The organism is Brevundimonas sp., assembly GCF_046299535.1.
Lineage (GTDB): Bacteria > Pseudomonadota > Alphaproteobacteria > Caulobacterales > Caulobacteraceae > Brevundimonas.
In genome coordinates this window covers 56,694-113,384 of sequence record NZ_JBKBIB010000004.1, presented here as the reverse complement: position 1 = coordinate 113,384, position 56,691 = coordinate 56,694, and the positions used below count along the sequence as shown (strand labels likewise).

General features: G+C 68.5%; 50 protein-coding genes (2 of these 50 running past the window's edge). 31 read left to right on the top strand and 19 right to left on the bottom strand.

Annotated elements, in window-relative coordinates; genetic code table 11:
- The 7 genes from ACK4FB_RS04675 to ACK4FB_RS04645 form a co-directional block, all read left to right on the top strand.
- Positions 1-134 carry the final stretch of an endonuclease domain-containing protein gene (locus ACK4FB_RS04675; RefSeq protein WP_409748367.1) on the top strand. 268 nt of this gene lie to the left of the window's left edge, so only the last 134 of its 402 coding nucleotides appear in the window; its start codon lies beyond the left edge, outside the window; it ends in the stop codon at positions 132-134.
- Entirely contained in the window at positions 131-1,537 is a 1,407-nt protein-coding gene (locus tag ACK4FB_RS04670; RefSeq protein WP_409748364.1) for a sensor histidine kinase, read from the top strand. The genes ACK4FB_RS04675 and ACK4FB_RS04670 overlap by 4 nt, the downstream gene beginning before the upstream one ends.
- Complete coding sequence (locus tag ACK4FB_RS04665) at positions 1,534-4,437, top strand: bifunctional [glutamine synthetase] adenylyltransferase/[glutamine synthetase]-adenylyl-L-tyrosine phosphorylase (RefSeq protein WP_409748362.1); 2,904 nt, start codon at positions 1,534-1,536, stop codon at positions 4,435-4,437. The genes ACK4FB_RS04670 and ACK4FB_RS04665 overlap by 4 nt, the downstream gene beginning before the upstream one ends.
- Positions 4,438-4,509: 72 nt before the next feature.
- Positions 4,510-5,109 carry an EF-hand domain-containing protein gene (locus ACK4FB_RS04660; protein WP_409748359.1) on the top strand — a complete coding sequence of 200 codons (600 nt, stop codon included), beginning with the start codon at positions 4,510-4,512 and terminating at the stop codon, positions 5,107-5,109.
- A gap of 18 nt (positions 5,110-5,127) precedes the next feature.
- Positions 5,128-5,745 carry an RNA polymerase sigma factor gene (locus tag ACK4FB_RS04655; RefSeq protein WP_409748570.1) on the top strand — a complete coding sequence of 206 codons (618 nt, stop codon included), beginning with the start codon at positions 5,128-5,130 and terminating at the stop codon, positions 5,743-5,745.
- Positions 5,742-6,167: a hypothetical protein gene (locus ACK4FB_RS04650; protein WP_409748356.1), complete on the top strand. Its 426-nt coding sequence runs from the start codon at positions 5,742-5,744 to the stop codon at positions 6,165-6,167. Before ACK4FB_RS04655 ends, ACK4FB_RS04650 begins: the two co-directional genes overlap by 4 nt.
- Positions 6,164-6,685, top strand: a complete 522-nt coding sequence (locus ACK4FB_RS04645) for a periplasmic heavy metal sensor (protein WP_409748353.1) — start codon at positions 6,164-6,166, stop codon at positions 6,683-6,685. Before ACK4FB_RS04650 ends, ACK4FB_RS04645 begins: the two co-directional genes overlap by 4 nt.
- On the opposite strand, the gene ACK4FB_RS04640 is transcribed toward ACK4FB_RS04645, so the two are convergent.
- Positions 6,667-9,060 carry an ATP-binding protein gene (locus ACK4FB_RS04640; protein WP_409748350.1) on the bottom strand — a complete coding sequence of 798 codons (2,394 nt, stop codon included), beginning with the start codon at positions 9,058-9,060 and terminating at the stop codon, positions 6,667-6,669. The genes ACK4FB_RS04645 and ACK4FB_RS04640 overlap by 19 nt on opposite strands.
- A gap of 150 nt (positions 9,061-9,210) precedes the next feature.
- Positions 9,211-9,780, bottom strand: a complete 570-nt coding sequence (locus tag ACK4FB_RS04635; protein WP_409748347.1) for a hypothetical protein — start codon at positions 9,778-9,780, stop codon at positions 9,211-9,213.
- 149 nt (positions 9,781-9,929) lie between these two features.
- Here ACK4FB_RS04635 and ACK4FB_RS04630 point away from each other — a divergent pair, with 149 nt between their 5' ends.
- The 3 genes from ACK4FB_RS04630 to ACK4FB_RS04620 all read left to right on the top strand — a co-directional run bounded on the left by ACK4FB_RS04630 (position 9,930) and on the right by ACK4FB_RS04620 (position 14,466).
- On the top strand, positions 9,930-12,134 hold the full coding sequence (locus tag ACK4FB_RS04630; RefSeq protein ID WP_409748345.1) for a TonB-dependent hemoglobin/transferrin/lactoferrin family receptor: 2,205 nt from the start codon (positions 9,930-9,932) through the stop codon (positions 12,132-12,134).
- Positions 12,135-12,168: 34 nt separating this feature from the next.
- On the top strand, positions 12,169-13,155 hold the full coding sequence (locus tag ACK4FB_RS04625; protein WP_409748342.1) for a DUF6607 family protein: 987 nt from the start codon (positions 12,169-12,171) through the stop codon (positions 13,153-13,155).
- A 63-nt stretch (positions 13,156-13,218) separates the two neighbouring features.
- Entirely contained in the window at positions 13,219-14,466 is a 1,248-nt protein-coding gene (locus ACK4FB_RS04620; protein WP_409748339.1) for a hypothetical protein, read from the top strand.
- A 1-nt stretch (position 14,467) separates the two neighbouring features.
- Here the strand turns inward: ACK4FB_RS04620 and ACK4FB_RS04615 are convergent, their stop codons facing one another.
- From ACK4FB_RS04615 to ACK4FB_RS04605, 3 genes are all read right to left on the bottom strand, one after another.
- Entirely contained in the window at positions 14,468-14,881 is a 414-nt protein-coding gene (locus tag ACK4FB_RS04615; protein WP_409748336.1) for a CBS domain-containing protein, read from the bottom strand.
- A gap of 110 nt (positions 14,882-14,991) precedes the next feature.
- The gene (gene gltB, locus ACK4FB_RS04610; RefSeq protein WP_409748333.1) at positions 14,992-19,479 is read right to left on the bottom strand and encodes a glutamate synthase large subunit; all 4,488 of its coding nucleotides are present in this window, start codon (positions 19,477-19,479) and stop codon (positions 14,992-14,994) included.
- Complete coding sequence (locus ACK4FB_RS04605) at positions 19,476-20,909, bottom strand: NAD(P)-dependent oxidoreductase (RefSeq protein WP_409748330.1); 1,434 nt, start codon at positions 20,907-20,909, stop codon at positions 19,476-19,478. The genes gltB and ACK4FB_RS04605 overlap by 4 nt, the downstream gene beginning before the upstream one ends.
- Before the next feature lie 249 nt (positions 20,910-21,158).
- Between ACK4FB_RS04605 and ACK4FB_RS04600 the strand changes: the two genes are divergently transcribed.
- The 3 genes from ACK4FB_RS04600 (at position 21,159) to ACK4FB_RS04590 (ending at position 23,906) form a co-directional block, all read left to right on the top strand.
- A complete protein-coding gene (locus ACK4FB_RS04600) occupies positions 21,159-22,589 on the top strand; it encodes an ammonium transporter (protein WP_409748327.1) in 1,431 nt (476 codons plus the stop codon).
- Between the two features lie 130 nt (positions 22,590-22,719).
- The gene (locus ACK4FB_RS04595) at positions 22,720-23,394 is read left to right on the top strand and encodes a TorF family putative porin (protein ID WP_409748324.1); all 675 of its coding nucleotides are present in this window, start codon (positions 22,720-22,722) and stop codon (positions 23,392-23,394) included.
- Between the two features lie 116 nt (positions 23,395-23,510).
- A complete protein-coding gene (locus tag ACK4FB_RS04590) occupies positions 23,511-23,906 on the top strand; it encodes a MerC domain-containing protein (RefSeq protein ID WP_409748322.1) in 396 nt (131 codons plus the stop codon).
- Between the two features lie 3 nt (positions 23,907-23,909).
- On the opposite strand, the gene ACK4FB_RS04585 is transcribed toward ACK4FB_RS04590, so the two are convergent.
- The 3 genes from ACK4FB_RS04585 to ACK4FB_RS04575 are packed head-to-tail and all read right to left on the bottom strand — an operon-like array spanning position 23,910 to position 29,831.
- Positions 23,910-25,361 carry an efflux transporter outer membrane subunit gene (locus ACK4FB_RS04585; RefSeq protein WP_409748319.1) on the bottom strand — a complete coding sequence of 484 codons (1,452 nt, stop codon included), beginning with the start codon at positions 25,359-25,361 and terminating at the stop codon, positions 23,910-23,912.
- Positions 25,361-28,627 carry an efflux RND transporter permease subunit gene (locus ACK4FB_RS04580; protein ID WP_409748316.1) on the bottom strand — a complete coding sequence of 1,089 codons (3,267 nt, stop codon included), beginning with the start codon at positions 28,625-28,627 and terminating at the stop codon, positions 25,361-25,363. Before ACK4FB_RS04580 ends, ACK4FB_RS04585 begins: the two co-directional genes overlap by 1 nt.
- Positions 28,628-28,646: 19 nt before the next feature.
- On the bottom strand, positions 28,647-29,831 hold the full coding sequence (locus ACK4FB_RS04575) for an efflux RND transporter periplasmic adaptor subunit (protein ID WP_409748313.1): 1,185 nt from the start codon (positions 29,829-29,831) through the stop codon (positions 28,647-28,649).
- A 93-nt stretch (positions 29,832-29,924) separates the two neighbouring features.
- Here ACK4FB_RS04575 and ACK4FB_RS04570 point away from each other — a divergent pair, with 93 nt between their 5' ends.
- Positions 29,925-30,566: a TetR family transcriptional regulator gene (locus ACK4FB_RS04570; protein ID WP_409748310.1), complete on the top strand. Its 642-nt coding sequence runs from the start codon at positions 29,925-29,927 to the stop codon at positions 30,564-30,566.
- Positions 30,567-30,631: 65 nt separating this feature from the next.
- Here the strand turns inward: ACK4FB_RS04570 and rpsU are convergent, their stop codons facing one another.
- The gene (rpsU, locus tag ACK4FB_RS04565) at positions 30,632-30,862 is read right to left on the bottom strand and encodes a 30S ribosomal protein S21 (RefSeq protein WP_148291571.1); all 231 of its coding nucleotides are present in this window, start codon (positions 30,860-30,862) and stop codon (positions 30,632-30,634) included.
- 203 nt (positions 30,863-31,065) lie between these two features.
- Between rpsU and ACK4FB_RS04560 the strand changes: the two genes are divergently transcribed.
- Positions 31,066-31,740: a COQ9 family protein gene (locus tag ACK4FB_RS04560; protein ID WP_409748307.1), complete on the top strand. Its 675-nt coding sequence runs from the start codon at positions 31,066-31,068 to the stop codon at positions 31,738-31,740.
- A gap of 9 nt (positions 31,741-31,749) precedes the next feature.
- Here ACK4FB_RS04560 and ACK4FB_RS04555 read toward each other — a convergent pair whose 3' ends face one another.
- Complete coding sequence (locus ACK4FB_RS04555) at positions 31,750-32,829, bottom strand: 5-(carboxyamino)imidazole ribonucleotide synthase (RefSeq protein WP_409748303.1); 1,080 nt, start codon at positions 32,827-32,829, stop codon at positions 31,750-31,752.
- Positions 32,829-33,320, bottom strand: a complete 492-nt coding sequence (gene purE / locus ACK4FB_RS04550) for a 5-(carboxyamino)imidazole ribonucleotide mutase (protein WP_409748301.1) — start codon at positions 33,318-33,320, stop codon at positions 32,829-32,831. The genes ACK4FB_RS04555 and purE overlap by 1 nt, the downstream gene beginning before the upstream one ends.
- Positions 33,321-33,439: 119 nt before the next feature.
- Here purE and ACK4FB_RS04545 point away from each other — a divergent pair, with 119 nt between their 5' ends.
- The 4 genes from ACK4FB_RS04545 to ACK4FB_RS04530 are packed head-to-tail and all read left to right on the top strand — an operon-like array spanning position 33,440 to position 37,723.
- Complete coding sequence (locus tag ACK4FB_RS04545; RefSeq protein ID WP_409748298.1) at positions 33,440-34,027, top strand: GGDEF domain-containing protein; 588 nt, start codon at positions 33,440-33,442, stop codon at positions 34,025-34,027.
- Between the two features lie 59 nt (positions 34,028-34,086).
- Positions 34,087-35,034, top strand: a complete 948-nt coding sequence (locus ACK4FB_RS04540) for an aspartyl protease family protein (RefSeq protein WP_409748296.1) — start codon at positions 34,087-34,089, stop codon at positions 35,032-35,034.
- 41 nt (positions 35,035-35,075) lie between these two features.
- The gene (locus tag ACK4FB_RS04535) at positions 35,076-36,119 is read left to right on the top strand and encodes a ligase-associated DNA damage response exonuclease (RefSeq protein ID WP_409748293.1); all 1,044 of its coding nucleotides are present in this window, start codon (positions 35,076-35,078) and stop codon (positions 36,117-36,119) included.
- Positions 36,119-37,723 (top strand): cisplatin damage response ATP-dependent DNA ligase, encoded by a 1,605-nt coding sequence (locus ACK4FB_RS04530; RefSeq protein WP_409748290.1) that lies wholly within the window; start codon positions 36,119-36,121, stop codon positions 37,721-37,723. Before ACK4FB_RS04535 ends, ACK4FB_RS04530 begins: the two co-directional genes overlap by 1 nt.
- Here the strand turns inward: ACK4FB_RS04530 and ACK4FB_RS04525 are convergent.
- The gene (locus ACK4FB_RS04525; RefSeq protein WP_409748287.1) at positions 37,720-38,046 is read right to left on the bottom strand and encodes a chorismate mutase; all 327 of its coding nucleotides are present in this window, start codon (positions 38,044-38,046) and stop codon (positions 37,720-37,722) included. The genes ACK4FB_RS04530 and ACK4FB_RS04525 overlap by 4 nt on opposite strands.
- Before the next feature lie 42 nt (positions 38,047-38,088).
- On the bottom strand, positions 38,089-38,904 hold the full coding sequence (locus ACK4FB_RS04520; protein WP_409748284.1) for a ferredoxin--NADP reductase: 816 nt from the start codon (positions 38,902-38,904) through the stop codon (positions 38,089-38,091).
- A gap of 164 nt (positions 38,905-39,068) precedes the next feature.
- On the opposite strand from ACK4FB_RS04520, the gene ACK4FB_RS04515 reads away from it, so the two are divergent.
- Genes ACK4FB_RS04515 through ACK4FB_RS04500 form a run of 4 tightly spaced genes read left to right on the top strand, consistent with a single transcriptional unit; the run spans position 39,069 to position 43,595 of the window.
- Complete coding sequence (locus ACK4FB_RS04515) at positions 39,069-41,387, top strand: S9 family peptidase (RefSeq protein WP_409748281.1); 2,319 nt, start codon at positions 39,069-39,071, stop codon at positions 41,385-41,387.
- Positions 41,387-42,877: an amidase gene (locus ACK4FB_RS04510; RefSeq protein ID WP_409748279.1), complete on the top strand. Its 1,491-nt coding sequence runs from the start codon at positions 41,387-41,389 to the stop codon at positions 42,875-42,877. The genes ACK4FB_RS04515 and ACK4FB_RS04510 overlap by 1 nt, the downstream gene beginning before the upstream one ends.
- A 32-nt stretch (positions 42,878-42,909) precedes the next feature.
- Positions 42,910-43,320: a low affinity iron permease family protein gene (locus ACK4FB_RS04505; RefSeq protein ID WP_409748276.1), complete on the top strand. Its 411-nt coding sequence runs from the start codon at positions 42,910-42,912 to the stop codon at positions 43,318-43,320.
- Positions 43,317-43,595: a SemiSWEET family sugar transporter gene (locus ACK4FB_RS04500; RefSeq protein ID WP_409748273.1), complete on the top strand. Its 279-nt coding sequence runs from the start codon at positions 43,317-43,319 to the stop codon at positions 43,593-43,595. Before ACK4FB_RS04505 ends, ACK4FB_RS04500 begins: the two co-directional genes overlap by 4 nt.
- On the opposite strand, the gene ACK4FB_RS04495 is transcribed toward ACK4FB_RS04500, so the two are convergent.
- Positions 43,592-44,083, bottom strand: a complete 492-nt coding sequence (locus ACK4FB_RS04495) for a GAF domain-containing protein (protein WP_409748271.1) — start codon at positions 44,081-44,083, stop codon at positions 43,592-43,594. The genes ACK4FB_RS04500 and ACK4FB_RS04495 overlap by 4 nt on opposite strands.
- 253 nt (positions 44,084-44,336) lie before the next feature.
- Between ACK4FB_RS04495 and ACK4FB_RS04490 the strand changes: the two genes are divergently transcribed.
- Both ACK4FB_RS04490 and ACK4FB_RS04485 read left to right on the top strand, forming a co-directional pair.
- On the top strand, positions 44,337-45,833 hold the full coding sequence (locus ACK4FB_RS04490; RefSeq protein WP_409748269.1) for a tetratricopeptide repeat protein: 1,497 nt from the start codon (positions 44,337-44,339) through the stop codon (positions 45,831-45,833).
- An 11-nt stretch (positions 45,834-45,844) separates the two neighbouring features.
- A complete protein-coding gene (locus ACK4FB_RS04485; protein WP_409748266.1) occupies positions 45,845-47,347 on the top strand; it encodes a hypothetical protein in 1,503 nt (500 codons plus the stop codon).
- Between the two features lie 18 nt (positions 47,348-47,365).
- Here the strand turns inward: ACK4FB_RS04485 and arsH are convergent, their stop codons facing one another.
- Genes arsH through ACK4FB_RS04460 form a run of 5 tightly spaced genes read right to left on the bottom strand, consistent with a single transcriptional unit; the run spans position 47,366 to position 50,394 of the window.
- Positions 47,366-48,112, bottom strand: a complete 747-nt coding sequence (gene arsH, locus ACK4FB_RS04480; protein WP_409748263.1) for an arsenical resistance protein ArsH — start codon at positions 48,110-48,112, stop codon at positions 47,366-47,368.
- Positions 48,109-48,543: an arsenic resistance N-acetyltransferase ArsN2 gene (gene arsN2 / locus ACK4FB_RS04475; RefSeq protein WP_409748260.1), complete on the bottom strand. Its 435-nt coding sequence runs from the start codon at positions 48,541-48,543 to the stop codon at positions 48,109-48,111. The genes arsH and arsN2 overlap by 4 nt, the downstream gene beginning before the upstream one ends.
- Entirely contained in the window at positions 48,543-49,631 is a 1,089-nt protein-coding gene (gene arsB / locus ACK4FB_RS04470) for an ACR3 family arsenite efflux transporter (protein WP_409748257.1), read from the bottom strand. The genes arsN2 and arsB overlap by 1 nt, the downstream gene beginning before the upstream one ends.
- Positions 49,631-50,053, bottom strand: coding sequence for an arsenate reductase (glutaredoxin) (arsC, locus tag ACK4FB_RS04465; protein ID WP_409748567.1), 423 nt, complete (start codon positions 50,051-50,053; stop codon positions 49,631-49,633). Before arsC ends, arsB begins: the two co-directional genes overlap by 1 nt.
- 2 nt (positions 50,054-50,055) lie before the next feature.
- Positions 50,056-50,394 (bottom strand): ArsR/SmtB family transcription factor, encoded by a 339-nt coding sequence (locus ACK4FB_RS04460; protein WP_409748254.1) that lies wholly within the window; start codon positions 50,392-50,394, stop codon positions 50,056-50,058.
- Positions 50,395-50,793: 399 nt separating this feature from the next.
- Here ACK4FB_RS04460 and ACK4FB_RS04455 point away from each other — a divergent pair, with 399 nt between their 5' ends.
- The 6 genes in view from ACK4FB_RS04455 to ACK4FB_RS04430 are tightly spaced (each overlapping or abutting the next) and all read left to right on the top strand, a layout consistent with a single transcriptional unit that may run on beyond the window.
- Positions 50,794-51,417: a hypothetical protein gene (locus ACK4FB_RS04455; RefSeq protein ID WP_409748251.1), complete on the top strand. Its 624-nt coding sequence runs from the start codon at positions 50,794-50,796 to the stop codon at positions 51,415-51,417.
- A complete protein-coding gene (locus tag ACK4FB_RS04450) occupies positions 51,414-52,640 on the top strand; it encodes a DUF4350 domain-containing protein (protein WP_409748248.1) in 1,227 nt (408 codons plus the stop codon). Before ACK4FB_RS04455 ends, ACK4FB_RS04450 begins: the two co-directional genes overlap by 4 nt.
- A complete protein-coding gene (locus ACK4FB_RS04445) occupies positions 52,627-53,583 on the top strand; it encodes an AAA family ATPase (RefSeq protein ID WP_409748246.1) in 957 nt (318 codons plus the stop codon). The genes ACK4FB_RS04450 and ACK4FB_RS04445 overlap by 14 nt, the downstream gene beginning before the upstream one ends.
- Positions 53,580-54,896 carry a DUF58 domain-containing protein gene (locus ACK4FB_RS04440; RefSeq protein WP_409748245.1) on the top strand — a complete coding sequence of 439 codons (1,317 nt, stop codon included), beginning with the start codon at positions 53,580-53,582 and terminating at the stop codon, positions 54,894-54,896. Before ACK4FB_RS04445 ends, ACK4FB_RS04440 begins: the two co-directional genes overlap by 4 nt.
- Complete coding sequence (locus tag ACK4FB_RS04435; protein ID WP_409748243.1) at positions 54,893-55,903, top strand: stage II sporulation protein M; 1,011 nt, start codon at positions 54,893-54,895, stop codon at positions 55,901-55,903. Before ACK4FB_RS04440 ends, ACK4FB_RS04435 begins: the two co-directional genes overlap by 4 nt.
- Positions 55,893-56,691 carry the 5' portion of an RDD family protein gene (locus ACK4FB_RS04430; protein ID WP_409748241.1) on the top strand. 83 nt of this gene lie beyond the right edge of the window, so 799 of the gene's 882 nt are visible here — the first part of the coding sequence; it begins with the start codon at positions 55,893-55,895; its stop codon lies off the right edge, out of view. The genes ACK4FB_RS04435 and ACK4FB_RS04430 overlap by 11 nt, the downstream gene beginning before the upstream one ends.

The window sequence follows — 56,691 nt, the reverse complement described above, 5'->3', positions numbered from 1 at the left end:
TCTCGAATTTGTCCGTTCGGGACACTCTGGATGATGTCGTTCAGACGGTGCGGCGGCATTGCCTTGCCCGCCCCACCCGGCTGTCGCTGCGCGCCAGCCACCCTCCCCGGGACGGGGAGGGAGAATTTCTGTGAAACTCCCCTCGCTCTTCCGGCGCACGCCCTTCCGGCTGACGCTGATGTTCGTGGCGTTGTTCGCCGCGGCCGCCAGCGCGGTGCTGGCCTATGTCTATGTGGCCTCCGCCTCCGAGGCGAACGCCCGGGCGGAGGCGGACGTGCGGCGCGAGGTGGGGGGACTGACCGCCATCTACCGCGAGCGGGGGCTCAACCCCCTGAACCAGGCGCTGGTGGAGCGCATCCTGAGGGGCGGCCCCTATCTGTACATCCTGCTGGACGCCGGGGGCGAGCCGGTCACCCGCAGCCTGAACATCACTCCGGTGGAGCCCCGATCCGATGACCCGGCGGAGCGTTGGGAGACGTTCCGCTTCACCGACACCGACGAGGCGGGGCGCATCATTCGCCGCAAGGCGCTGGGCGTCATGGTGCGTCTTCAGGGGGGCGAACTGCTGTTCGTGGCCCAGGATATCGGCGACACCGAAGCCTATCTGGACCGGCTGACCCAGGCTCTGTGGGGCGCCATGCTGCTGGTCGTGGTTCTGGGCCTGGGCGGGGGCCTGCTGATCAGCCGCAATCTGGAACGCTCCATGGGCCGGTTCAACACGGTGGTGGCGGCGGTGAAGGGCGGCGACCTGAAGGCGCGGGCGGAGGTGCGCGGCTCAGGCGACGAACTGGACGAACTTGGCGCGGGCCTGAACGGCATGCTGGATCGGCTGGAGACGTCCATGGCCTCGATCCGGCATGCGGGGGACGCCATAGCCCACGATCTGCGCAGCCCCCTGACCCGCATGCGGGCCAGGCTGGAGGTGGCCCTGATCGACGCGGAGGCCGGGCGCATCGACGCCAATGACGCCCTGCAGATGGCCCTGGCCGAGGCCGACGAATTGCTGAAGACCTTCAACACGGTGCTGGCCATCGCCCGGCTGCAGGCTTCGCGTGAGCCGCAGACCGAGGTGTTCGACGCCGCCGATCTGGCCGCCGACATGGCCGAGTTGTATGAGCCCGCCGCCGAGGACAAGGGGCTGGAGTTCGACTCCGAAGTCCACAAGGGCCTGATGATCCGCGCCAACCGGCCGTTCCTGGCCCAGGCGCTGGCCAATCTCATCGACAACGCCATCAAGTACACGCCGCCCGGCGGCGCGGTGATGCTGCGCGCCCGCAGACGCTCCAGCGGCCAGGTGGAGTTCTCGGTCACCGACACCGGCCCCGGCGTGCCCGAGGAGGATCGCAAGCGTGTGCTGGACCGCTTCGTGCGGCTGGAGAACAGTCGCACGGAGCCGGGCTCGGGTCTGGGCCTGTCGCTGGTGGCCGCCGTGGCCGAGGCGCACCAGGGCCGCATCTATCTGGATGAAGGCCCGGGGGTGGTGGACGACACGGGGCCGGGGCTTCGCGTCGCCCTGGTCCTGCCGCCGGCCGAATGAGCGGCCTGGCCGCACAGCTGGAGCCATGCGGGCCGGTGCTGGACGTCGGCCTGGCCGCCCGCACCCGGGAACCGGTTGAGGTCGCGGCGCGGGAGGACGGCTGGCTGAAGACGCTGGACGCCGCCTGGCCCGCGCTGGAGCCGGTGTTCGCCGCCTCGCCCTATCTGGCCGGGCTGGCGCGACGGGGCCCCGAGCGCCTGCGTGCCATCCTCGAGACGGCGCCAGACGACGGCCTCGCCGCCATCCTTGAGCAGACCCATGCCCTGACCGGCGGGGCCGACGACCTGCGGGCGCCGCTGCGGGCGCTGAAGGCGGACCTGCATCTGCTGACCGCCCTGTGCGATCTGGGCGGGGTATGGGATCTGGACCAGGTCACGGGCGCCCTGACCGCCTTCGCCGACGCCGCCACCCGGGCCGCCCTGCGCGCCGTCGCCCATGACGCCCGCCAGAGGGGCAAGCTGGTCAGCGCCGCCGCCGATCCGCGTGGGCCTGTCCCCGGTCTGTTCGCTCTGGCCATGGGCAAGCACGGCGCGGGCGAGCTGAACTATTCCAGCGACATCGACATCTCGTTCTTTCATGAACCGGAGCGGGTTGAGAGCGCGCTGGCGCCCGGGGTGGAGGCCCAGCCCTTTGTCGACAGGCTGGCCCAGGGCGTGGCCGCCCTGCTGTCGGAGCGCACCGGCGACGGCTATGTGTTTCGCGTCGATCTGCGGCTGCGTCCCGATCCGTCGTCGACCCCGCCGGCCGTCCCGGCGCCCGCAGCCATGGCCTATTACGAATCCGTCGGCCAGAACTGGGAGCGCGCGGCCTTCATCAAGGCGCGGCCGGTTTGCGGCGATCTGGCGGCGGGCGAAGGGTTTCTGGCCGAGCTGGCGCCCTTCATCTGGCGGCGCAGCCTCGACTATCACGCCATCGCCGATATCCATTCCATCAAGCGCCAGATCCACGCCTTCAAGACCGGCGATGGCCTGCACGCGGCGGGCGCCAATCTGAAGCTGGGCCGGGGCGGCATCCGCGAGATCGAGTTCTTCGTCCAGACCCAGCAATTGATTCTGGGGGGCCGCGATCCCTCCTTGCGCGCACCCCGCACCCTTGAGGCCCTGGCCGCCCTGACCGGGGCGGGGCATGTGGAAGAAACCACCCGCGCCGAGCTGTCCGCCGCCTATGTGCGCCTGCGTGGGCTGGAGCACCGCATCCAGATGCTGGCGGACGAACAGACCCACACCCTGCCGGAGCCCGCCGAGCGTCGCGTCGCCGTGGCGGTCCTGTGCGGCGAGGCGGATCTGGCGGCGTTTGACGCGGGCGTGGAGACGCTGCTGCAGGGGGTGAACCGTCGCTATGGCGAGCTGTTCTCGGACGAGGAGGACCTGTCCTCCCCCTGGGGTAGTCTGGTCTTCACCGGGGTGGAGAACGATCCCGAGACCCTGAAGACGCTGGAACGCATGGGCTTCTCCAGCCCCGAGGGCGTGGCCGAGACCATCCGTAGCTGGCACCATGGACGTGTGGGCGCCACCCGTACCGCGCGGGGGCGGGAGCTGTTCACACGCCTGGCACCGCGACTGCTGACCGCCCTGGCGGAAACCGGCGCGCCGGACGCCGCCTTCGCCCGGTTCTCGACCTTCTTCGCAGGGCTGTCGGCGGGGGCCCAAATCCAGTCCCTGTTCCTGGCCCAGCCGGAACTGTTCGCCCTGATCGTGCGGGTGATGGCCTTCGCGCCGCGTCTGGCGCGGACGCTGGCCCGTTATCCCGCGGCCCTGGACAGCATGCTGGACGCCCGCTTCCTGGAGCCGCTGGACCGGGACACCGGCGTTCTGGACGAACTGATGGCCGAGGCCGTCGGCGAAAGCGATTTCGAGGAGGCCATGAACGCGGTGCGGCGCATCCACCGCGACCAGATCTTCCGCATCGGCATCCAGACCCTGACCGGCCGGGCCGACGCGGACAGCGCGGGCCACGCCTACGCCGATCTGGCGGACGTTTCGATCCGCGCCCTGTCAGTCGCCGCCCTGAAGGAAGTGACGCGCCAGGGCGGCGCGTTCGCGGGCCGCATCGCCGTGGTGGCCCTCGGCAAGGCCGGATCGCGCGAGATGACCGCCGGGTCCGACATCGACATGATGACGGTCTATGAGGCCGACGACGCTGCGGGCATGTCTGAAAAGAAGGGCTGGAGCGCGGACACCTTCTATAGCCGTTTCACCCAGCGACTGATCGCGGCCCTGTCGGCGCACACGGCGGAGGGCGCGCTCTACGAAGTGGACATGCGGCTGCGCCCCTCGGGCCGCGCCGGGCCGGTCTCGGTCAGCTTCCGGGCGCTGGATGACTATTACGCCGGGGAGGCCGAGACCTGGGAGTTTCTGGCCCTGACCCGGGCGCGAGTGGCGTGGTCCAGCGAGGCGGCTTTCGGCCAACGGGTGGCGGGGGCGATCGAAGCGGCGCTGCGCCGCCCGCGCGATCCGGCCCAGGTGACCCGCGACGTGCGGGACATGCGCGCCCTCATGGACCGGGAACGGCCCGGCGGCGGGTTGTGGGAACTGAAGCTGGCGCCCGGCGGACAGGTGGACTGCGAGTTCGCCGCCCAGCATAGCCAGCTTCTGGCAGCGGCGCGGGGCGAACCGCTGACCGTCTCGACAGTGGAAGCCCTGGGCGCACCGGGACTGGACCCCGTTTTCGGCCAGGCCTGGAGCCTGCAGCAGTCCGTCAGCCAGGTGATCCGGTGCGCCTTTCAGGGCGATCCTGACCCCGAGGCCGAGCCCGCCGAGTTCCGGGAGCGGCTGGCGGAAGTCGCCGGGTTTGAAAGTTTCGACGCTTTGAAGACCGAACTGGCAGCTCGCCGAAAGGCGGCGCGCGAGGCGCTGGAAGGCATGCTGGGACCGCTCAATCCAACCGTGACGGAATCCTGACGCCCGTTCGTTGAAGCTTTCGACAGGGACGGACAATGCCGCCTTTGAAGGGCGCATCAGGAGAACGAACCCATGAAGAAGATGATTGTGCTGGGCGGCGTCGCCGCCCTGGCCCTGAGCGGGGCCGCGATGGCCCAGACAAGCGATGACGGGCAGCGGGGCGGACGCATGGACCCCAACGCGCGGGTCACCCAGGCCGAGTTCGTCGAGCGGGCGGTTTCGCGGCTGAGCGCCATGGACGCCAACGGCGACGGCGTGGTCTCGCGCGAGGAAATGCAGGCTCATCGTCAGGCCCGTATGGGCGAGATGCGCGGTCGCATGTTCGAGCGCATGGACGCGAACAACGACGGAACGGTGACCCGCAGCGAATATGAGGGCGCGCACGAACAGCGCCGCGAGCGCATGACGGAGCGCCGGGCCGAAAGCGGCGAGGCGGGCCAGCGGCGTGGTTGGCGTGGCCAGCGTGGCGCCCAGCGCGCCGGCATGCGGCTTGACCGCGACGGTCAGGGCGTCAACATCGAGCAGGCGCGCCAGCGTGCGGTGGAGCAATTCGCCGCCATGGACGCCAACGGCGACGGCTATGTCACGGGAGCAGAGATGCGCGCGCACCGCGAGGCGCGCCGCGCTGACCATCAGGCCCGCCGGACTGACCGTCGCCAGTCGACGGAGTAAGGGTGATGTCGGGAACGGCTGGATCAGTCCGGTCGGCCCGCCCGCAAGGAAACGGAGCGAGCCGGCTTGGCGACACGGGTGGTCGATCCCGACGAAGATCTGGTGAGCCGCGTGGGTCAGGGCGACCCCGCGGCGATCCAGGCCATGGTCGCGCGCAAGCTGCCGCGCATGCTGGCGCTGGCGCAGCGCATGTTGAACGACCCTTCCGAGGCCGAGGACGTGGCGCAGGAGACGATGCTGAAGGCGTGGCGCCAGGCGCCGCGCTGGAAGCCCGGCAAGGCGCGGTTCGACACCTGGCTGCACCGGGTCGCGCTGAACCTCTGCTACGACCGGTTGCGCCGACGGCGGGAGGTGTTGACGGATGCGATGCCGGACCGGGCCGATCCCGGACCGGCGCCGGATCATGGATTGCAGGCGGCGCAGCTGGGCGCGCGGGTGGACGCAGCGCTGGCGGCCCTGCCGGAACGTCAGCGCGAGGCCATCGTGCTGTGTCACTATCAGGAACTGGGCAATATCGAGGCCGCCGCCCTGATGGAAATCAGCGTGGAGGCGCTGGAAAGTCTGCTGTCCCGCGGTCGTCGCACCCTTCGCGCGACGCTCGCCGAGACGGCGCGAAGTGAAGGTGTGCTGAAATGAACGCGCAACGATTTCAGGATCTGGCCGACGCCTACGGCGCTGACCTGCGGCGCTGGCCGGAGGCCGAGCGCGGGGCTGCTGGCGCCTTCATGGACTCCGATCCGCAGGGCGCCGAACGCCTGCTGTTCGAGGCGCGCCAGATGGACCTTGCCCTGGACGCCGCACCCCGTCCCATGGTCAGCCATGCGCTGCGCGAGCAGGTCATAGCCCTGGCGGCTGCCGCCGGGTTGAGGCCGCGCGCAAGGCGCTTCGGGTTCGGCCGCTTCGCCTGGATGTCGGGGGCGGGATGGGCGGCCGCCTGCGCCGCCGGGATCATGGTGGGTGTAAATCTTTCGGATCAGGCGCTGGCCCACGCCGAGGCTGATCTGGTTCTGTATCAGGCGGGCCTGGAGGCCCTGGACGACACCGAGGTTCTGGGATGAGCAAGCGAACCCTGATGATTGCGTTGGCGGCCTCGCTGGCGATCAACGTCTTCGCCGTCGCCGCCGGGGTGGCCGCCTATGTGAACCACACGGCGGCAGAAGACCGCATCGAGAGATCGCGCGGCGACCGGGCGCCCCGGGTTCCGCTTATGGAGGTGATCGACACACTTGATCCTCCGGTGCGCGATCAGGTGCGCGACACCCTGCGCCGCGCTGCCCTGGCGGCCCGGCCCGATTTTCAGGAAGCGCGTGACACACGCCGGCGGGCCATGGGCATGGCCAATGGGGAAGCGTTCGATGCGGCGGAAGTCAGCGCCCTACTGGAGCAGTCCCGCGCCTCCGAGCTGCGGGGGCGAGCCCGTCTTGAATCCGAGGCTGTGCGCATGTTGTCCGAACTGGAGCCGGAAGACCGGGTGCTCATGTCCTCGATCCTGGCGCGGCATGGTCCGGGACACCGAAATCGCACCAATGACAGGCGTGAAAGGCGGGACGTCCCGGTTCAGGCCGCCTCTGACTGAGCATCTTCAACCGGCTTGCGCCGGGGGAGGGTGAAGCTGACGATGGTGCCCTTGCCGATCTCGCTTTCAATGCTCATTTCGCCGTGATGCATCTCGATCAGCGACTTGGTCAGGGCCAGGCCCAGGCCGGTGCCCTGATTGGTCTTTGAATGCTGGCTCTCGACCTGCTCGAACGGATGGGCGAGGCGGTTGAGATCCTCCGGAGGGATGCCGATGCCGGTGTCGGCGACCGCCACACGCACATGATCGCCGACCAAGGCGAGGCCAAGCGTGATGGACCCGCCGTCAGGCGTGAACTTGACGGCGTTTGAAATGAGATTGAGCAGAACCTGTTTCAAGGCCCGGTAATCCGCCTCGATCTCGGGCAGATCAGCGGCGTCCATACTCAGTTTGAGGCCGCATTCCTGGGCCCGTCCACGCATCAGGCGGATGGCGTCCTGACAGACTTCCGACAGATCCACGGCTTCGTAATGCAGGGTCATCTTGCCCGCCTCGATCTTGGCCATGTCGAGAATGTCGTTGATCAGGGCCAGCAGGTGCTGGCCCGAGTTCAGGATATCGGTCGCGTAGCCCTTGTAGCGTTCGTCGCCCAGCGGCCCGAACATTTCTCCGGCCATGATCTCGGAAAAGCCGTTGATGGCGTTCAGCGGGGTGCGCAGTTCGTGGCTCATGTTGGCCAGGAATTCGCTCTTGGCCTGGTTGGCCGCCTCGGCGCGCGTCATCGCCACCTCATATTTGCGCGCCAGTTGGGAGATTTCGTCCTGGCTGGCCTCCAGCTTCCGCACGGTCAGTTGAAGGGCGTCGGCGGCCTGTTTGCGCTCCGCCTCCTGACGCTTGATGACCGTGATGTCGGCGGCTGTCACCACGGCGCCGCCGTCTCCGGTGAAGCGCTCGGACATCTGCAGCCAGCGGCCGTCGGCCAGCTCGATCTCGCGCATGCCGGGGCGACCGGTGGCCGAGGGTTGATCCTTGCGGATGGCCAGGGCGGCGATGCGGTTCAGTTCTTCCTTCAGGGCGCCGCGTCTGAGGTGGCTGGACTGGAACCCGAAAGCGTCCTGGAAAGCCTGGTTCCAGAGGATCAGGCGGCCATAGCGGTCGAACAGGACGAAGGCGTCGGACACGCTCTCGATGGCGTCACGCAGCCGGTTCTCCGCGGCCTGGGCCTGGGCCTTGGCGCGGCGGGACTCGGTTGTGTCCAGGGCCACCCCCATCAGGTGATCATAGCCGTCTGACCCGCGCTTGCGCGGCGCCTGGCCCCGAAGCTCCATCCAGAGGGGGGGCTGATCAGGCGCCTCGACGCGGAAGGCGATCTCGATCTCGCCGTAGGCCTGGGCCTGCCGCAGGGCATGCGCAACGGCTTCCCGATGCCGGGGGTTTATGCGCTCGAAAATCTGGTCGGAAGCCAGGACGCCGCCCCTGCCGAAACCGAGCATGCCGGCCATGACGTCCGAAAGGACCACCTCGTCGCGGTCCAGATTCCATTCCCATACGCCGCAGCGGGCCGCCTCGACGGCCGTGTGAAAACGGCGCTCGGTGTCGGCCCAGATTCTGGCGGCGCGGCGCGCCCGGCGCTCCTGGAACAGCACCAGCGCGCCCAGGCCCAGCCCAAGCCCCAGCGGGCCGATCAGGATCCAGGCGTCGCCGAACAGGGCCAGTAGTCCGCCCCCGCCCGCAGGCGCCGTGGCGACGATAGTCGCCGGGGCGGTTCGCGTGTCCACCGCGGTCAGACGCATTCCGTCGTGGGCGTGGACTCCCCCGGCCTCGGCCCTTTCCGTCAGCGCCTCGGTTGTCAGGCCCAGCGCCGAGGCCGGCTGGTCACGCAGGACGGGATCGGCCGAGGCGATGATGATGCCGTCAGCATTGATGATGCTGACGTCCGGATGCGGGCGCCCGAAAGGCCCCGGGGCCGCCAGTTCCGGCGCGGGCAGGCGGGCGAGCACAGCGCGGCCCGCCTGCAACTGCAGTTGCATCAGCAGGGCTTCACCGTCCTGTGCGCGGGACAGACCCTGGCCGCGCGTGGCTTCGGTGGTTGCAAAGGCGGCGGGGGCCGCGCCGACGGCGGCGAGGATGTCGCCGTCCTGGCTGATGACGGCGTAGGCCAGATCGGGGGTTTCGGCCCGGGCCTGCTCAACGGCGTCCAGGGGCCGGGAGGGAGCGGCGGCCAGGGCGCGGGCGGCTGCTGTCAGGCCGATCATGGCGCGGGCGGCGTCAGCATCCAGCCGGGCGGCGGTCAATTCGGAGCGGACTTGCAGCGCCTGGGCCATGGATTCGGCCTGCTCGCGGGGGCGATCCCCCGCCTGCCGCGCATAGAGCAGGGAGTAGATCGACAGGCCAAGCGCGGCGACAAGCACGGCGACACGCACCCAGACGGGCATGCCCAGACCGGATGACGCCCTGTCGGATGACCTGCGGCCTGGCCCTTTCCCGCGGCGTTCGTCGGCGCGCAACGCCCTCTCCCGCACGATTCGTGAAGACGCACAGCCTAGGGTGCGTCGCAGATTCGTGTCGAGGCCTCTCCTTGCGGATCAGGCGGCGCTGACGGCGGCGGGTTTTTCCAGCTCTTCCGCGGGGCCGGGGATGGTCTTGACGGCTTTCAGCAGCTCGCGCGCGGCGCGCGCGAGCCGGATCAGTTCGGGCGGCGCCTCGTCCACGTTCTCGTCGATGGAGCCCGCCAGATCCTCGGCCAGCTTCATCAGCATGGGCGCCGACGCGATCAGTCGGGCCTGGGCCTCGATCTTCTCCGGGTCCCTGTCATATTCGGCGCCGGGAACGCGCCAGCCGCCCCAGTCCGCGGGGTCGGTCACCACCACGGGATAGGTGCCGGGCCAGGGGTGATGCTGGCAGTCCTCCGCCAGTTGCCACTTGTTCCGGGCGCGAAGCAGACGCCAGTCGCCCATGTCGGCGGCGGCGGCGTCCTCCTGGGGGAGCATAAGCTCCGACGCGGTGAACTCGCGGCCCAGCCCTACGTCATAGGTGACGCGCACCGGCTCGTCGAAACCCTTGGCCCAGACCGGCTGGACTTTCTCGATGAAGGCCCAGGCGCCGACGCACTCGACCCAGACCTTCTGGCCCTTCTGAAACTGTGCGCGCGCCATGGCTGGCCCCTGATGCTCCTGAACAGACCCCCGATCATGCGCAGCCAGGGTTAGCGGCCCGTTTCGACCGGGAAATAATTATTGATATTGCGTCTGCAAATCGTTCGCAGTAATTGCGCCGCACAACGAACACAACCGGGGCCATTTTCATGCGCACGCTTCTGCTTTCCACCTCCGCCGTCCTGAGCCTGACTGCGGGCGCCGCGTGGGCCGAGGAGGAGACCGCCGTCGCGACCGAGCCGACGGATGTGGCGCCTGTCACCGTCATCGCCACCCGCAATGAAGCCCGGACGGACGAGATCCCCGTCACCGTCAGCGTCATCACCGCCCATGAGATCGAGGAGAATCTCTACACCGACATCAAGGATCTGGTGCGGTTTGAGCCGGGCGTCAGCGTCCCCACCAGCCCGCAGCGCTTCACCGCCGCCCTGTCGGGTGCGGGCCGTGACGGCAACTCGGGCTTCACCATCCGCGGCATGGGAGGCGACCGCGTTCTGATCGTGACCGACGGCATCCGCGTGCCGGGCGGTTTTTCGTTCGGGGCGCAGAACGTGGGGCGCGGCGGCTACAGCGATCTGGACCTGATGCAGCGGGTCGAAATCCTGCGCGGCCCGGCCTCTGCGCTGTACGGATCCGACGGGATCGCCGGCGCGGTCAGCTTCACCACCAGGGATCCCGAGGACATGCTGCGCGGCGAATCCTTCACGGCGCGCGGCCGGGTGGGCTATTCGTCGGCGGATGAGAGCTGGACCGAAGGCGTCTCCATCGCCGGGTCGAACGGCGCCCTGTCCGGTCTGCTGGCCTACACCCGCCGCGACGCTCAGGAGACCGAGAATCAGGGCGACAATTTCAGTGAGGACTCCACCCGCACGGCGCCAAATCCCATTGATCTGTCGTCCAACGCGGTGCTGGGCAAGCTGGTCTGGCAGGCCGCGCCGAACCATCGCCTGCGCCTGACGTACGACCACTACGATTCCGAAATGTCGGGCGATTCCCTGAGCAGCCGCAGCGCCGCCAGCCTTCAGGTGCTGGGCGAGGATGAGCAGGACCGCGATCGGATCAGCGTCGATCACCGCTTCACCGATTTCCTGGGTCTGGAGCGCGGTTCGTGGGCCGTTTACTGGCAGGACGCGACGACCCGGCAGTTCACCTTCGAGGATCGCGAGCCGCTTCCGGACCGCACCCGTGACGTGACCTTCGACAACCGTATCTATGGTCTGAACGCTCAGGGACAGCGCACCTTCGGCCGGGGCGGGGCCATCGAACATCGCGTCACCTTCGGCGGCGACTGGTCGCAGGCCACCCAGGAGGCCATCCGCGACGGGACCGTGCCCGGCGTCGGCGAAACCTTCCCCAATCGGCCCGTCCCGATCACCGACTACAGCCTGGCCGGCCTGTTCCTTCAGGACGAGATCATGATGCTGGACGGGCGTCTCATCATCACCCCGGCGCTGCGCTATGACCGGTATGAACTGACCCCCGTGGACGACGCCCTGTACAGTGGCGCGACTGTGGAGGGACAGAGCGACAGCCATGTCTCGCCCAAGCTGGGCGTGGTCTACTGGCCGACCGGGACCTTCGGCCTGTTCGCCAATGCAGCCGAGGGCTTCAAGGCGCCGTCGCCCATGCAGGTGAACAACTACTTCGCCAATCCGGTGTTCGGCTACACCTCCATTCCGAACCCGGACCTGGGGCCCGAGACCAGCACCAGCATCGAGGGCGGCATCCGTTTCCGAAATGTTCAGGTGGCAGGCGGCGACGCGCGGCTGCAACTGGCCGCGTTCCGATCGGACTACGACGACTTCATCAGCCAGATCGGGGTGAGCGGGACGGGCGTGCCCGGGGTCGATCCGCTGATTTACCAGTACGTGAACCTGGGCAGCGTCTCGGTGCACGGCTTCGAGGCGCGCGGCGACATCGCCTGGGATAACGGCTTCAGCTTCACCGCCGCCTTCTCCTATGCGGACGGTGAGCAGGTGGAGAATGGCGAGCGCGCCGCGCTGCCCAGCGTCGATCCGATCAAGCTGGTGGCGGGCGTCGGCTATGCCGAACCGGCGGGCCGCTGGGGCGGGCAGGCGATCGTCACCTGGTCAGCGCAGAAGGACGAGCATGAGACGAATGGGCTGGGTTGCTACGACAGCTGTTTCACCGGCGACGATTTCACCCTGCTGGATCTGACCGCCTACTGGAACGTCAACGACAACGTGACCCTGCGCGCGGGCGTCTTCAACGTGCTCGACGAAACCTACAGCTGGTGGAGCGACATCGGCGGGCTTTCATCCACCTCGGCGGTGCTGGACGCCTACACCCAGCCGGGCCGCAATTTCTCCGTCTCCCTGACCCTGCGCTACTGACCTCACGCGATCATTCGCACAAAGGAGCCCCGCCATGCGTTCCACCGCCATCGTTTTCATCGCTGTCCTCGCGGCGCCCCTGGCCGCCATGTACCAGCCTGTTCTGGCCCAGCCGGCGCATGCCCAGGCTGAACAGTCCCGCTTCGAGCAGGACCGTCAGGCCATCCTGTCCCAGGCCGGGGACTTCCGCGTCCGCTTCGACATGCGCGAGACCGTGCCGTTCCAGGACGGCTATGAGCCGCTGGAGGAGAAGCTGTCGGGCGGCAACGAGATCGTCCGGGTCGTGTACGACCACGGCGATCGCATCAGCCTGCAGCACATCCTGGTGATGGATCACGAAGGCCAGACCTTCGTCATCAAGCACTGGCGTCAGGACTGGGTCTATCAGCCCGAGACGGTGCTGACCTACGCCGGGCCCGACCGCTGGGTCCTGACCTCCGTGGATACGGGCGCGCGGCAGGGCGCGTGGGCCCAGACCGTCTGGCAGACCGACGACTCGCCCCGCTACGGCGGCGTCGGCCGCTGGTCCCACGACAACGGCATGGCCCAGTGGACGTCCGACGAGACCACCCGCCCGCTGGCGCGGCGAGATGCGGTGCGCGATCCGGTCTATGACCGCTATGTGGGCACCAACCGCCACGTCCTGACGCCCTTCGGCTGGGCCCACCTGCAGGACAACGTCAAGCTGGGTCAGGCCCAGGGCGACGCCGCGGGGCTGACAGCCTATGTGCAGGAGGACGTGGTCAACACCTATCGCCGCTGGGACGGGTTCGATCCCCAGGCGGGCGATGCCTACTGGGCGGCGACGTCAGAGTACTGGGCCGCCGTGCGCGGGTTCTGGGACGCCGCCATCGTCGCCGGCAACGGCGTCACGGTGGAGGAGGAGCCCAACAACGGCGCGGTGACGGGGCCGGCTCTGATGGGTCTGGCCGATCAGATCGAGGACGGCGAGATCACCACCGAAGCCGCCATCGCTGAAGCGCGCCGCACTATTGCGGAGGCGACAGGCGCGGCGCTCTGAGCGGTGGCTTGACAGCGGAGCCGCTCACCTGTCCGCTGACTGTCAGCGGACAGGGAGGGACTGATGATCCATCGACGTGGGGTCATGAGCGGGCTGGCGGCGGCAGGTGCGAGCTTCGCGCTTGCGAGGCCCGCGCTCGGCGCATCCCTGGACGAGCGGGAGCCGGTGAACCTGCTCTTTCAGGAGGGGCGGTATGCGCCGCTGCTGCGCCATCTGAGACAACGGGCTGATGTGGCTGAAGAATCCGAACGCAACATGGCCATGCAGTACTGGTCTCTGCTGGGGGATGAACGTCGTGCGGGCAGGGCGTCCTGGCGTGGCGATCCCTCCATGCTGGACGGCGTCGATGTCCTCGATGCCGCGGACACCATCGCTGATATGGCTCGCGACCATCGGATCGTGATCCTCAATGAGGCGCACGACGTTTCCGCCCATCGGGCCTTCGCCGGTGTGGTGGCGCGGCGTCTGCGCAGCATCGGTTATGGCTGGTACGCGGCGGAAACCTTCAATCCTGTCGTCAGGGATTTTCAGGTCGGATCATCCTTCCTTACTAGCCATGGCTTCTACAGCATGGACCCGGTGTTTGCCGAGGTCGTGCGGGACGCTGTCGAGCTGGGGTACCGCCTGGCGGACTATGAGATCATGCCGGAGCAGAGGACCGCCTCCCCGGACGCTTCCCGAGGCGATCGCATCGCCGAGCGCGAGGAGGCCCAGGCCCTGAATCTCATCGCGAATGTGCTCGACGTTGATCCCGAAGCTCGGGTGTTTGTGCACTGCGGCTATTCCCACGCGGCCGAGACGCCGCTGCGGGACGTCCTCTGGTTCGCGGGGCGGCTGAAGGAGAAGACAGGGATTGATCCGCTGACCATCAATCAGTCGCAGAGCTGGCCCGGTCCGGACATCGGCGACGACACGGCCATGACCACAGCCCTTCTTGAACGTATTCAGGACGGGCGGCCGGTCGTGCTTCGCAGGCCGGACGGAACGTTCGTCCATTCCGCAGATCATCACGACGGCGCCATGGACCTGACGGTGGCGCATCCTCGCTATGCCCCCGTGGACGGACGGCCCGGCTGGCTGGCCAGTGACCGGTCGCGGCGACGGCTGGAGGTGACCTTGCCGGCGCCCGCGCCCGAGGACGCGCTGATACAGGCCGTGAGGCATGGCGAGGAGGAGGGGGCGGTTCCGTCTGACCACTATCCCCTTGAGCCCGGCCAGACGGCCGCTGCTCTGTATCTGAAGCCGGGCGGATACAAACTGCGGATCGAAACGCCGGAGGGGTATGCGCCGCTCGGAGACTATCGCGTCTGAATCAGTTCGAGCGGGAAATCTCTTCCAGGGCCTCGCCCGCGTATTTTTCCTTCACGCGGGTGGAGAGGTCGCCGAGGGAGACCACGCCCACGAGGCGGTCGTCATTGTCGAGGATGGGCAGGCGGCGGATCTGCTTGTCGGACATGCATTTCAGCACGTCCTTGAGGTCCTCGTCGTCGCGGCGCCATTCCACCTTGCTGGTCATGACGTCGCCGACCGGGGTCTCGCCGCCCGCGCCGCCGGCCAGGGCGCGCACCACCAGGTCGCGGTCGGTCACAGTGCCGACCAGCTGATCGCCCTCGGCCACGGGCATGAAGCCGAAGTCGCCCGCCGCCATGCGGCCGGCCACGTTCTGGATGGAGTCGCCGGGACGGGCGACCTGCACGTCGCGGCTCATGATGTCGCGGACTTTCATGGGGTGTCTCCGTTGAGTTGATGGAGAAAGAACCCATGCTTGCGGCGGCGGTTCCTCGCACACCCATCCGCCCAGTCCCTCGATAGCCGGGATGAGCGGAAGCCGGTGCGTCAGGCCCGCTTGAGCGACGCCTTCGCCGTCGTCTCGACCGGCAGGATTTCCACGAACTGCTTGAGGGCGGTGGACCAGTTCTCCAGCAGGCGGCGGGCCTTGGGCGAGCCGGTCTCGAGGGCGTGACGCTCCACCAGTCCCCGCAATGCGTCCGCGGACGCGCCGACCACCGGGCCCAGCACGACGGAGTCCGCGTTGACGTGGGCGGCCAGGTCGCCGTCCTCGTCCAGCACGTGGACCCGCCCGCCGGACATGCCCGCCGCGAAGTTCCAGCCGACCCGGCCCAGGATCACCACCGCGCCGCCGGTCATGTATTCGCAGCCGTGGGCGCCGCAGCCCTCGATCACCGCCGTGGCGCCGGAGTTCCGGACCCCGAAGCGTTCGCCCGCCATGCCCGCAGCGTACAGGGCGCCGGAGGTGGCGCCGTACAGGCAGGTGTTGCCGACGATGGCCTGGCGCTCCATCCACCGGGTCGGGCGCACCACGATCTCGGCGCCGGACAGGCCCTTGCCCACATAGTCGTTGGCCTCGCCGTCCAGCTCGATCTTGAGGCCCTTCATGCCCCAGGCCGCCAGCGACTGGCCGGCCGAGCCGCGCAGCTTCAGGGTCAGGTGCCCGTCGGGCAGGTCCGAACCGTATTTGCGCACGATGTGGCTGGAGGTGCGGGTGCCGATGGCGCGCTGCACATTGCGGACCGAATAGGTCAGCTGCATCTTCTCACGCCGCTCCAGGAAGGGGGCGGCGTCGCGCACGATCTGGGCGTCCAGGGTGTCGGGCACGGCGTTGCGCCGGGCCTCGGGTCCGCGCCGCACCTGCAGGCCGCTGTCCACGCGCACCAGCAGGGGGTTCAGGTCCAGATCATCCAGCTCGGCGCCGCCGCGCGAGACCTGACGCAGCAGGTCGGTGCGGCCCACCGCCTCGTCCAGCGAGCGCAGACCCAGCGAGGACAGCACCTCGCGCGTTTCCTCGGCGATGAAGCTGAACAGATTGACCACCTTGTCGGCCGTGCCGGTGAACATGGCGCGCAGGCGCTCGTCCTGAACACAGACGCCGACGGGGCAGGTGTTGGAGTGGCACTGGCGCACCATCAGACAACCCACGGCGATCAGGCTGGCGGTGCCGATGCCGAACTCCTCGGCCCCCAGCAGGGCGGCGATGACCACGTCGCGACCGGTGCGGATGCCGCCGTCGGTGCGCAGGCGCACGTGGTCGCGCAGACCGTTCAGGCCCAGCACCTGATGGGCCTCGGCCAGACCCATCTCCCACGGCATGCCCGCGTGCTTGATGGAGCCCATGGCGGAGGCGCCGGTGCCGCCGTTGTGGCCCGAGATCAGGATGATGTCGGCCTTCGCCTTGGCCACACCCGCCGCAACCGCGCCGATGCCGGCGGAGGAGACCAGCTTCACCGTCACCCGGGCGTCCGGGTTGATCTGCTTCAGGTCGTAGATGAGCTGGGCCAGATCCTCGATGGAATAGATGTCGTGGTGCGGCGGCGGGCTGATCAGGCCCACGCCCGGCGTCGAGTGGCGCATGCGGGCGATGAATTCGGTGACCTTGAAGCCGGGCAGCTGGCCGCCCTCGCCGGGCTTGGCGCCCTGGGCCACCTTGATCTCGATCTCGCGGCACTGGTTCAGATATTCGGCGGTGACGCCGAAGCGGCCCGAGGCCACCTGCTTGATGGCCGAGTTCGGGTTGTCGCCGTTGTTGCGGGGCTTGTAGCGCTCCGGATCCTCGCCGCCCTCGCCCGACACCGAGCGCGAGCCGATGCGGTTCATGGCGATGTTGAGGGTCTCGTGGGCCTCGGGCGACAGGGCGCCCAGCGACATGCCGGGGGTGACGAAACGCTTGCGGATTTCGTTGACGCTTTCGACCTCGTCCAGCGGCGCGGGCCGGTCGGCCTCGCGGAAGTCCAGCAGGTCGCGCAGGGCTATGGACGGCAGTTCGCGGGCGCGGCGCGAGTAGGCCTTGAACCGCTTGTAGTCGCCGCGGGTGGTGGCGTCCTGCAGGCGGTGGATCATCTCGGCGTCCCAGCCGTGGGTCTCCTCGCCGGCGCGGATGCGGTGCGATCCGCCGATGCGGCGTGCCGGGCGGGCGGCCTCGAAGCCGCGCCTGGCCTTGCGAACCATCTGGGCCTCGATGCCGGCCAGACCCACGCCGGAAATGCGCGAGACCATGCCGGGGAAGAACTCGTTGACCAGCGCCCGCGACAGGCCCAGCGCCTCGAACTCATAGCCGCCGCGATAGGCGGAGATGACCGAGATGCCCTTCTTGGCCAGGATCTTCATGAGACCCGCCTCGACCGCCTTCTTGTAGTTCAGGCAGGCGTCGCGCAGCGTCAGGCCGGGGTAGCGGCCCGCGTCCATGCGGTCCTGGAAGGTCTCCTGCGCCAGCCAGGCGTTGACCGCCGTGGCCCCCACCCCGACCAGCACCGCGAAGGCGTGGGCGTCGATGGCTTCCGACGTGCGCACCACGATGGACACGAAGGAGCGCAGGCCCTCGTCCACCAGCCGGGCGTGCACCGCCGCCGCCGCGAGGATCATGGGCGCCAGCGGGCGCCCGGGTCCCATGTGTTCGTCGGTCAGCACGATCAGGGCGGCGCCGTCGGCGGCCGCCTTGACCGCTTCGTCCCGGATGCGGTCCAGCGCCTGACGCAGGGCCTCGCCCGGCTTTGCGTTCTCGGCGGGCGCGGCGAAGGTGCAGTCGATGTGGATGGTGGCGCCCGCGCCCACGGCGAGCAGCATGCGCTCGTACATGCCGGTGGTCAGGACCGGAGACTCAAGCACGAACACCCGCGTCTGGGTCTCGTCCTGGGCCAGGATGTTGCCGAGGTTCTTGAACCGGGTCTTCAGGCTCATGGCCCCCGCCTCGCGCAGGGAGTCGATGGGCGGGTTGGTGACCTGGGCGAACTGCTGGCGGAAATAGTGGCTGAAGGGCCGGTCCTGATGGGACAGGACTGCGGGCGGGGTGTCGTCGCCCATGGAGCCGACCGCTTCCTTGCCGTCGGCGGCCATGGGGTCCAGCAGGCTCTCGATGTCCTCGTCGGTCCAGCCCACGGCGGCCTGGGCGCGGAGCAGGGCCTCGCCGTCCAGCCTGCGCGGCTCGTCGCCGGGGCCGATCATGGGCTCCAGCTCAACCATGTTGTCCAGCCACTCGGCGTAGGGGTGATCCTCCGCCAGCCGGTCGATGGTCTCGGCCTCGTCGTAGAAGCGGCCCGCCTCCAGATCGACGCAGATCATGCGGCCGGGGCCGATGTGGCGGCGCTCGGCGATGCGCTCCTCGGCCACGCCGGTCATGCCCGCCTCGGAGCCGCAGATCAGCAGGCCGTCGGTGGTGATGGCGGCGCGCAGGGGGCGCAGGCCGTTGCGGTCCTTGCCCGCCACGACCCAGCGGCCGTCCGTGGCGCAGATGGCGGCGGGGCCGTCCCACGGCTCCATCACCGCGTTGCAGTAGGCGTAGAGCGCCTCGTGCTCGGGCTTCATCAGGCCGGGCAGTCTGGCTTCTGGAATCAGCAGGGCCTTGACCATGGGCGCGGGACGCCCGGCGTGGACCAGCACCTCGAACACATTGTCCAGCGCGGCGGAGTCGGACCCCGAGGCCTGGATCACCGGCTTGACCGTGGCGTCGTCGGCGCCGAAGGCGTCCGCGGTCATGCGGATCTCGTGGCTGCGCATCCAGTTGGCGTTGCCGCGCAGGGTGTTGATCTCACCGTTGTGGGCCAGCATGCGGAACGGCTGGGCCAGCCGCCATTCCGGGAAGGTGTTGGTGGAGTAGCGCTGGTGGAACAGGGCCACCGGCGCTTCCATGCGCGGGTCGGTCAGGTCCGGATAGAACTCGTCCAGCGCCTCGGCCAGCATCATGCCCTTGTAGATCACCGAGCGGGCCGAAAGGGAGCAGACATAGAACTCGGCCAGACCCTTGGCCTGGGCGCGCTTCTCGATGCGGCGGCGCAGCAGGAACAGGGCCCGCTCCAGCGCCTCGCCCTCCAGCCCCTCGGGCGGCGCCAGCATGATCTGTTCGATCTCGGGCCGGGTGGCGGCGGCGCGCTCGCCCAGCACCTCGATGCGGTGGGGTACCTGACGCCAGCCGTACAGATAGAAGCCGGCTTTCAGCACCTCGCTCTCGACCAGGGTGCGGGCCCGCTCCTGCGCCCCCAGATCAGTGCGGGGCAGGAACACCTGGCCCACGGCGATGGGGCCGGGGCGGGGGGTGTGGCCGGTGTCGCGCACCTGGGCTTCAAAGAAGGCGCGCGGCATGCCGATCAGGATGCCGGCGCCGTCGCCGGACTTGCCGTCGGCGTCCACGGCGCCCCGGTGGAAGATGGCCTTGAGGGCCTTGAGCGCCAGTTCGACCACCTCGCGGCGGGGTTGGCCGTCCAGGGCGGCGACCAGACCGACGCCGCAGGCGTCGCGCTCGGACGAGGGCTCATAGGCGTGGGCCGCCGCCAGGGCGTCGCGCTGGGCCAGATAGTGCCTGGGGTCGAACATCATGCCGCAACGGAGTCCTGATTACGCAGCCACTGGTCGATCTCGGCGGCGGCGTCCTGTCCCTGACGCACCGCCCAGACCACGAGAGAGGCGCCGCGCACGATGTCGCCCGCCGCGAACACGCCGGGCAGGGTGGTGGCGAAGCCATGGGCGGCGACGCGCAGGGTCTTCCAGTCGGTCACCGCCAGATCGTCGGCCTCGAAGATGACAGGAAGGTTCTCGGGTTCAAAGCCCAGGGCCTCGATGATCAGGTCGGCGGGCAGGTCGAACTCGCCGCCGGGGACTTCCTCGACCGTCCAGCGGCCGTCCAGCGTCGGGGCCGACAGGGCCATGCGCGCCGCCCGCAGGCCGGTCACGCCGTCCGACCCGCCCAGCACGGCCTTGGGCGCGGCCAGCCATTCGAAGCGGACGCCTTCCTCCTCGGCGTTGGTGGTCTCGCGGGCGCTGCCGGGCATGTTGTCCCGGTCGCGGCGATAGACGCAGGTGACCGAGGTCGCGCCCTGGCGCACGGCGGTGCGCACGCAGTCCATGGCCGTGTCGCCGCCGCCGATGACCACCACCCGCTTGCCCTCTGCGTTCAGAGGGCCTTCGTCGTAGGCGGCCACGGCGTCGCCGAAGCCCTTGCGGTTCGAAGCGATCAGATAGTCCAGCGCCGCGACCACGCCGGTGGAGCCGCAGCCCGGCGCGGACAGCCGCCGGGCCTCATAGACCCCCGTTGCCACCAGCACCGCGTCATGGGACGCGCGCAGGTCGTCGAAAGCGATGTCCTTGCCGATGTCGGTGTTCAGGCGGAATTCCACCCCGCCCTCGATCAGGCGGTCCACGCGGCGCGCGACCACGTGCTTCTCCAGCTTGAAGCCGGGGATGCCGTAGGTCAGCAGGCCCCCGGCCCGGTCATGGCGGTCGTAGATGGTGACGGCGTAGCCCGCCGTGCGCAGCCTGTCGGCGGCGGCAATACCGGCCGGGCCGGCGCCGATGATCCCGATGGAGCGGCCCTGTTCCGTCAACGGACGGATGGGCGAGACCCAGCCGTTGTCAAACGCCTGGTCTCCCAGCCATTTCTCGACCGAGCCGATGGTGACGGTCTCCCAGCCGGACTGCTCGAGGGTGCACGCGCCTTCGCACAGGCGGTCCTGCGGACAGATGCGGCCGCAGATTTCCGGCATGGCGCTGGTGGCTTCGGACAGACGCCAGGCTTCTTCCACGCGGCCCTCGGAGGCGAGGCGCAACCAGTCCGGGATATTATTCTGAAGCGGACAGCCGGACTGGCAGAAGGGCACGCCGCACTGGGCGCAGCGGCTGGACTGGCTCGTGCCTTCAGCGACCCGGAACGAGGCGTAGATCTCGTCGAAATCGCGCACGCGTTCAGACGCGGCGGTCTTGGCAGGACCGGCGTGCGGAACGGTCACGAACTTCTGGTTCGCGTCAGCCAAATCTAATCCCTCTCGCAAGTGCGGGCGAAAACCCTATGGGCAGGTGGTTCTTGGCGCAATAAATTAGTCGTGCGCAAGGTGCGTCCGCGTGAATTTGGCAACAATTGTGCTCCGACCACGGCAAAGCCTCTTGCGCATTTCGCAAATGCGTTAAACAGTTCGCACCTGCGGGATAACCAACCAGGGGGAATACCAGTGACAAGGATCTGGAACCGTCTGCCCGGCTTCGTCGGGCTTTGCATTCTAACCATGGCATTGTTCTACGCGGGGGGCGCGTTCGCCACCCCCCTGACCGAGGCGCCCGCCGAGGCGGTCGCAGCCATCACGTCACAGGCGGAAGAACCCGCCTCCGAAGCCACTGCTGTAACGGATGCTTCGGGCGCCGGCGCCGCCGGTGCGCCCGCTTCAGGCGAGGAGGCCGCCGAGGCTGCGGCGCCCGAAGGGCTTCTGGCCCACCAGGTTCCGCTGGAGCTTGACGGGTCCGGCACGGCCTGGCTGCTGACGTCGACGGCCCTGGTGCTGATGATGACCCTGCCCGGCCTGGCGTTGTTCTACGGCGGCATGGTGCGGCGCAAGAACGTCATCGCAACCATCGCCCAGACCACAGGGGTGTTCGCCGTGGCGACCCTGATGTGGTTCATCGTGGGCTACAGTCTTGCGTTCGGCGTCGGCAGCGAAACTCTGCACCCCTATGTGGGCAATCTGGAGATGCTGTTCCTGAACGGCGTGACCATGGAGACCGCCAATGGTCTCCTGCCCGGCATTCCCGAATTTCTCTGGATTGCGTTCCAGCTGACCTTCGCCGTGATCACCCCGGCCCTGGTCACCGGCGCCTTCGCCGAACGGATGAAATATTCGGCCCTGCTGCTGTTCGCGGCCCTGTGGTCTGTGATCGTCTATGCGCCGATCGCCCACTGGGTCTGGGGCGGCGGCTTCCTCGGCGACATGGGCGTGCTGGACTTCGCCGGCGGTGCGGTGGTTCACGTGAACTCGGGGGTTGCGGGTCTGGTGTGCGCCATCGTTCTGGGACCCAGAAAGGGCTACGGCACGGATTCCATCGTCGCCCACAACCCTGTGCTGACCCTCATCGGCGCCAGTCTGCTGCTGGTGGGCTGGATCGGCTTCAACGCGGGCTCGGCCGGCGCGGCGGACGCCCTGGCCGGCGTGGCCCTGATCAACACCCTGCTGGCCGCCGCGGCCGCATCCCTGACCTGGAAGCTCATCGAGGTCATCGAGAAGCGCAAACCGTCGCTGATCGGCATGCTCTCCGGGATCATCGCCGGTCTGGTGGCCATCACCCCGGCGGCGGGTTTCGTGGACCCGAAGGGCGCGGTCATCATCGGCGCCATCGCCGGGCCGGTCTGTTACATCTCTTCGGTGTGGATCAAGAAGCTGCTGCGCTACGATGACAGTCTGGACGTCTTCGGCATCCATGGCGCAGGCGGTCTGATCGGCGCCCTGCTGACGGGTGTGTTCGCCACCACACTCGTCAACGAGGCCTCGGAGGGTGCGACGGTTACGGCCCAGGCCCTGGGCCTGGCCTGGACCATCGCCTGGAGCGCCATCGGCACCTTCGTGATCCTGCTGATCTGCAAGTTCACCACGGGTCTGCGCGTGCGGCCCGAGGAGGAGGAGACCGGTCTGGACACCGTGATCCACGGCGAGGCGCTGGAACACTAGCTCCATCGTCTCAACCCGCGGGGCGGAGGGGGACGGGAGAGCGGGATCGAGGGGGTCCCGCTCTCCCACCGCCCACGGGCGATCTGAAGGCTCAGCGCTTTCAACAAAGAACTCAACGAGGGGATAACCAATGAAAACAGTGATCGCGTGTGTCTGCTCCGCCGCTGTGATGGCCCTGGCCGGCGCAGCCTCCGCCCAGGACATCAGCTTCAACGTCACCGCCACCTCGGACTATGTCTGGCGGGGCGTCAGTCAGTCGGATGAAGACCCGGCCATACAGGGCGGCGTGGATTTCACCTCCGGCATTTTCTATGCGGGCACCTGGGCCTCGACGGTTGACTTCGGCGACGGCACCGACGCCGAATGGGACTTCTATCTGGGCTTTGCACCCTCGGCGGGCGGCTTCGACTGGGACTTCGGCGTCACCCACTACATGTATGTGGGCGACCCCGACGGCTCGGACTATGACTTCACCGAAGCATCCGCAGCGGTGTCGCGCGCCATCGGCCCCGCGACCTACGGGCTGAAGGTCGCCTATTCGCCGGACTTCTTCGGCGCCGAGGACGACGCCACATATCTGGAGGCCAACTTCGCCGTCGAACCCGTGTCGCAGTGGAGCGTGTCGGGCGCTGTCGGCCAGCAGTGGGTCGATTCCGGCGCCGACTATCTGAGCTGGAATCTGGGCGTCGGTTACGCCTTCAATGAGGTCTTCGGACTGGACCTGCGCTATCACGACACCAACGAGCACAGCTGGGGCGATATTTTCGAAAGTCGCGTGGTGTTGAGCCTGACAGCCGGCTTCTGATCCAGAACGTGGGGTGCAAGGAACACCGCCCGGTTCGCCGGGCGGTGTTTTTCGTGGGTGACCCTTGCGTGTGTGTTATAGAATAACATATGAGCGGGGTCATTGAAGGAGCCCGCATGAACTCCACCGCCGCCGCACCCCGCGCCGTCGTCCGGACCTGGGGCGACATGGCCGCCATCGGTCTGTCCATCGCCTGTCTGGCCCATTGCCTGGCCTTGCCGCTCACAGCGGCGTTCCTGCCGATGCTGGGGTTGGCTACGGAAGCAGCCTGGGTCCACTGGGCCTTCGTGGCCGTGGCCGCGCCGCTATCGATCTGGACCCTGGCCTGGCCCCCGCGCGGAGCCTTGCGGGCGCTGCCGCTGTCGCTGGCGGCCCTGGGATTGACCGCGCTGGTTCTGGGCGCGGCGGAGTGGCCCGTCCATGAGATGGAAATGCCGATGACCGTGGCCGGCGCGCTGCTTCTGAGCGCCGCCCACGGGATCAATCTGCGCCGCCGCCGTCACCGCTGCTGAACTTTACCGGGTGACGCCCCAGCCGCCTGCCAGCGCCTTGAACAGGGTGATCTGGTTGTTGCTGACCTGAGCCTCTGACGCGGCCAGGGCGGCGTCGGCCTGGGCCAGGGTGCGCTGGGCGTCCAGCAGGATCAGGAAGCTGTCTGCGCCGGCGTCAAAGCGCAGCCGCGACAGCCGCTCGGCGTCCGCCGCCCGATCCCGCGCCGTGGTCAGGGCCGCGCGGCGATCCAGTTCGTTGGCGTAGGCGGACAGGGCCGTCTCGGTCTCCTGCAGCGCCACCAGAACCGTCTGGTCGAAATTGGCCAGGGCGATATCGGTCCCGGCTTCCGCCTGACGAATGCGGGCGCGTGTCGCAGCGATATTGGGGAAAGACCAGCTGATCAGCGGACCCACGCTGAAGCGGAACGCGGCGTCATCACCCAGATCAGACGCGTCGAACGCCGTGGCGCCGAGGGAGCCGCCGAGCTGGATGGTCGGATAGAGCGAGGCCACCGCCACGTTCACACGCGCGGCGGCGGACGCCAGTTCGCGTTCCGCGCGGCGCACGTCGGGACGTCGCGCCAGCAGGGCGGCGCCGTCGCCCACGGGGATCGGACGGGACAATTGGGGCGGGCGGGCGCAGTCGCGCGCGGCCTGGCTGGCCTCTGCCGGAGTGACGCCGGTCAGGGTGGACAGACGGAACAGGGCCGCGTCCCGCTGGGCCCGCAGGGGCGGCAGGGTGGCCCGGGTCGACTGCAAGGCGGAATCCGCCCGCGCCGTGTCCAGACCGGTACCGCGGCCCAGATCCAGCAGACGCCGGGTCAGGTCGGCGGTTTCCTGCTGCAGCCCGATGCTGCGTTCAGCGACTGCAATCTGGGCGTTGGCGGAACAGGCGTCGGCGTAGGCGCGCGCCGTTTCGGCCGCGACCGTGACCTGCACGACCTCCAGCGCGGCCTGGGCCGCGTCCGCGTCGGCGCGGGCGGCGCGAATGGCGGAGGATACGCGTCCGAACAGGTCGATCTCATAGGCCACGTCCAAACCCACGTCATAGGTCTCGGTGATGGCGCCGGAATCGTCGGGCGACACCGGACCGGCGCCGGGCGTCGCATAGGCCGCCTGCCGTCCACGTTGTCCGGCGCCGGAAAGACTGGTGGAGGGCAGTCGGGCGGAACGGGCCTCGCTCAACGAGGCGCGCACCAGACGCAGGTTGGCGGCGGCGGCTTCCAGTTCGTTGTTCTCGGCCAGGGCTTGGGCGACGAGCCCGTCCAGCACAGGATCATCGTAAAGACGCCACCAGTCGCTGCGGGCCTCGGCGGGGCTGACCTGCGCGGTCAGCCCCTGGCCGATGAAGGCGCCCGAGGCCGGGGGAGGGAGGGTGGCCTCGGGCGCCCTCGGCCCCACCGCGCACGCCGACAGGAGAGCCGTTGCGCATGCGGCGGAGAGGAAACGGGCGGAATTGGACAGACGGGGGGGCATCAGAGGTCTCCGGTCCGGCCGGCGACAGGCGCCGGCGCGTCAGGATCATAGGGGTCGTGGGGCGGCGCGCCGTAGGTGGTCGGCAGGTCGCGCTCCTTCTCGGGGGCCCTGGGCAGTTTGCCCGAGACCCAGCGGGAGATGACGTAGAACACCGGCGTGAAGATCAGGCCGAACAGGGTCACCCCGATCATGCCGAACACCACCGCCACACCCAGGGCCTGACGCATCTCCGCGCCCGGTCCCGTGGCGATGGCCAGAGGCAGCACGCCGAAGATGAAGGCGAAGGACGTCATCAGGATCGGCCGCAGGCGGATGCGCGCGGCGCGCACCGCGGCTTCCCAGCGGTTGAGGCCGTCGTTCTCCTCCGCCTGTTTGGCGAACTCCACGATCAGGATGGCGTTCTTGGCCGCAAGCGCGATCAGCACCACCAGCCCCACCTGGGTCAGGATGTTGTTGTCCATGCCGTTCAGGTTGACCCCGATCAGGGCCGCCAGAATGCACATGGGCACGATCAGGATCACCGCCAGCGGCAGGGTGAAGGCCTCGTACTGGGCGGCCAGCACCAGGAACACGAACACCACCGCCATCAGGAAGATCACGGTCGAGGACGAGCCCGACTGCTGCTCCTGATAGGCCAGGCCGGTCCATTCATAGCTGAAACCGGCCGGGAGGGCCTGGGCGGCCATGGCCTCCATGGTCGCGAGCGCCTGCCCGGACGACACGCCCGCGGCCGCCTGTCCCTGCAGCTCGGAGGCGGGGAACATGTTGTAGCGGACCACTCGTGCTGGACCGGAATCGTCCCTCAGGGTCGCCACCGCGCCGATGGGGACCATGGCGCCGGACGCCGAGCGCGTCTGCAGGTTGGCGATGTCGGAGATGTCATCGCGATAGGCGGGCTCGGCCTGGGCGGTGACCCGGAAGGTGCGGCCCAGATAGTTGAAGTCATTGATGTAGGACGAGCCCAGATAGACGCCCAGGGTGTCGTATACATCGGACGGCTGGACCCCCATCATGAGGGCCCGGTCGCGATCCACATCGGCCTGAATGCGCGGCGTGCCGGTGTTGTACAGGCTGAAGACCTGCTGCACCTGATCCGGCGCCTGGGCGGCGGCGCCCATCATGGCGTAGGTGGCGCCCTGCAGCGCCTCGTAGCCGGCGCCGGATCGATCCTGCACCATCATGACGAAGCCGTTGCCGTTGCCCAGACCCTGCACTGCGGGGGGCGCGATCATGAAGATCTGCGCTTCCTCGATGGCGCCGGCGGCCATGCTGAGCTGCCCGGCCAGGGCCGATGCAGTCAGTTCGGGCGACGAACGCTCGCCATGGTCGGCCAGACGGATGAACATGGTCGCGGAGTTCGAGCCCGCCGAGAAACTGGTGCCGTCCAGACCGGCGAAGGCGGCCACGTCGATGACGCCCTCGGTCGAGCGGACGATTTCCACGGCGCGGGTCATCGCGGCCTCGGTGCGGTCCAGCGAGGCGCCGGGCGGCAGTTGCACCACGCCGATCAGGAAGCCTTGGTCCTGCTCGGGGATGAAGCCGGTGGGCGTGTCCATCAGGCGCCATCCGGTCAGGGCCAGCAGCCCCACATAGATGATCAGCACGATGGAGACAGTGCGCACCAGTCGCGCGGTCAGGCGCCCGTAACGGTCCGATAGCCAGTCGAAGCCCTGATTGAACCTGGCGCCCGCCATACCGAGGTAGTGGAACCCGGTTCCGATGGGCCCGCGCTTGCGGGCGTCGGCGTCGTGGGGCTTGTGCGGCTTCAGCAGCAGGGCGGCCAGGGCCGGCGACAGGGTCAGCGACACCAGCAGCGAGATCATGGTGGCGCCGGCGATGGTGACGGCGAACTGACGATAGAAGATGCCCGGAATGCCCGATACGAAGGCCGTGGGCACGAACACCGCGACCAGCACCAGGCTGATGGCGATCAGGGCGCCGGACACCTCGCGCATGGACTTGTAGGCGGCTTCCCGCGGGGTCAGGCCCTCGCGAATGTAACGCTCCACATTCTCGACCACGATGATGGCGTCGTCGACCACGATGCCCACCGCCAGCACCAGGGCGAACAGGGACAGGGAGTTGATTGAGAAGCCCAGCGCCAGCTGGATGGCGAAGGTGCCGACCAAGGCCACGGGAATGGCGATGATCGGGATGATCGCCGCGCGCCAGGTCTGCAGGAACACCAGCACCACGATCATGACCAGGAAGATGGCCTCGATCAGGGTGTGCTGAACCGCCTCGACCGAATGCTCCACGTATTCGGTCGGGTTGTAGGGAATGGAATAGGCCATGCCGGGCGGGAAGTCGCCGGCCAGGGCCTCGATCTCTGTCAGCACCGCGTGGGCGGTGTTCAGGGCGTTGGCCCCGGGTTGCTGGACGATGGCCATGGCCACGCCGCGCTCGCCCGAGAAATAACCCCGGATGCCGTAGTCCTGGGAGCCCAGCTCCACCCGCGCCACGTCGCGTACGCGAGTGACGCGGCCCTCGGCGTCGGATTTGATGACCACATTGGCGAACTGCTCGGGGTCGGACAGCCGGCTTTCCACCTGCACGGGCAGCTGGAAGGCCGAGGCGTTGTCCGTGTAGGGCGGCTGGCCGATGGCGCCGGCGGCGGCCTGGGTGTTCTGGGCGCGCAGGGCGTTGATGATCTCCGGCGCAGTCAGGTTGCGCGCCGCCGCCTTGGCCGGGTCGATCCAGATGCGCATGGAGTAGTTGCCGCCGCCGAAAATCTGGACCTGGCCCACGCCCTCGATGCGCAGCATGCGGTCACGCAGCGTCGAGTTGGCGTAGTTGCCCATGTAGTCGACGTCGAGGCTCTCGTCCGGCGACGTCAGGGCGACCAGCAGCAGGAAGTCGGTGGCTTGCTTGTTCACCGTGACGCCGATCTGGCGCACCTGCTCCGGCAGGCGCGGTTCGGCCAGGGCGACCCGGTTCTGAACCAGCACCTGGGCCGCATCCAGATCCGTGCCCGGCTGGAAGGTGACAGTCACCGCCACCACTCCGTCGGAGGTGGACGAGGAGGACATGTAGAGCATGTTCTCGACGCCGTTCACCTCCTGCTCGATCGGGGCGGCGACGGTCTCTGCCAGGGTCTCGGCCGAGGCGCCGGGATAGGCGGCCTGGATCGCGATGGTGGGCGGCGCGATCTCCGGATACTGCGACAGGGGCAGAAGCGGGTACGAGAATGCGCCGATCAGGGTGATGACCACCGAGATCACGATCGCGAAGATCGGCCGATCAATGAAGAAACGTGAGAAATTCATGGCGTGGAGCCTGTTCCGATCAGTCGGCGATGGTCGCGGTGGACGCCGCCTGGGCGGTGGTCACCGGCTGCGACTCTTCACGCGGCTCGATGGTGATTTCAGTGTTCTGAGGCGTCACCGGCTGGCCGGGCTGGGCCCTTTGCAGACCGTTGACGATGACCCGGTCGTCGGGAGCGAGGCCGGCGCGCACGACCCGCAGGCCATCGACCGTCGGACCCAGTTGGACCGGCTTGGGCGCCACCACGCCATCGGGGCCGACCACATAGACCACGCGGCGCGGACCGTCGGTGATGATGGCCGTTTCGGGGACCAGCAGGGCCTGATAGGCCTCTGAACCGGCGACGCGGGCATGGCCGAACATGCCGGGAGTCAGGAAGCCGTCGGCGTTGTTCACCACGGCCCGCAGGCGGATGGTGCCGGACGCCGGGTCGATGGCGTTGTCGGTGAAGTCCACCGTGCCGGACCAGCGATAGTCGCCTTCGTCCTGCAGCCGGATACGCACAGGGGCCGCGCCGCCCGCGCGGGCGTCGCGCTGATACTTCAGCAGCAAGGCCTCGGAGCCTTCAAAGGTGAAGTGGATCGGGCCGCCGGACACGATGGTGGTCAGGACGTCGGCGGCCGATGACCCTCCGGCCACCAGATTGCCCACGTCCACCCGGCGATCGGACACGCGCCCGGACGACGGCGCGGTGACGCGGGTGAACTCCAGATCCAGCTGGCGGGCGCGGACATTGGCCTGGGCGCTGGCCAGGGCGGCTTCCGCCTGGCTGACGGCGGCGCGGGCGCTGTCGAACTCGGCCTGTGACACCGCCTGGGCCTCCAGCAGCCCTTCGGCGCGGGCGAACTCTGCGCGGGCCAGGCCGGCCTGGGCCTCTGCCTGGGCGACCGAAGCGCGCGCGGCGGCGAGAGCGGCCTGGGCCGGGCGGGGATCAAGGGTGAACAGCAACTGGCCGCGCTGGACCATCTGGCCGTCGCGGAAGTGGACCGCCTGAATGTAGCCGCCAACACGGGCGCGCACGTCCACGGTCTGAACGGCTTCAAAACGGCCGACGAACTCGTCCCAGTCCGTCACCTGACGGGCGAGGGGCGTGGCCACCGAGACGGGGGGCGCTTCGGGCTGGGCCTGACTTTCAGCGGAATTTCCACAGCCTGAAAGGACGAGCAGCGCAAAGGCGCTCGCGGCGATCACGCGGTACGGTCGCATGGGGGTCTTCTCCTGTCGGGACGGACCACGTATGCGATGGGGAGATCGCCGCGAGTCAACGTCTGATGACTTACTGCTCGCGATGCACTATGTTTGTCAACAGCCGTTGACTTAAAAAACGGCAACGCTTGTTTTCGATCTGTCTGGAGATTGGTTCTGACCGACTGTTGCGCAAGACCCCGAAACGCCGCGAACACGCGAGCGCGCATTCTGGACTCCGCGCGCGAGCTGTTCACCCATCAGGGTTACGATGAGGTGGGTATGCGCGACATCGGCCGCGCGGCCGGCGTCGACGCCGCTCTGGTGTCCCGCTATTTCGGCTCCAAGGAGGATCTGTTCGCCGAGGTGCTGAACTCGTGCGGCAGCGCCAAGGACTGGTTCGAGGGCGACCGCGCCGACTTCGGCCGCGAGCTTGCCTATGAACTGGTCTATGATCCGCCCGAGATGGATGATTGCAAACTGGACGGCCTGCTCATCATGTTGCGCTCCACCGGGTCGCCCAAGGCCGCGGAAATCATCCGCAAATCCACGTACGAGCGATTCTACGCCCCCTTCATAAAATGGCTGGGCGGCGAGGACGTCGAGGTCCGGTCGCGCATGGTGCTGGGAATCCTCATGGGCATGGCGCTGAGCCGCGACATGGCCGGCGGCTATGGCCTGTCAGAAGAAGACACCGCCAGACTGTGCGAACGTCTGGCCGTCCTGTTCCAGAATTGCATCGATGGCGATTGCTGAAGCGAACGCGAAAAAGCCGCCCCGGCGAACCGGGGCGGCCTGATCGTTTCAGCGGTCGTCCGCTTTTAGCGGCGCGGCGGCGGCGCGGGCAGCAGACCCTCGCGCTGGGCGCGCTTGCGGGCCAGCTTGCGGGCGCGGCGCACGGCCTCGGCCTTTTGACGGGCGCGCTTTTCCGACGGCTTTTCGTAGTGCACGTGGCGCTTCATCTCACGGAAGCTGCCTTCGCGCTGCATCTTCTTCTTCAGCGCCTTGAGCGCCTGATCGACATTGTTGTCGCGAACGAAAATCTGAACCAGGGGTATCTCTCCTTTGGCCGCCCGCCGCGTCCTTATCCAAGGGAGACGGGCGAACAAAAAACAATTTCTCGCGGAAGACGGGCTCCCGCAAGGAAGGCGTGCGGATACACGAACGGTTCGAGCCTGTCTAGGTTTCCGGTCCAAAGGACGCAGATTGTGATGCAGGCTCGCCACGCGCGCGGCCCGCGCGTAATCTTTCCGGCATGAACACGAGCGCAAACCCCGCCCCCGAACCGGATAAAGAACCGGCCAGAGAACCCGATTGGGCTGACCGCATGGAGCAGGCGGTGCTGGACGCCGCCGTCGAGCGCGCCCGGGCGCTGGGCTGGAACCGCCGCCTGGTGCGCGCGGCCTGCGAGGCCAACGGCCTGTCGCGCGGGGACGAGGAGCTGCTGCTGCCCAACGGACCGCGCGATCTGGCCGCCCTTTTGTCGCGCCGCCATGACGCCCGCGCGCTGGACAGCCTGTCGTCCGAGGGCCTGAAGATCCGCGAGCGCATCTTCGCCGGGGTCTCGGCCCGCATGGAGGCCGGGGCGGCGGATCTGGAGGCGGCCCGCTGCTGCGCCGGCTTCCTGGCCCTGCCGACAAACGTCGACCTGGGGCTGGAGCTGGCATGGGAGAGCGCCGACCGCATCTGGCGCTGGGCCGGCGACACGGCCACGGACGAGAATCACTATTCCAAGCGCATGATCCTGTCGGGCATCCTGATCCCGGCCCTGACCCTGCGCTGGTTCGATGGCCGCGAAGCCGCTGAGGCCTTCGTCAAGCGCCGCATCGACAACGTCATGACCTTCGAGAAGTGGAAAGCCGGCAAGGACTTCGACGCCCCGCTGCGCAAGGCGACAGAGTGGCTGGGGCGGATGCGGTATCGAGGGTAGCCGGGAGGACTACAGCCCCCGCACCCGGTTCACATGCCCCATCTTCCGCCCGGGGCGCGCCTCGCCCTTGCCGTAGAGGTGCAGGTGCGCGGCGGGGTCGGCGGACAGGGCGGGCCAGTCGAGGACGTCCTCGCCCAAGAGGTTGGTCATCTCCACCCGGGCCACGGCGTCCGTTGATCCCAGTGGCCAGCCGGCGACGGCGCGGATGTGCTGCTCGAACTGGTCGCAGAGGCAACCGTCCTGGGTCCAGTGGCCGGTGTTGTGCACCCGCGGGGCGATCTCGTTGACCAGCAGGGTTCCGTCCGCCAGCTCGAACAGCTCGACCCCGATGACGCCCACATAGGCCAGGCCGTCCAGAATGGCCTCGGCGATCTCGCGGGCGCGGGCGGCGGTGTCCGGGCGCACCTCGGCGGGAGCGAGGGTGGTGCGCAGGATGCCGTCGGCGTGGCGGTTTTCGCCCAGCGGATAGACGGCGATCTCGCCCTCCAGCCCGCGCGCGGCGATGATCGACAGCTCGCGCACGAAGTCGGCCTTGGCCTCAAGGATCGCGGGTGCGCGGCCGATGGCCTCGAAGGCGGCCTCGGCCTCGTCGGCCGAACGCACCCAGGCCTGGCCCTTGCCGTCATAGCCTTCGCGCCGGGTCTTGAGCAGGGCGGGCAGGCCGATGCGGGGCATGGCGGCGGTGATGTCGTCTGCGGAATCGATGGAGGCGAAGTCCACCGTCGCGGCGCCCACGGCGTTGAGGAAGGTCTTTTCCGCCGAGCGGTCCTGCGCCACCGCCAGGGCCGTGGGGCCCGGCGCCACGGCCGCGCCGTTGACGGCCAGCAGGTCCACGGCGGCGGAGGGCACGTTCTCGAACTCGAAAGTCACCACGTCCGACAGCCGGCCCAGCGCCTCCAGCGCGTCGGGATCGTCGAAGGGGGCGGTGATCTGCTGGCGCGACACCCGGCCCGCCGGGCTTTCGGCTTGCGGATCGAGGATCACCACGTCGAAACCCAGCCGCGAGGCCGCCTGGGACAGCATCCGGCCCAGCTGGCCGCCGCCGAGAATGCCGATGCTGGAGCCGGGAGCGAGGGGGAACTGCGCCATCAGTCCTCGACGGTCTCCAGGACCGAGGCGGTCAGCTCCGCGCGCCATTTGGCCAGCCGTCCGGCCAGGGCCTCGTCCGACAGGGCCAGAATCTGGGCGGCCAGAAGGCCGGCATTGGTGGCCCCGGCCTCGCCGATGGCCAGCGTCCCCACGGGCACGCCGCCGGGCATCTGGACGATGGAGAGCAGGGAATCGAGCCCCTTGAGCGCCTTTGACTTCACCGGCACGCCCAGCACCGGCAGCTCGGTCATGGAGGCGACCATGCCCGGCAGGTGGGCCGCGCCGCCCGCGCCCGCGATGATGACCTTGAAGCCTTCAGCCTTCGCGCCGCGCGAGAAGGCGACCAGCCGGTCGGGGGTGCGGTGGGCCGAGACGACGCGCGCCTCCCAGGCCACGTCCAGGGCATCCAGCGCGTCGGCGGCGCACTTCATGGCGGGCCAGTCCGAGCGGCTGCCCATCACGATGGCGACCAGGGGCGTAGAGCGGTCCATGAACCCTCCGGCGTCAAGGAAACAGCGGGCTTATAGGACCGGCGTTGCGTGAGCAACCGGGTGCGGTAGCATCGGCTCCGTAAACGGGGGTGAGTCGCGCCCCCGGCGGGAGTTCGGGAGTGTCCGACGGTGGTCAGGGTCCGGTGAGCGGCGCGCTCGCGATCGACCTGGAAGGCGAGCTCCGGCGTCTGCGCGCGGAGGTCGAGGCCCTGCGCGCCCGCGCCGAGGCGGCCGAGGCCGCGGCGGACCACGATGTGCTGACCCCGGCCCTGAACCGACGCGGGTTCATGGAGGCGTTGCACCGGACGCTGGCCTATTGCCGCCGCCACGATGTGCCCGCCGTGCTGCTGTATCTGGATCTGGACGGGTTCAAGGGCGTCAATGATGCGCTGGGCCATCCCGCCGGGGACGCCGCGCTGAAGCGCGTGGCCGAACTGATGCTGGCCAATCTGCGCGAAAGCGACGCCGTGGGCCGTCTGGGCGGCGACGAGTTCGCCCTGCTGCTGCTGAACGCCGGGGCCGAGGAAGGTCGCGAAAAGGCCCGCCGCCTGCTGGAGGCCCTGAACGCGGACGGCTTCGAGTGGGAGGGCGAGCGGGTGCCCCTGGGTGGCTCCTTCGGCGTGCGCGCCTATGCGGGCCAGCCCGACGCCGAAACATGGCTGGCCGAAGCCGACGCCGCCATGTGGGTGAAGAAAAAGCGGCGCTGACCCTTCCGGACGCCGCGCCGCAGGGCGGAACGCCCTGATAACCGCTACGTTGGCTGACCATGCCCGAATCCCCCTCCCGCCCCCGCGGCCGATCGCGCCGTTCCGTTCTGACCAGCCTGGGCCTGCTCGGCCTGGGCGGGGCCGCGGCGTGGTGGGCGCGGGACAATCTGTTCTGGCCGGGACCATCGGTTGAGTTCGCCGAGGACGGAACCAGCGGCTGGCTGGCGTTCGCCACGGAGCATCGTCTGTTCGTCTCAACCCGCGCCATGATCGGCGACACGGCGGTGGACGCCCTCATCGACAGCGGGGCGCAGCGGTCGGTGGTGGACGCCACCCTTGCGGAAGAACTGGATCTGCCGCGCCGCCTGAGCCCGCCCCAGGTCGCCTATGGCCTGGGCGGCGGACCTCAATTGGGTCATGCGGTCAGTACGGATGTGCGGCTGGGCTGGATGACCTTGAACGGGCTGACGGCGGGCGTGCTGGATCTGGGCCCTCTGGCGTCCAGCGGCCTGGACACCCGGCTGATCCTCGGCTGGGACGTGTTGAGCCGTATGGCTCTGGATATCGATTTCCCGGGCCGCCGCCTTCGCTTCGGACGGAATGAAAGAGCGGTGGCGCCGGCGGGGGCTGAAGCGCTGCCTGCCGTTCGCGAGGGCCGGGGTCTGATGACCCAGATTTCGGTCGAGGGGGCGGTGCTGAGCGCACTGCTGGACACTGGCGCCTCGCCGGCTCTGAGTCTGAACATGGAGACGGCCGAGGCGGCCGGGCTGCTGGACGGCCGGGAGACGCGAGAGGCCTCAAGCATCGTTCTGGGGGGTGTGCTGGCGGGGCAGGTGGTCACGGCCCGCACCCTGACGCTGGGCGAACGCCTGTATGAAAATGTCGAGGTGCACGCCTATCCCCGCAGCGCGCTTCCGGGGATTCCCCCGGTTCTGGCGGGAATGGGCCTGTTTCGGGACGACCGGCTGATCCTGGATATCGGCCAGGGCCGGATGCTTGTGGCCTGAGACGGGGAACGGCCGGGCGAGAGGCGCCTTATGATCACGCCATGCCGCCGTCAGCCCTGAAGCCCGAAGCCCTGCTGCGCCCTACATCGAGAGGCCTGTGGTGCGAGCCGGGCGATTTCTACATCGACCCGCCCGGGCCCGTGGACAGGGCCGTCATCACCCACGGCCATGCGGACCATGCCCGGGCCGGGCACGGATCGGTGTTGGCCACCCCCGAAACCCTGGCCATCATGGGCGAGCGCTACGGCAAGGATTTCGCCGGCCGGACCCAGGGTCTGGCCTACGGCGAGACCGCCGAGTTGGGCGGCGTGTCGGTCGGGTTCGCCCCCGCGGGCCATGTGCTGGGCTCGGCCCAGGCGGTGCTGACCCATCGCGGCCTGACCGTGGTGGCGTCAGGCGACTACAAGCGGCGGCGCGATCCCACCTGCGCCCTGTTCGAGCCGGTGCCCTGCGACGTCTTCATCACCGAGGCCACCTTCGGCCTGCCCGTGTTTCGCCACCCGCCCGACGCCGGCGAGATCGGCCATCTGCTCAAGTCGGTGGCCCAGTTCCCCGACCGGGCCCATCTGGTCGGGGCCTATGCGCTCGGAAAGGCCCAGCGGGTGATCCGGCTGCTGCGCGAGGCGGGCTATGACGAGACCATCTACGTCCATGGCGCGCTGGAGCGGCTGAACCGGCTTTACGAGCACTTTGGCGTCGATCTGGGGCCGCTGGCGCCCGCGACCGGATCGAAGGCGGATTTCGCGGGAAAGATCGTGGTGGCCCCGCCCTCGGCCATCGCGGATCGGTGGAGCCGGCGCTTTCCCGATCCGGTCACGGCCTTTGCGTCCGGCTGGATGCGGGTTCGGGCCCGCGCCCGGCAGAGGGGTGTGGAGTTGCCCCTGATCCTGTCGGACCACGCCGACTGGGACGAGCTGACCGACACTCTGACCGAGCTGTCGCCCGATCAGGTCTGGATCACGCACGGGCGGGAGGACGCCCTGTGCCGCTGGGCCGAGTTGAACGGCCTGAACGCCAGCGCCCTGCATCTGGTGGGCTATGAGGACGAGGACGACGACGAGATGGGTGGGGAGGACGAGGCCTGATGCGCGCCTTCGCCACCCTGCTGGACCGGCTGTCCCTGACGGCGTCGCGCAACGCGAAACTGACCCTGATGCGCGACCATCTGGTCGATGCGCCGGACCCGGACCGGGGCTGGGCCCTGGCGGCCCTGACCGGCGCGCTGTCTTTCAAGGCCGCCAAGCCCGCCATGATCCGCCAGGCGGTGGAGGGCCGGGTCGATCCGGAGCTGTTCCGCCTGTCGTACGACTATGTGGGCGATCTGGCCGAGACCGTCGCCCTGATCTGGCCGGCCAGGCACGGGGCCAACCGCGAGCCGGAGTTGTCGGAGGTCATCGACGCCCTGACCCATGCGAAGCGCGGCGAGGTGCAGGGGCTGCTGGAAGGCTGGCTGGACGCCCTGGACGCCGACGGGCGCTGGGCCCTGCTGAAGCTGCTGACCGGCGGGCTGCGGGTGGGCGTCTCGGCGCGGCTGGCGTGGCAGGCGGCGGCGGACTTCGGCGGGGTCGCGGTGGCCGACATCCAGGAAGTCTGGCACGCCCAGGAGCCGCCCTACGCCGACCTGTTCGCCTGGCTGGAGGGCAAGGCGGAAAGGCCCTCCGCCGACGCCCACGGGCGCTTCCGCCCGGTCATGCTGGCCCAGCCGCTGGATGAGGCGACCGACCTGCCGAAGCTGGACCCGACCGCCTACGCTGCAGAGTGGAAATGGGACGGCATCCGCGTCCAGGCGGTGTCGGAGGGCGGGGTGAAGCGGCTGTACAGCCGCACGGGCGAGGACATCTCGGGCGCCTTTCCCGATGTGCTGGAGGCGCTGACCTATGAGGGCGTGATCGACGGGGAACTGCTGGTCATGCGGGACGGACAGGTCGCCTCGTTCGGTGAGCTGCAGCAACGACTGAACCGCAAGACGGTGGATGCGAAGCTGATCGCCGCCAATCCGGCGGGGGTCCGCGCCTATGACCTGCTGGCCGCGGACGGCGAGGACCTGCGCGGGCTGACGTTCGCGGCACGCCGCGCACGGCTGGAGGCGTTCGTGGCGGCGGCGGCGTCGGACCGCATCGACCTGTCGCCCATCCAGCCGTTCGGGACATGGGACGAGCTCGCCGTCCTGCGCCTCGCGCCGCCGCCGGGCGATCCCGCCATCGCGGAGGGCCTGATGCTGAAACGGCTGGACAGCGCCTATGAGGCCGGTCGTCCCAAGGGGCCGTGGTTCAAGTGGAAGCGCGACCCGCACCTGATCGACGCGGTGCTGATGTACGCCCAGCGCGGCCACGGCAAGCGGTCCAGCTTCTATTCCGATTTCACCTTCGGGGTCTGGGTCGAGGACGCCGACGGCGCCCATGTGCTGACCCCGGTGGGCAAGGCCTATTTCGGCTTCACCGACGAGGAGCTGAAGCAGCTGGACAAGTTCGTGCGCGACCACACCACCGACCGCTTCGGCCCCGTGCGCGCCGTGCGGGCGGACCGGGAGTTCGGCCTGGTGCTGGAGGTGGCGTTCGAGGGGCTGCAGCGCTCCAAACGCCACAAGTCCGGGGTCGCCATGCGCTTTCCCCGCATCAGCCGCATCCGCTGGGACAAGCCGTCAAAGGAGGCGGATGAACTGGCGACGCTGGAGCGGATGCTGGACTAGCTGCGGGTGCGGTCCCAGACGCCGAACTCGTGGGCGATGCACTGGGCGATCAGCTTGCGCCAGACGGGCTCGGCGATGGCGGGGGACAGGCCGGCCTCTTGCGACGCGGCCAGCACCTTGGCCACCACGTCCTCGATTCGCCAGTCGTCGTGGACCACGTCGCGGCTGGGCTTGATGCGCGCGGCGGCCTCCATGTAGCGCTGCCGCTCGGCCAGCAGGGTCACCAGCGCGCGGTCGAGCGCGTCGACGCCCTCGCGCACCTGACTCATGTCGGAGCAGTCTTCGGGCGGGGTGCGAGGGTCGATGGCGATGGGCGCGGTCATGGCCCCGGCTTTAGGGGAGGGCGCGGCGCCCGCCAAGCCCGGTCAGCCCACGAAGGCCCGTTCCAGCACGAAATCGCCGGGCTGGGCGTTGGAGCCTTCCTTCATGCCGTAGCCTTCCAGCAACTCGGCCGTCTCCTTGATCATGGCCATGGAGCCGCACAGCATGACCCGGTCCTTCGCCGGGGCGAAGCCCTCGTCGAGACCCAGGTCGCGGAAATAGTCGCCCGAGCGGATGCGGTCGGTGATCCGGCCCGCGTTGTGGAACGGCTCGCGGGTCACGGTGGGATAGTAGGTCAGCTGGGCCTTCGCCTCGTCGCCGATCAGCGGGTCCTCGTGGATGCCGCCCTCGAAGAATTCGCGATAGGCCAGATCCTCGGCCTTGCGCACCGTGTGGGTCACGATCACCCGGCCGAAGCGGGAATAGGTCTCGGGCTCGCGGGCCACGGACAGCCAGGGCGCCAGGCCCGTGCCCGTGCCGATCAGGTGCAGCCGCTCGCCCCCGGTCAGGGCGTCCAGCACCAGGGTGCCCGTGGGCTTCTTGCCCACCAGCACCGTATCGCCGGGCTGGATCTTTTGCAGCCGCGAGGTGAGGGGGCCGTCGGCCACCTTGATGGAGAAGAACTCCAGCTCCTCGGCCCAGAACGGGCTGGCCACCGAATAGGCGCGCACCAGCGGCTTGCCCGTCTCGGTGGGCAGGCCGATCATCACGAATTCGCCCGAGCGGAAGCGGAAATCCTCGGCGCGCGACAGGCCGAAGCTGAACAGCTGGTCGGTCCAGTGTTTCACCCACAGCACCTCGGCCTCGTGGTACGGGCTGGGCCTGGCGGGCTTTGCGGCGACGGCGAGGGTGTCGGTCATCGAAGGCTTTACGCGGTTGCGGGAGGCTTGGACTTAAGCCCTTCGCGACGGATGCGAAAGGTTCGCGGGCGCGACATTTTCTGCGGGGGACGGATACCCGTTCTTATTCCGCCGTCGGCGCGGAAACAGTTGTCACGGGCCGCTGAGCCGCTAGCTTGGCCGCCATGCGCACATTGCTTCTGGCCTCGAGCCTGCTTATCGCCCCGCCCGCCTTCGCCCAGTCTATCGATGCGGCCGCCCCGGTTCTGACGCCCGAGCGGGTCTTCGCCGATCCCAGCCTGAACGGCCCTGTCGCCCGCGGGGTCAGCCTGTCGCCGGACGGAGAGCTGGTGGCCTTCCTGCGCTCGCGCGAGGACGACGTGAACACCCTGGACCTGTGGGCCGCGCCCACCGGCGAGGGCGAACCCTACAAGCTGATCGACGCCCGGGCGCTGGTTCCGGACGCCGGCGAGTTGTCCGAGGCGGAGGTCGCACGGCGCGAACGCATGCGCATCAGCCAGCGCGGGGTGGTGGAGTATTCCTGGGACGAGCAGGGCCGCTACATCCTGGCCCCGCTGGAGGGCGATATCTTCCTGGCCGATCGCAACGGCGAGGTCCGTCGCCTGACCGAGACCGAGGGCGACGAGATCGACGCCAAGGTGTCGCCACAGGGAACCTGGGCCTCGTGGGTGCGCGACCAGAACCTTTACATCCAGCCGCTGACCGGCGGTGAGGAACGCGCGATCACCACCGACGGCGACGGCCTGATCACCTGGGCCACGGCCGAATTCATCGCCCAGGAGGAGATGGACCGGGACACCGGCTACTGGTGGAGCCCTGACGAGAGCCGCATCGCCCTGACCCGCGTGGACGAAAGCACAGTGGACGTGATTCCCCGTCTGGACATCCAGGGCGGCGGGGCCACCACCATTCAGCAACGCTACCCTCGCGCCGGACGGCCCAACGCCGTCGTCGACCTGTTCGTCCACGACGTGGCCACCGGTGAGCGGATCGAGGTGGATCTGGGCGACAATGACGACATCTATCTGGCCCGCGTGAACTGGTCGGCCGACGGCGGGACGCTCTATGTGCAGCGTCAGTCGCGGGATCAGAAGACCCTGGACCTGCTGGCCGTTGATCCCGCTACGGGCGAGAGCCGCGTGATCGTGACCCAGACTGACGACGCTTGGGTGGCCCTGACCCACGATTTCCGCGCGCTTCAGGACGGCCGGTTCATCTGGTCCAGCGAAGAGGTGGGCTGGCGGCACCTGTATCTGTATGAGGCCGATGGAACGCTGGCGCGTGAGATCACCTACGGCCCCTGGGCGGTGAAGGCGCTGGAAGGCGTCAACGAAGAGACCGGCGAGGTCTTCTTCACCGCCTCGTTCGGCTACGCGGAGCGGCCGCCCGGCGTCACCGGCGGGCACGGTTACTGCCCGTCGATCCGGGGCGGCGGCTCCATGTGCGACGTGCAGGGCGAACGCCCCCTGATCCAGCAGCTCTGGCGCGCGCCGCTGAACGGCGGCGGCGGCCGCTTCACCGCCGTCACGCCGCCAGGCGGCTGGTGGTCCGTGACCATGAACGGTCCGGCTACGGCCTTCGTTGGCAACTATTCCGACCCCGAGACCCCGCCGCGCAGCGGACTGTACAGCGCCGACGGGACCTTAATCCGCTGGATCGAGGAGAACCGGCTGGACGAAAACCATCCCTATCACCCCTATCTGGCGCGCCATCGCACGCCCGAATACGGCGATCTGGACACGCCCGACGGCCACTGGCTGGTCTGGCAGATGACCACGCCCCACGACTTCGATCCGTCCCGGCGCTATCCGGCGGTGATCCAGGTCTACGGCGGGCCGTCGGGCGGCGGCGTGCGCCGGGGCTGGCAGCCCATGACCACCCGCCTGCTGAACGAGGCGGGCTATGTGGTCTTCCGCATGGATAACCGGGGCGAGGGCTATCGGTCCGCCGCCTTCAAGCGGGCGCTTCACCTGCGCATGGGCACGGTGGAGGTCGAGGACCAGGTGCTGGGCGCGAACTACCTGCGAAGCCTGCCCTACATCGATCCGGAACGCATCTCGGCCATGGGCTGGAGCTACGGCGGCTTCATGACCCTGCACATGCTGACCGAGCCGGATATGGGTCTGGCCTCGGCCATTTCGGGCGCGCCGGTGACGGACTGGAGCCTGTACGACACCCATTACACCGAACGGTTCATGTCGACGCCGGAGGGGAACCCCGACGGCTACGCGGCTTCGGACGTCGTCACAAAGCTGGATCAGCTGACAGGACGGCTGCTGCTGCTGCACGGCATGGCCGACGACAACGTCATCTTCGAGAACACCACGCGCGTGCTGAACGCGCTGCAGGAACAGAGCGTCCCCTTCGAGACCATGCTCTATCCTGGCCAGCGCCATGGCATCCGGGGCAACCCGCGCCAGCTGCACCAGTGGCGCACCTATCTGGACTTTCTGGACCGCACGATAGGAGAGCGGAGCGAGTGATGCGTAAGGGGGGCGTTCTTGCGGCGCTGGCGGGGCTGACGCTTGCCGCCTGCGCGACCTCGGGTCAGCCAACCCTTGAGGCCCGCGACCGGGCGACGGTGAACAGCGTCATCGCCTGGAGCCCGGCGGCCGATTCGGCGACCTGGGACGCCGGGGCGGCGGATCGATCCATCATCGGCATGCCCATCCTGATCAAGGACAACATCGAGACCGCCGACATGCCCACCACCGCCGGATCGCTGGCGCTGGTGAACAATGCGCCCGGGCGTGACGCGCCGCTGGTGGCGCGGCTGCGCGAGGCCGGGGCCGTGATCGCTGGCAAGGCCAATCTGTCCGAATGGGCCAATTTCCGTGGCGCTGACTCCATCAGCGGCTGGAGCGCCGTGGGCGGCCAGACCCGCAATCCTCATGCGCTTGACCGCAACCCCTGCGGCTCGTCCTCGGGCAGCGCGGCGGCGGTGGCGGCGGGGCTGGTCCCGGCGGCCATCGGCACCGAGACCAACGGCTCCATCGTCTGTCCGGCGGCGGCCAACGGGGTGGTGGGCTTCAAGCCCACCGTGGGTCTGGTGTCACGCACCCACATCATTCCCATCAGCGAAAGCCAGGACACCGCCGGGCCCATCACCCGCACGGTGGAGGACGCGGCCCTGATCCTGAGCGTCATGGCCGGGACCGACCCGGCCGATCCGGCCACCGCCGAGGCGGACGCCCGCCGCACCGACTATCGTGCGGCGCTGGACGCCGGATCGCTTGCGGGCGCGCGCATCGGCGTGGCGCGGTTCGCTTCGGGGTATCATGACGGGACCGACGCGGTGTTCGAGGCGGCTCTGGCCGACCTGCGCGCCGCCGGGGCCGAGCTGGTGGAGATCACCGAAGGGCCGGCGATGGGCCCCATCGGCCAGGCCCAGTTCACCGTCCTGCTGACCGAGCTCAAGGCCGGGCTGAACGCCTATCTGGCCTCGACCGACCCGACACAGGTTCCCACCCGCACCCTGGCCGATCTGATCGCCTTCAACGAGGCGACGCCGCGCGAACTGGCCCTGTTCGGGCAGGAGTATTTCGTCCACGCCGAAGCCACGGGCGGACTGGACGACCCCGAGTATGTCCAGGCCCGCGACACGGCCCGGCGTCTGGCCGGACCGGAAGGCATCGACCGGCTGCTGGCCGAGTATGATGTGATCGCCCTCGTCGCCCCCACGGGCGGCCCGGCGTGGCCGACGGATCCGGTGATGGGCGATCGGTTCCTAGGCTCGTCCAGCACCCTGGCCGCCGTGGCAGGCTATCCGCATCTCACTGTCCCCATGGGTTTCGTGCATGGCCTGTCGGTGGGGCTGTCGATCTTCGGGGGCCGATGGGACGACGCCCGTATCCTGTCGCTGGGCTACGCCTATGAGCAGCAGAGCCGGGCGTTCCGGGCCCCGGTCTTCCTGGACAGCGTCAACGACAACGAAGCGATCGCGCCCTTGCTGAGACCCGCCGCCTCGCAGTAGGAACCGGCGGCCAGGGTGGCCGTTAGGCGCTGGTGGAAAAGCTGTTCAATCGATTGGCTAACGCGACGGCGCGGTTGACGGGCAAGCCCCTGACCTTCGCGCTGTGTTTTCTGCTGATCCTCGCCTGGGCGGTGACCGGACCGATCTTCGGATTCAGCCAGACCTGGCAGCTGGTCATCAACACAAGCACCACCATCGTGACCTTCCTGATGGTGTTCCTGATCCAGAACACCCAGAATCGCGACGCCGCCGCCATGCAGGCGAAGCTGGACGAACTGGTCTACGCCACCCGCACCGCACGGAATCGCTTCATCGGGATCGAGCACCTGACCGACACCGAATTGGGTGAAATTCTGCGGGACGTCGAGATGCGGGCTCTGGAGGTTCACCGTTCCAGACGGCGCGAGGTCACAGAAGCCGCTCCCGACATTGCCGCCGAATGAGTTCGCTGCTGATCAACGTCCTCGGCACGGGCGCAGCCCTGTGCACCATCACCAGCTTCGTGCCGCAGATCATCAAGATCATCCGCGAGCGGGACGCGTCCTCGGTGTCATTGCGGATGTATGCCCTGACGGTGGGCGCCTTTTCACTCTGGACGATCTACGGCGTCCTGTTGGGCGCCTGGCCGCTCGTGGCGGCCAACAGCATCTCCCTGACCCTGGCGGTCACGGCGCTGGTCTGCAAATGGCGCTTCCGGGACGGAGACCCGGAGGCCTAGCCGAACACCTTCGCCATGAGACGCTCCAGCCATTCGGCGTCCACGGCGTCGAAGGCGGCCTTTTCGGTGGCGTCCACGTCCAGCACCGCGATCAGGGCGCCGGACGGATCGAGAACCGGGACCACGATCTCGCTGGCCGAGCGCGAATCACAGGCGATGTGGCTGGGGAAGGCGTGGACATCCTCGACGATCCGGGTCCGGCGCTCGGCGGCCACGGTTCCGCACACGCCGCGTCCGAAGGCGATGCGCAGGCAGCCCAACGTGCCCTGGTAGGGCCCCACCACCAGTTCGTCTCCCTTGAGCGGGTCCACGACATAAAAGCCGGTCCAGAAAAACGCCGGGAAGGCGTCCGCCAGCATGGAGGCCACCGTGGCCATGCGCGCCGTGCGATCGGTCTCGCCGTCCAGAACGGCGAGGATTTCGGCTTCGACCTCGGCGTAGCGGGCGGCCTTGTCGGCGGGGCGGTTGTCTCGGGCGGCGTAGGCCATGGGCTCTCCTGTTGCGCCCGGGATATAGGTCCACAGAAACCTTTGTGACAGCCCCCCGGTCTTCGCCTTGAACGCGAATAGCCAAGCCTCTGATTCGCCTTGAAAACGCATATTTCCGCCACGCTGCGGCAACGCTTGACGCAGCCTGGCGTTAACCTCTCGTTAACCTTGACAGATGGTTAAGGTGACCGGATCGTCCCGGTCGAACAGGGTTATGCGCGGGCCGCCAGGGTCCTCTTGCCAGCGGGGCGTTATGGACGATCACGACCACCCTGAGTCCAGACGGCGTGGATTCGATCGGTTCACCCGCTCGCGCGGAGTAGGGCCGCTGCCGTTCATCGCGGCGGCGGTGGTGGTGGTTCTGGCCACCCTGGGCGCCCTCATGTTGTCCGGATTCGGCGACCGGGGGCTGCGGTTCTGGTCGCGCGGCGATCCGGCCTCGAACGCCTGTCCGCGCCCGGCCTCGGTCACCGGCTCCGAGTTCAACGATCAGGAAGCCGGCGTACGCCGGTTGCGTCGCCTGGCGTTCCGGGGCGACTTCTTCGCCCAGTTGGAGCTGGGTGGACGCTACGCCGCCGTGCGCGCCACCGACCGCAATCTGGAAGATCCGATCGAAAGCTCGGTCTGGTACGCCATGGCCCTGGCCAACACCGAGGGCTTCGCCCCCATCAACAGCGCCCGGCGCGCCGGCCTCGGCTCGTGGCGGCCCCTTTCGGGCTATGACGACTGTCGCGCCTTCGAGCGCCGCGTGGCTTATCAGCGCCTGGACGCCCAACTGTCGCGCATGACCCGCGAAGAGCAGGAAGAGGTGCGCGACCGGGTCATCTATGTCCTGTCAACCCAGGACGCGAACGGTTACCGCACCCTGGCCCGGCTTCACGACGAGCTCTACGGCCCCTTCGGCGAGCCCATCGACAACCTTCAGGCCCGCGAGGCATGGGGCCATGGCGTCGGCGCGGTCGGGCCGCGCAGGGTGAGCCGCCCGGGCCGGAACGCGGCGGTCAACCTGTTCCCGCGCAATGATGTGGACGCCTATCTCTACAACTATCTGGCGGTGCAGACCGGCGACGTGGGCGCCTATGTTCTGCTGCGCGACTTTGAGGCCTCGACGCCCGCCCGATCGCGTTACGGCGCCTTCGTGGAGGCCAAGGCCCGCCAGTGGGTGCCGCCGTACGAGTTCTATCCCAACGAGGCGCCGCGCTCGGGCGTGCCCCATTCGGATGAAAGCCGGTCGCGCGGCGACGCCTATGACTACGCCCTGACGCGGATCACCGAGCTGCCCTTCGTCCATGTGGGCCGGGCCCTGCGCTATCTGGGGGTGACCGACACCGTCGCCGCGGCGCCGAACGCCCTGTCCAGGCGGCAGGTTGAAACGCTGGAGGCCATGCTGGGCCATCCCATGGAAGGGCGGCTGTCCTATCAGGAGCGGCTTCGCGCCATCCAGCTGGCGGCGGTCAATGGCTCGTCCGAGGCCCAGCTGGTGCTGGCGGTCATGTATGCGGAGGGAGTCGGGGTGCCGGCTGACTACGCCCGGTCGTTCCACTGGTTCCAGCAGGCCGACCGTCAGGGCTCGCCCGAGGCCAAGTTCGCCATGTCCAGCTACTTCGCCCTCGGCGTGGCCGGGGTGGCCGATCAGGACAAGGCCGAGGCCGTGGTCTACCGCATCGAATCCGCGCTGTCGGGCTTCACCCCGTCGGCGTCCCGCCTGCAGGCCGTCCTGGCCCAGGTCTCGCGCGCGCAAAGCCGATAGAGGCGCTGGAAATGAAAAAGCCCATCTTCACCCCCGCCCGCGTCACCCTCGCCGCCGCCGTTTCGGGCATGGCCCTGATGGGGCTGGAGGGCCTGGCCGACAGCCCGGCCAGCGCCCAGACCGCCGCCAGGGTGGAAAGCCAGACCCGGCCAAATTTCGGCATCCTGCTGGATCCCCCCACCCGCACCCGCGCCCGGCCCCAGAGGCGGTGGAGCTATCGCGATCATCGGCAGGCCCGGCCCGGCTACGGCTACGGTCCCGGCTACCCCCTGCCGCCGGTTGCGAGCGAACAGGTCGTCATGATCGACTGCGGCGGCAATCCGGGTTCGGGCGGGCTGGAGCATGCGGTCGCCCGCGTCGCGCCGGGCGGGACCCTGCTCATCCGGGGGCGTGGCGGCGCCTGCGTGGGCTGGCTGAACATCGACAAGCCCATGACCATCATGGGCGACGCCGGGTTTGACCGCCGCGACTGGGACCGGCAGCCGCCGGCCACCATCCAGGCGCCGGACGGCCTGCCCTGCATGACGGTGTCTCCGGGGGTGCGAGTCGAGGTGCGCGACATCGTGTTCGAATCCCGCAACGCCGGGCAAGCCGCCTGCGTAGTCGGCTACGGCGCCCAGCTGATCTTCGACCGCACCGGCTTCAGACACGGCGGGGACGAGCCGGCCATCCATGCGGATGGCGGGACGCTGGACATCCGCAACAGCGTCATCGAGGCTCACACCATCGCCCCGGCCATCGTCGCCGATGGCGCAGGCGTCACGGCCTATGAAGTGGACATCACCCACGCCCAGGCAGGCATGGAGGTCATACCCGGTGCGGGCCAGACGGCGCAGATCACCCGCGTCAGCATGAAGGGCACCGAGTCGCCGAACAATTTCGGGCCCAGGTCCATCGGCCTGATGGTCCGCTCGGGCCGCAACTACGGCCGGGTCATTGTCGAGGGCTCGCGCATCTGCGGCTATGTGGAAGGGGTGGCCATCGAAGGCGCCTCGGTGGAGGTGCGCGACAGCCGCATCTGCCGCGCCGACAAGGGCGTTGTGCTCTACAATGGCGAGCTCGTGCTGAGCGGCAGCCGCGTGCGCGCCGACACCCTGGGCGTGGCCGCCGCCTCGGGCCGGGCGGTGATCACCGACAATGTCTTCGCCGGGGTACGCCAGCTGGTCTTCGCCGAGCAGCGCGCCTCCGTCGAGGAGAGCGGCAACCGGGTCTGGTCCAGTCACGACATCTGCCGGCCCCAGTTCCAGCCCCGGTACAGGGATCGCTACGCCTTCACCCCGGCCCGGGGCCAGTCCTGGCAGTGCCAGTACGACCCCTATCCCCGCGACTGGTGGGCCCAGGACGACGGCTGGTACGGCGATCCCTATCAGAACTACGCCTGGGGTCTGGACGGCTGGGATCGCTACAATCAGGGCTATGGTTGGTACGACCAGAGCGGCCGCTACATCTATGACGACCGGTATGTGGGTGACGCGCGCTGGAGTCAGGGCGGCCGCCGCGGCTGGGGGTGGTAGGTTTCAGCCCAAGGCGGATTAACCCAGCGCGCCCTTTGCCAGGACGGCGGCGTCGTCCACCCGCGTCCCGGCCGCCTTGCGCTCGGAATAGCGGTCCACCAACCCTTGCGCGTGGGGCCGCGTCAGGACGGTGAAGCGCACCAGCTCCTCCATCACGTCCACGATCCGATCGTAATAGGCCGAGGGCTTCATGCGGCCCGCCTCGTCGAACTCCTGCCAGGCCTTGGCCACGCTGGACTGGTTGGGGATGGTGATCATGCGCATCCAGCGGCCCAGCAGACGCATGGTGTTGACCGCGTTGAAGGACTGCGAGCCGCCGGACACCTGCATCACCGCCAGGGTCCGCCCCTGCGTCGGGCGCACCCCGCCCATGTTCAGGGGGATGTGGTCGATCTGCAGCTTCATCAGGCCCGAGACCTGACCATGCCGCTCGGGGCTGGACCAGACCATGCCCTCGGACCACAGGGCGTGTTCGCGCAGTTCGTGCACCGCCGGATGGTCGTCGCCCGGGATCTGGTCGGTCAGGGGCAGATCGGACGGGTCGAAGATGCGGGTCTCGCAGCCCATCAGTTGCAGCAGCCGCGCGGCCTCTTCCGCCGCCAGCCGCGAATAGGACCGCTCGCGCAGGGAGCCGTACAGCAGCAGGATGCGCGGCGGATGGTCCATCGGGCCCAGGCCCAGAGCGGGGCGTGTGTGGAGATAGTCCGGGTCCAGCGCCGGCAGATGATCCGGATCGGGCAGGGGGCGCAGGCGGGTGTGTGTCATGACGCCACCGACTTTGTCAGATAGGCGGCCGAGGCGGGACACAGGCTGGCGAATTCGCGGCTGGCGGCGATGGCGGCCGGCGCCGTCTCCCGGTCAGCGGCCTGATAGCCGTTGCGGGCGAAGAAGGGTGCGGCCGTTGTGGTCAGCAGGTGCAGCCGCTCGGCGCCGTCCTGACGGGCCTCGGCCTCCAGAGCCGCCAGAAGGGCCCGGCCCAGACCCTGACCCCGGCGGGCGGGCGCCGTAACCACGGAGCGGATCAGCCGGTCAGGCCCATGTCCCTCCAGGCCGCCGAATCCCACCAGGCCCTGCTCATCGACGAAGCGATGGAAACGGCGGTGCGGCTGGTTCAGATCCTCGGTGGGCAGGCGTTCGGCGCTCAGGGCGGCGACCAGATCGGCGTCCTGCCCGGTGACGGGTTCGGCGGTCAGCATCAGCGGGCCTCCTTCGGCGGGGCCGTGTCGGGGAACCAGCGACGGCCCATCCACAGGGCCACCGACACCAGCAGGATCAGCACGGGCACCTCCACCAGCGGGCCGATCACGGCGGCGAAGGCGACCGGGCTGGCCAGGCCGAAGGCGGCGATGGCCACGGCGATGGCCAGCTCGAAATTATTCGACGCGGCGGTGAAGGCCAGGGCGGTCGTGCGCGGATAGTCCGCCTCGATCAGCTTGCCCATCAGGAAACTCACCACGAACATGACCAGGAAATAGATGGTCAGCGGCACGGCGATGCGCAGGGCGTCCAGCGGCAGGGCCGCCACGTCGGAACCCTTCAGGCTGAACATGGCCAGGATGGTGAACAGCAGGGCGATCAGGGTGATCGGCCCGATGCGCGGAATGAAGCGGGTCTCGTACCAGTCCTCTCCCTTGCGGGCGACAAGCATGCGCCGCGTCAGGTATCCGCCCAGGAACGGCACGCCCAGATAGATCAGCACGGCGCCGGCGACGGTCCAGATGCTGATGTCGATGACGCTGCCCTCAAGCCCGAACAGGGGCGGCAGGACGGTCAGGAACAGCCAAGCGTACAGGCTGAAGAACAGGATCTGGAACACTGAGTTGAACGCCACCAGCCCGGCCACATACTGGTTGTCGCCGCGCGCCAGCTGGTTCCAGACCAAGACCATGGCGATGCACCGAGCCAGGCCGATCAGGATGACCCCGGTCATGTACTCCGGATAATCGCGCAGGAAGATCACGGCGAGGGCGAACATCAGCACCGGCCCCAGCACCCAGTTCTGGAACAGGGACAGGGCCAGCACCCGCTTGTCGGCGAACACCCGGGGCAGGGCCTCGTATTTCACCCGCGCCAGGGGCGGATACATCATCAGGATCAGGCCGATGGCGATGGGGATGTTGGTGGTGCCCACCGACAGGCTTTCCAGCCAGACGGGCAGGCCGGGGATCAGTGATCCCAGCGCCACGCCCGCCAGCATGGCGGCGAAGATCCACAGGGTCAGCCAGCGGTCGAGGAACGACAGGCGGCGCGGCGGGCCCTGATCCTGAACGACAGTGTCGACCATCAGCGCACCCGGTTTCCGGCCTCGTCGATGATGACCTCGCCGTCTTCCTTGACGAAAGGCTTCAGGGTCACGCCGGGCAGCAGGTCCAGCACCGCCTCGGACGGGCGGCACAGCTTGACGCCCGTCGGCGTGACCACGATGGGCCGGTTCAGCAGCACCGGGTGCGCCTCCACCGCATCCAGCAACTGCTCGTCGCTGAGGCTCTCGTCATCCAGTCCCAGCTCGGCCCAGGGCGTGCCCTTCTGGCGCAGCACGTCGCGCAGGGGCGCCCCCATGCGGGCCACCATGTCGGCGATCAGGGCGCGGGCGGGCGGGGTCTTCAGATACTCCACCACATGGGGCTCGATCCCCAGATGGCGGATCAGGGCCAGGGTGTTGCGCGAGGTTCCGCAGGCGGGATTGTGATAGATGACGACGTCCATGATCAGTCCGATACGCATGGGTTCAGTTCGGCCATGAGCGGCCGGCAAAGGTCGGCGCGCCCGCCGCAGCAGTCCTTGAGCAGATAGAGCACGAGCCCTGTCACGCGCTCGAAGGCCACGCGATAGACGATGGAGCGGCCGCGCCGCTCGCCCTGCACCAGACCGGCGTGGGACAATACGTTCAGATGGGCCGACAGGGTGTTGGCCGGGACTGCCAGCGCCTGGGCCAGATCCCCCGCCGCCAACCCCTCGGGCTCATGCGCCACCAGCAGACGGAACGCCTCCAGCCGCGTGGGCTGGCCCAGGGCGGCGAGAGCGGTGAGGGCGTCTTCTGATTCCATGTTTCCAGAATAATAGAATTAATGTGAGCCGCAAGTCTGTCGGGACCACTTAAGCCTGGCTCATCTGTTCACTGATAAAGGCGCACAGATCTTCCGGCGACCACTTAGCCGACCACTTAAGGGCGCCTCAGTCGCGTTCTGGCCAGCCGCTCGCCGCCAAAGACAGGTCAGCGCCAGAACCGGACATTGTCGCTGCGCCCGAAATGCGACATTCAGCTCGGTCGATCGGCTGCATGAAGACCGCGTTCCGGGCGCGTGGCCAGGACGGCCTTTGGATCCATGCGGCGCTTGCCCCGTCACATCCTCAGCGCGCCAGAAACCAGCGCGACACGCTCTCTGGTTGACTCGTTGCGACAGCCCGGTATGCCTTGACCGTTCGCTTGCACGTGGTTCTGCCAGATGTACAGGGCCTCGCCCCCCGATGAAGAGCTTGCGCAAGCGCACGCGCGACTGCTGAAGGATCAGTCCCTGCAGTTCGACCGGGGGAGCTTCACCCCGCCGGAAGTTCCGGCTTGGCTGCGCTGGATTCCCGACGCCCTCGACGCCATAGCCCCCCTGCTGAAATGGGCGTTCTGGATCGGCCTCATTCTGTTGGCCGGCCTGATCCTGTTCGCGATTGGCCGAGAGATTGTTCGCCTGCGCCGGCCGCCGTCCAGGCCCAAAAAGCCCAAGGCGCTCGTCGCAGAGGAATGGCGACCGGACGCCCAGGCGGCGAAGGATTTGCTGGCCGACGCCGATGCCCTCGCCGCACGCGGCCTTTATGCCGAGGCCGCCCATATCCTGTTGCTGCGCAGCGTTCAGGACATCGAGAAACGCCAGCCGAACGCCGTGCGTGTGTCGCTCACGACCCGCGAAATCATGGCCTTGAAGGCGCTGCCCGATACGGCGCGGCCCGCCTTTTCAAAGATTGGACGAACCGTCGAACACAGTCTGTTTGGCGGCGCGCCGGTCGACTCCGACGCCTTCGCCGAATGCCGCCAGGCCTATGAAGCGTTCGCCTTGCCTGACGCGTGGGCCCGATGACACGATCCGCCCAAACCGGATACAGCGCATTTTCACCTCTTGTGGTGATCGTGGTCGCCCTGGTCGGGGTGGTGACCTTTGCCGGACTGGGGATCCTGTCAGCCTATGCGCCGGAGCTCCGCTCTGGAAACAATGGCGGCAACCACGCCCTTTCACGCGCCGCCACGGGGTTCGGCGCATTGCCCCCATTGCTGCGCGAACTCGGCGAACCGGTTCTGCTGAGCCGTGGCGCCCTGACGGAGGCTTCAAACGAGAGTCTTCTGGTTCTGACGCCCGTCGGCCGGCCGGCCGCGGACCGGATCGAGGACATCGAACACGGCGGCGCGACCCTGATCGTCCTGCCCAAATGGATCACGGCCCCCGATCCGGCCCACGCCGGCTGGGTCAGAACAATCGGCGCGAACCCGGCAGATGCAGCCCTCTCCGCCCTTCCGGACGACTTGCGTCAGGGCGCCGGTCTGGTGGAGCGCGAGGGGCGTGAACGGATCGTCCTGCGCCGCCCCAATGGCGCCGCCTTCGGCGCGCCCGTCGAGATCGAGGGCCTGCGCACCCTGTCCGGCGAGGGCTGGATTCCCGTCGTGACGGATGAGACCGGCGCTCCGGTGATGGCGATGCATGCCGAGACAGGGACCTATGTCCTGACCGACCCGGATCTGATCAACACCCAGGGCCTGAAGACGCTGGAGGGCGCGCAGACCGCCGTGGCCCTTCTGGGGGTCATTCGGGCCCAGGGCGCCCCGGTGATCTTTGACCTGACCCTTCACGGCTTTCAGCGCACGCGAAGCCTGCTGCGGCTGATGCTCGAGCCTCCGCTTCTCGGCATGACGCTGGTCTTGGCGGCGCTTGCGGTCTTCGCCGGAATTCAGGCCGCGGTGCGCTTTGGTCCGACGCGCGAGACGGCGCGGGTCATCGCGCTCGGCAAGCGCGGTCTGGCTGACAACACCGCGGGACTGGTGCGGCTGGCGCGACGCGAACACCATCTGGCCACGCCCTATGCGCTGCTGATGCGCGCGGCCGTCGCGCGCGCCATCGGCGCGCCTCGCAGCCTCGACGATGAGCAGTTGAACGCGTTTCTCGATCGCGTCAGCCGCTCAACCGGTGCGACCGAAACCTATTCCGCCCTGGCCGATCAGGCGCGGACGGCCAGGACACCGGGCGACCTGATGCGGGTCGCCAACGCCCTCTATCGCTGGAACCAGGAGATGACACGTGCGCGTCAATGATGTGAAGCCCATCGCAGAGCGCATCCGCGCCGAAATCTCCAAGGCCGTGGTCGGCCAGGACGGCGCTGTGGACCTGCTTCTGACCGCCTTGTTCTGTGGCGGTCATGTGTTGCTCGAGGGGCCGCCCGGAACGGCCAAGACCCTTCTGGCCCAGAGCTTCGCCCGGGCGACCGGGCTGGACTACGGCCGCATTCAGTTCACGCCCGACCTGATGCCGGGCGACATCATCGGCTCCAACCTCTTCAACTTCCAGACGTCGAGCTTCACCCTGACGCGGGGGCCGATCTTCTGCGAGCTGCTGCTGGCGGACGAAATCAACCGAACCCCGCCGAAGACGCAGGCCGCCCTCCTCGAGGCCATGCAGGAGCGGCGCATCACCATTGATGGCGAGGCGCACGCCCTGAGCCCGCGCTTCACTGTCGTGGCCACCCAGAACCCGATCGAGCAGCAGGGCACCTACCCGCTGCCGGAGGCGCAGCTGGACCGATTTCTATTCAAGTATGTACTGGACTACCCCTCGCTCGAGCAGGAACGGTCAATCATCGCTGACCATGGCGCCCGGGTCGGGCAGATGGACCCTGTTGCCCTTGGCGTCGGCATCGCCGCGGACGCCGCAGCCATCACCGACATAAGCGAGGCCGTCGGCGCCGTCCGCCTGACCGAAGACGTGGTCACCTACATCGCCGATCTGGTTCGAGCGACGCGGGAGTCGGCGGATATCGACATCGGGGCCTCCCCCCGCGCCGGGGCGATGCTGGCGGGCGCGGCGCGCGCCCATGCGGCGCTGGACGGCCGCGACTACGTCATCCCGGACGATGTCAAAACGCTTGCCGTGCCCGCCCTGCGCCATCGCCTGGTCCTGTCCCCCGCCGCCGAGATCGAAGGGCGCCGTGTCGAGCAGGTGCTGGACGGCCTGGTCAATCAGGTGGCGGCGCCCCGGTGATCTATCCCACGCGACGAGCGGTTCTCCTGATGGTGGCGGGCGTTCCCGTCGCCCTGCTCGTCGGCGTGTTGGCTCCATCGGGCTGGCTGGCCGGTCCAGCCTGGATCGGCGCCGTTGTGTTGCTGACCGCTCTGGATGCGCTCTCAGCCGGATCCCGGGCCGCGCTCAACCTCGACGAACCCGAGCCGGTTCGTGCGGCCGTCGGAAGGCCCGGCCAGATCGACATGACGCTGCGTTTCGGCAAGAGGGGGCCGACGCCGAGGTCGCTTGACGCCGCCGTCTCGGGTGATTTGAGACTGGGTCTGGACGGGGTGACACGCCGCGGCAAGATCTCGGACCGCGCCTCTCGCGTGACGTTCCCATTCCTGCCCGAAAGGCGCGGCGCAGCGGCTGTCGAGGCCCTGTGGGTGAGATGGCACGGTCCGCTGGGACTGGCGTGGAAACAGAAGGTCTTCGCCCTGGGCCTGTCCGCGCCCATCCTGACGGACCTGCAGGGAGTGCGTGATCAGGCTGTTCGCCTGTTCGCTCGCGACGCCCTGTTCGGCGCCAAGACCCAACTGGAGCTCGGCGAGGGATCAGAGTTCCAGGCCCTGCACGACTATCAGGCCGGCATGGACCGGCGGGCCATCGACTGGAAGCAGTCGGCCCGTCACGCCGCGCTTCTGGCCAAGGAGTTCCGCACAGAGCGCAACCACAATGTCATCATGGCCCTGGATTGCGGTCGAGCGGCTTGCGAGCCTGTGGATGGCATGCCTCGCATCGACCGCTTCATTCATGCGGGGCTGCTGCTGTCCTGGGCCTGCCTCAGGTCTGGTGACCGGGCGGGGCTGTTCGCCTTCGATTCATCCCCACGTCTTTCCACCGGCGCGATCAGCGGGCCTGATGCCTTCCGCACCCTTCAGGCTGTGGCGGGACGTATCGACTACTCCCCCCACGAGACCAACTACACCCTCGCCCTGGCCACTCTCTCGGGCCAGTTGCAGCGCCGCTCCCTGGTGGTCGTGTTCACCGACTTCACGGATTCCACCGCCGCCGAGCTGATGATTGAGTCGCTCGGTCGCTTGTTGCGGCGCCATCTGGTGCTGTTCGTCGTGCTTCGCGACGAGGAACTCGAGGCGCTGGCCACAGCCAGCCCCGAACAGCCCGACGACGTGTCGCGCGCCGTCGTGGCCGGAACGCTTCTGCGTGAGCGCGAGGCCGTGGTGGCGAGACTACGGCGCATGGGCGCCCATATCGTCGACACGCCGGCCGACCGCGTCGGCCCCGAAGTGGTCAACGCGTATCTGGATCTCAAACGCAGGGATTTGCTGTGACCGATCATCGCCCTTCCCCCCTGCTGAAAAGTCAGCGCTTCCGCCAGGCGCGCGAAGAGGACTGGCGACGGCTGGAGAGACTTATGGACAAGGCCGAGAAGGGCTCGGCCGCCAAGCTGACCGACGCCGAAATTCTCGCCATTCCGGTGCTGTATCGCTCGACGTTGTCGGCCCTCTCTGTCGCGCGAGAAACCTCGCTTGACCAGGGACTGATCGAGTATCTGGAAACCCTCGCCACACGCGCCTACTTCTTCGTCTACGGGTCCCGGGCGACGCTCCAGGACCGGCTGAGCGACTTCTTCAGCAGCGGCTGGCCTTCCGCTGTGCGCAGCCTCTGGCGCGAGACCCTGATCTCCGCCGCCTTGATGGCCCTGGGCGCGATCGTGGCCGGGTGGCTGGTGGTGCACGAGCCCGAGTGGTTTTACGCATTCGTACCCGCCGAACTCGCCGGCGGCCGCGACCCTGGCGCGTCCACAGAGACGCTCAGGGCCACCCTCGGCGGGCACGACAGCGCAGACGGCCTGTCGGCGTTCGCCGCCTTTCTGTTCACCCATAACGCCCAGGTGGCGCTGCTCGCCTTTGCTCTGGGGTTTGCGCTTTGCCTGCCGACAGGCCTGCTCATCCTCTATAATGGCGCGACCCTGGGCGCCTTCGTTGCCTTGTTTGCAACGCGGGGTCTGGGGGTGGAGCTCGGCGGCTGGTTGCTCATCCACGGTGTGACAGAGTTGTTTGCGGTGATCCTGGCCGGCGCGGCCGGGCTGCGCATCGGTTGGGCCGTGGCTTTTCCCGGCTCGAGAGGGCGACTGGACGCGGCCATGGAGGCGGGGCGAACCGCTGGTGTGGCCATGGCGGGGGTTGTCGTCATGCTGATGCTCGCGGGCCTGCTGGAGGGCTTCGGTCGCCAGCTGATCTCCGACACGGGATTGCGCTATGCGGTTGCAGGCGCCTCGGGCCTGATCTGGGCCGTCTATTTCTATGCGCCTCGCGCGGCCCGTCATGCGCGCTGAAACCCTGGACAGACGCGGGACGACGCGCTCTCTGGTCACACCCGAGGGCGTGGACCTGCGCGTGAACATCGGCGACGCAGGTCAGCGAGCCGCAGCCTTCCTGCTGGATGCCGGCATCATCATCGGCGTGCTGATCGCCATGTCGGTGGCGGCCCTGTTCATGGGCATCGGCGCTGTCGGAGCTGGCGGCCGGGCGGGCTTCGAGCTCATGTACGTGATCTGGTTGCTGGTCTTCTTCCTGCTCCGGAATTTCTATTTCACCGCCTTTGAACTGTCAGCCAGCGCGGCGACGCCGGGCAAGCGGGCCATGGGCCTCCGCGTCGCTTCCCGGGACGGGGGGCGACTGAGGGCCGAGTCGGTTTTCGTCCGGAACGCCTTGCGGGAGCTGGAGGTCTTTCTGCCGCTGTCCCTGCTCTTCTCACGCGGGGGCGGCGGCGGCGTGGACAGCTGGATGTATCTGCTGGCGTTCGTCTGGTGCGCGATCTTCGTGTTCTTCCCCCTGTTCAACCGCGAGCGTCTGCGCGTGGGGGATCTGGTGGGCGGAACCTGGGTCGTGCGCGCGCCCCGTCGCAAGTTGACCCGGGACATGGCCGACGAGAGTGCAGACCGCGTGGCCGTCTACAACTTCACCCCCGCCCAGGTCGACGTTTACGGCGCCAAGGAACTGCATGTGCTCGAGTCCGTGCTGCGTCAGAATGATCGCAAGACCCTGCGCGCCGTAGCCGACCGCATCGCGGCCAAGATCGGCTGGGTCCGCCATCAGGACGAAGCGGACCGGGACTTTCTTG

Coding starts and splice junctions, on each gene's coding strand:
- ACK4FB_RS04665 (WP_409748362.1), top strand. CDS start 1,534: ATGAGCGGCCTGGCCGCACAGCTGGAGCCATGCGGGCCGGTGCTGGAC.
- ACK4FB_RS04660 (WP_409748359.1), top strand. CDS start 4,510: ATGAAGAAGATGATTGTGCTGGGCGGCGTCGCCGCCCTGGCCCTGAGC.
- ACK4FB_RS04650 (WP_409748356.1), top strand. CDS start 5,742: ATGAACGCGCAACGATTTCAGGATCTGGCCGACGCCTACGGCGCTGAC.
- ACK4FB_RS04645 (WP_409748353.1), top strand. CDS start 6,164: ATGAGCAAGCGAACCCTGATGATTGCGTTGGCGGCCTCGCTGGCGATC.
- ACK4FB_RS04640 (WP_409748350.1), bottom strand. CDS start 9,060: ATGCCCGTCTGGGTGCGTGTCGCCGTGCTTGTCGCCGCGCTTGGCCTG.
- ACK4FB_RS04635 (WP_409748347.1), bottom strand. CDS start 9,780: ATGGCGCGCGCACAGTTTCAGAAGGGCCAGAAGGTCTGGGTCGAGTGC.
- ACK4FB_RS04630 (WP_409748345.1), top strand. CDS start 9,930: ATGCGCACGCTTCTGCTTTCCACCTCCGCCGTCCTGAGCCTGACTGCG.
- ACK4FB_RS04625 (WP_409748342.1), top strand. CDS start 12,169: ATGCGTTCCACCGCCATCGTTTTCATCGCTGTCCTCGCGGCGCCCCTG.
- ACK4FB_RS04620 (WP_409748339.1), top strand. CDS start 13,219: ATGATCCATCGACGTGGGGTCATGAGCGGGCTGGCGGCGGCAGGTGCG.
- ACK4FB_RS04615 (WP_409748336.1), bottom strand. CDS start 14,881: ATGAAAGTCCGCGACATCATGAGCCGCGACGTGCAGGTCGCCCGTCCC.
- gltB (WP_409748333.1), bottom strand. CDS start 19,479: ATGATGTTCGACCCCAGGCACTATCTGGCCCAGCGCGACGCCCTGGCG.
- ACK4FB_RS04600 (WP_409748327.1), top strand. CDS start 21,159: ATGGCATTGTTCTACGCGGGGGGCGCGTTCGCCACCCCCCTGACCGAG.
- ACK4FB_RS04595 (WP_409748324.1), top strand. CDS start 22,720: ATGAAAACAGTGATCGCGTGTGTCTGCTCCGCCGCTGTGATGGCCCTG.
- ACK4FB_RS04590 (WP_409748322.1), top strand. CDS start 23,511: ATGAACTCCACCGCCGCCGCACCCCGCGCCGTCGTCCGGACCTGGGGC.
- ACK4FB_RS04585 (WP_409748319.1), bottom strand. CDS start 25,361: ATGCCCCCCCGTCTGTCCAATTCCGCCCGTTTCCTCTCCGCCGCATGC.
- ACK4FB_RS04580 (WP_409748316.1), bottom strand. CDS start 28,627: ATGAATTTCTCACGTTTCTTCATTGATCGGCCGATCTTCGCGATCGTG.
- ACK4FB_RS04575 (WP_409748313.1), bottom strand. CDS start 29,831: ATGCGACCGTACCGCGTGATCGCCGCGAGCGCCTTTGCGCTGCTCGTC.
- ACK4FB_RS04560 (WP_409748307.1), top strand. CDS start 31,066: ATGAACACGAGCGCAAACCCCGCCCCCGAACCGGATAAAGAACCGGCC.
- ACK4FB_RS04555 (WP_409748303.1), bottom strand. CDS start 32,829: ATGGCGCAGTTCCCCCTCGCTCCCGGCTCCAGCATCGGCATTCTCGGC.
- purE (WP_409748301.1), bottom strand. CDS start 33,320: ATGGACCGCTCTACGCCCCTGGTCGCCATCGTGATGGGCAGCCGCTCG.
- ACK4FB_RS04540 (WP_409748296.1), top strand. CDS start 34,087: ATGCCCGAATCCCCCTCCCGCCCCCGCGGCCGATCGCGCCGTTCCGTT.
- ACK4FB_RS04535 (WP_409748293.1), top strand. CDS start 35,076: ATGCCGCCGTCAGCCCTGAAGCCCGAAGCCCTGCTGCGCCCTACATCG.
- ACK4FB_RS04530 (WP_409748290.1), top strand. CDS start 36,119: ATGCGCGCCTTCGCCACCCTGCTGGACCGGCTGTCCCTGACGGCGTCG.
- ACK4FB_RS04525 (WP_409748287.1), bottom strand. CDS start 38,046: ATGACCGCGCCCATCGCCATCGACCCTCGCACCCCGCCCGAAGACTGC.
- ACK4FB_RS04520 (WP_409748284.1), bottom strand. CDS start 38,904: ATGACCGACACCCTCGCCGTCGCCGCAAAGCCCGCCAGGCCCAGCCCG.
- ACK4FB_RS04515 (WP_409748281.1), top strand. CDS start 39,069: ATGCGCACATTGCTTCTGGCCTCGAGCCTGCTTATCGCCCCGCCCGCC.
- ACK4FB_RS04510 (WP_409748279.1), top strand. CDS start 41,387: ATGCGTAAGGGGGGCGTTCTTGCGGCGCTGGCGGGGCTGACGCTTGCC.
- ACK4FB_RS04500 (WP_409748273.1), top strand. CDS start 43,317: ATGAGTTCGCTGCTGATCAACGTCCTCGGCACGGGCGCAGCCCTGTGC.
- ACK4FB_RS04495 (WP_409748271.1), bottom strand. CDS start 44,083: ATGGCCTACGCCGCCCGAGACAACCGCCCCGCCGACAAGGCCGCCCGC.
- ACK4FB_RS04490 (WP_409748269.1), top strand. CDS start 44,337: ATGGACGATCACGACCACCCTGAGTCCAGACGGCGTGGATTCGATCGG.
- ACK4FB_RS04485 (WP_409748266.1), top strand. CDS start 45,845: ATGAAAAAGCCCATCTTCACCCCCGCCCGCGTCACCCTCGCCGCCGCC.
- arsH (WP_409748263.1), bottom strand. CDS start 48,112: ATGACACACACCCGCCTGCGCCCCCTGCCCGATCCGGATCATCTGCCG.
- arsN2 (WP_409748260.1), bottom strand. CDS start 48,543: ATGCTGACCGCCGAACCCGTCACCGGGCAGGACGCCGATCTGGTCGCC.
- arsB (WP_409748257.1), bottom strand. CDS start 49,631: ATGGTCGACACTGTCGTTCAGGATCAGGGCCCGCCGCGCCGCCTGTCG.
- arsC (WP_409748567.1), bottom strand. CDS start 50,053: ATGGACGTCGTCATCTATCACAATCCCGCCTGCGGAACCTCGCGCAAC.
- ACK4FB_RS04460 (WP_409748254.1), bottom strand. CDS start 50,394: ATGGAATCAGAAGACGCCCTCACCGCTCTCGCCGCCCTGGGCCAGCCC.
- ACK4FB_RS04455 (WP_409748251.1), top strand. CDS start 50,794: ATGTACAGGGCCTCGCCCCCCGATGAAGAGCTTGCGCAAGCGCACGCG.
- ACK4FB_RS04450 (WP_409748248.1), top strand. CDS start 51,414: ATGACACGATCCGCCCAAACCGGATACAGCGCATTTTCACCTCTTGTG.